Here is a 51,025-nt window from a genome sequence, read left to right on the forward strand (position 1 = left end):
AAAGATTTATTACTAAACCCCTTTTTTGGAACCCAAGGATGAAATAAGTTTAATAAAACAACTGAAAAAAATGCATTTGATAAAGTCTGACTTACTAAAGCCCAAACCCCAAAACCTAACTCAGCCATATACAAGGCTACTCCACAACTAACAACAACACTAAGTAATGATGTTTTAGCCTGTGTTTTAAAATCCATTGCAATAGTTAGTTTAGCCCTTTGTACAATTGTAAAACTATGTATTACAATATTTAATGCAAGAACACGGACTAAATTAACTAGCTCAGGCTGCTCGAAAAAACTTGCAATAAAAGGGGCTAATAAAAAAATAATTAAATAACAAAAAAAACCAATAAATATATTAAAGTAAAATGCTGTAGAAAAATCGCTTTCCGTACGCTCAGAATGGCGAATTAATGCAGATGTAAAGCCGCTATCTGTAAATACTTGGCTTACTGCAATGAATACGGCTAACATACCGACAAGACCAAATGCACTTGGCCCCAATAACCTAGCCAAAAATAGCATCGCGATAAGTTGTATCGCCTGAGTAGCTAGCCTCTCTATTGCACTCCACTTCAAACCGTTGACAGTAGAGCTCATAGATTTTTTAGTAAACCTGTTAAATAGCTACCATAATCATTTTTAGACATTAACTTAGCTTTCACAGCCACATCTTCAGCCGTAATCCATCTATTGTTGAATGCTACCTCTTCTAAACAAGCAATTTTATATCCTTGACATCGTTCAATAGTTTCAACAAATTGCGCAGCTTCAAGTAAACTTTCATGAGTGCCCGTATCTAGCCAAGTAAAGCCGCGACCAAGTATTTCAACATTAAGCTTATTCTGCTTTAAATACATTTCATTGAGGCAAGTTATTTCTAACTCACCACGGCGAGAGGGTTCAACTTGTTTTGCCAGTTGTACTACTGAGTTATCGTAAAAATAAAGCCCTGTAACAGCAAAGTTTGACTTCGGTTTAGCTGGCTTTTCTTCGAGCGAAATCGCTTTTTTATTGTGGTCAACCTCAACAACGCCAAAACGCTCTGGATCTTTTACTTGATAGCCAAAAACCGTCGCTCCTTTGCCATTTTTTGCCTTTTCTACTGCATGTTTAAGTTTGGTTGTGAAGCCTTGGCCATAAAAAATATTGTCACCGAGAACCAAGCAAACATCATCATTTGCAATAAACTGTTCGCCTATAATAAAAGCTTGTGCAAGGCCATCTGGATTTGGCTGCTCAGCAAACTGCAATGTCACTCCAAAATCACTACCGCTACCTAATAAACGCTCAAACGAGGCTCGATCTTCAGGAGTTGTAATTATCAATATTTCTCTAATTCCAGCAAGCATTAGTACTGAAATTGGGTAATAAATCATAGGTTTGTCGTAAACGGGCAGAAGTTGTTTTGATACTCCTTTAGTGATTGGATACAAGCGTGTCCCAGATCCTCCTGCTAATATAATTCCTTTCATTATTTATCACCTGCTCCCAATCTCTCTAACTGGTAATTTTTTGACAAAACGCTTTGCCACCAATTTTTATTGTTTAAATACCATTCCACTGTTTTACGAAGGCCTGTCTCAAATGTTTCTTTGGGCTTCCAGTTTAGTTCCAGCTCAATTTTACTTGCATCAATTGCATAACGCATATCATGCCCAGGCCTATCTTGCACAAAGATAATTTGCTCACTAAAGCTAGTTTTTTTCGGCGTTACTTCATCTAATATTTTGCAGATAGTTTCAACAACCTCAATATTCTGTTTTTCATTATGGCCACCAATATTATACGTGCAGCCAGCCTTACCTACAGTTGCAACTAAAACTAAAGCTTCTGCGTGGTCTTCTACGTATAACCAATCTCTAATTTGATTACCTTTCCCGTAAACTGGTAGTTGCTTACCTGCAATAGCATTTAAGATAACAAGTGGAATCAGTTTTTCTGGAAAGTGAAAAGGTCCATAGTTATTTGAGCAATTAGTAATTACGGTTGGTAAGTTGTATGTACGAGCCCAAGCTCTTACTAAGTGATCAGAGCTGGCTTTACTCGCAGAATACGGACTACTTGGGTTGTAAGCTGTTTCTTCAGTAAAAAGTGGAAGTGGTTCACCCGCTTGCTGTTCGTCCGGATGTGGTAAATCACCATAGACTTCATCTGTAGAGATATGGTGAAATTTAAAAAGCGCTTTCTCATCAGCTTCAAGTTGAGACCAATGATGCCTAGCTTGTTCCAGCAGAGTGTATGTGCCTAAAATATTAGTTTTTATAAACTCACCAGGACCGTCAATTGAACGATCCACATGGCTTTCAGCAGCCAAGTGCATCACTATATTAGGTTTATATTGCTCAAATACACGCTTTAATTCGAGTGCATCACAAATGTCTATTTGTTCAAATATATAGCGGCTACTATCAGCGATACTCTCAAGCGATTTCAAATTTCCCGCATATGTTAACTTATCAAGATTTATCACTGAATAGGACGTATTATTGATTATATGGCGGACGACCGCAGAGCCGATAAACCCAGCTCCGCCAGTTACTAAAATTTTCACTATTTTCTCTTTATCTATTAACTATCTGACTTGTATTCGTAGTTGTAGTAGCCGTAGTAACCATAAGCATTAGTTGATTTTCGTACTACACCGTTAAATACCACCCCTTTTACATCAATACCATTTTGCTCAAAACGATTTCTCGTAATTTCTAGCTCTTTTATATGGTTTTGGCCAAAACGTGTCACCAATAAAGTAGTGCCAGCGTGAGCACCAACGATTGCAGGATCGGTTACTGCTAAAATCGGTGGTGTGTCAACAATAACTAAATCATACATTTTGCTCACTTCACTTATTAATTTGCTGAAGTTTTGGTGCATTAACAGTTCTGAAGGGTTGGGTGGTATTTGACCACGAGTCATGACATGCAAATCTTCCACCTGAGTCGGCTTAATCACTTGGGCTAAGTTTAGTCGACCAGATAAGTAATCACTTAATCCGTCATCCCACTTTATGCCAAACTGTGTTTGTAGGTAGCCTTTACGCATATCGGCATCAACCACCAATACACGTTTACCGCTTTGCGCTAATACTGTTGCAAGGTTTACAGTGATAAATGATTTACCAACACCAGGGCTTGGGCCTGATATTGCTATAACGTTGTTTTTAGCCTCTAACATAGCAAAGTGTAGACTTGTACGTAGGCTTCGTAGCGCTTCAACAGAGAGATCTGCTGGGTTATCAATCGCTAAAATAGATTTTGCTTTTGCAGTTTTACCTTTACGAGCCTTAGCAAAGCCAGTCAACTTTACTTGGTAGTCAGAAAATGGAACGCTTGCATAAACTGGCATACCTAAGGCTTCGATTTCGCCAGGGTCTTCTATTCCCTTATGTAGCGCTTTTTGAATAAGTACAATTGCAATTGCTAGCATACCGCCTAACATAGTTGCCATGACTACGATGAGCGCCTTTTTTGGTTTCACAGGCTGAGTAGTATTTACCTCGGCGTAGTCAACTATGCGTACGTTACCAACTGTACCTGCACGCACAATATCTAGCTCTTGAGTTTTAGCAAGAAGTAAGGTGTAAATTTCATTATTTACCTCAACATCACGCTTTAAGCGTAGTAGCTCTCTTTGCGTTTCAGGTAACCCTTGTACCTCACTGGTAAGCTCATTGCGCTGGCGTTTTACAGTATCAATTTGTTCTACTACACCGCGATAAGAGGGGTGTTCACGCTTAAATTTGCGGCCAAGCTCTAAGCGCTTTAATTCAAGTTCTTGTAATTTAGTTTCAAGCGTGACGATTTGCTCGAGTACACCTTGAGTCTCTAAGCTAATGTCAATGGATTCTTGGCGAATTTGATAGTCGTTAAATGCCTTTTCGGCACGCTCTAGGCTACGTTTGACTTCTGGCAGCTGCACCTCTAAAAATTCAAGTGACTGCTGTGCTTCTGCACTGTTGCGTTCAACATTACGGCGCACATAAATGCTCGCTACTTTGTCTAATACTTTTTCAGCATAGGCAGGCGTTTTATCTTGCAGCGAAAGATTAATAATACCGGAGTCTTTGCCTTTTTCAGATGCTGAGATTGCACTTTGTAAATCAAGTATTGTTTGTAAGCGGTTACGCTTTACGATTGAAAACTCAGTATCCGGTCGCGCGATAAGCGTTTTAATCGTGAGTTCAAATTGCCCAACCTTAACTTCTTCACCCACTTTACCAGATAGAATAATTTCATCATTGGTATTTAGTAGAGCAAAACTGTCGTCGGCTTGCGCTAACAAAGTAAAGCTGCTCCCTTCAGCTCTTTTAGGTACTCTAAAGCGGTGAATTTCTACCTTTTCACCACCCCAAGCATAGGAGCCTGCCCCAAAACTGGCTTCAGCAACTTCACCCTCGCTTTGTGCAACAAATTGGCGATAACTACGACCACCAAAAAGCGGAAACAGCTTTGGCTCTACCACAATATCTAAGTTTAAAGTATCAACGGCTTCACCAATCACACTTCTTGATTTAAGTAGCTCGATTTCAGTCACCGCTGCTGAGGTGCTCTCAAACATACCAGACATGTCGTCAAAGCCAGGTACTGAGCCCCCCTTTTCCTCTACTTGTACCATTGCTGTTGCTTGGTAGATAGGTGTGCTGAATATGGCATATGCCACACCGAGTAGCATAAACAGTGCAGTTACGCCTGCAATGAACCATTTGGCATCGAGAAGTGCACCAAAAAGTGCCATTAAGTCAATTTCTTGGGATTCTTCTTGTTTCGGTTTTTGCGCAGAAATTAGATTTGGCTGAGCATTCATATACTCTTAATTCCTTATAAATACTGTTGCCAAGCACCACAGGCGCTGTCGATAAGCTGATATACGTGTTCAAATGCTTCTTTAGACTGGCGGTAGGGATCGGGAATTTCTTTGTCTCCTATCCACTTTCCGAGTAAAAACGTTTTGCCACGAGCTTGAGGGTAACGGCTGCATAGGTCATCAAGATGCCTATGCTCCATCACTAAGAGTAGACTATTTTGAGCAACTAGAGCGCTATTTAACTGGCGCCCTTGGTGCGGGCTCATGTCGATCCCCTGTGCTTTAGTCAGTTCTTGTGCCATAGCGTCAGCTGATTTACCTTCCAGCGCGGTTAAGCCTGCTGATGACACTTGAATATTTTTACCCGCTAATTTGCTTTTTAATACATATTCAGCGGTTGGGCTGCGGCAAATATTACCCGCACAAACCATTAACACACTATCAAACATGAGCTTTCACACTATTGGTTGTCAATATCTTGAATTGCGTCCACTGTTGAAAGTGACGGCAATAATAGGCTGATAACTTTGTTCCAGCGAGCAAGAGGCGCACTGGTTACGTAAACGATATCTTGTGGTTGTAGTTCGAATTGCTCGGCAAGCACCAAGGACGCTACATTTTTTGCATGCAGCTGGTATACATCTGCAAGCACACCATCTTTTTGGAAATCGCGCTTACGTAATACAAAAATACCATTTGCATCTGCGGTACGTTCGTTAAAACCACCGGCATCAGTCAACGCTTCAGCAAGGCTAAGGCCAAAGCGGTTTACATCGACTTTACCCGCTTTTATCACATCACCCAGCACATATACATTGCGCTTGTCATTACGGCTGATGTGTACGATATCACCGTGCTGTAATAGGCGGTTTTGCGAAATATCACCCTGCGCGTAAAAGTCGTCTAATTGAATGGTTTCTGTCTTATCACCGCGAGTAAAGGTAACCGTTTCCCAGTCAGCATCTTTTGTTAAGCCGCCAGCTTGATTAATAGCATCGATTAAAGTGACAGGAGTTTCTGTAATCGGATATACGCCAGGTTTAGTTACTTCACCAGTGACATACGCTTTTTGGCTTCTAAAACCTACCACTTTAACGTCAATTTGTGGTTCTTCAATAACTCGACTTAATCGTTTTGCAATATCAGCTCTTAATTCACTCACTGTTCTTCCTGCAGCAGGAACTTTAGGTGCGTATGCAAAGTTGATAGTTCCGTCCGCATGAACACGGAAGCCGTCAAATTCTGCGGTTCTTTGAACTGCTGCCGGAATTGTCAGCTCTGGGTGATCCCATACACCAATGGTAATTACATCACCTACTCCGAGGCGGTATTCGTAATTTGAAACATCTATACCTGCCAGTGATGAGCGGTCTATCTCTTTGGCACGTTTGATTTTATGTTCTTGTACCAACTGTGAGTCAATAATGTGAATGTTTACTTTTTCTAGGTCGCGTTCAAGATTTGCAGTTTGCTCTCCTGAGCCTATTCCTTCAAAGTGACCACCAGGAATGAGTGTACAACCACTCATCGTCAACAGTACTGCCGAAGCAATAATCGTTTTACAGCGTAACGCCATTGTATCTTCCCAAAAGTTTTATAATCTTTAATCTTTTCTTTTAATTGCTTTTATTGCCCTTTATTAAATAGTATTAAGACAATAAAAGTGTAGTCGGCTAATTAAAGCATGCACGTTAGTTAATCGCAAGCGAGTACTAGGTTTTACGTAATATCTCACTCTATTATGTGTTTTCTCATTATTTAATGACGATAAGCGTTATACCTGTGACTTGTTTATATTTGGCTTTGTTTTTTGATTACTTCAAATATCACAATAACCGTTAAGGGCTGTGATGCTGTAAAAGATCGCGAGGTAAACTCGCTCCTACAATGCCAGTAACAAAGTGCTGTTGCATTTAAGATTAGGCACGCTTCCGCCCCTAGGTTGCAGCTCCTAAATGCTGATTAGCCTTGCAGCCTTATCATATCTGGCCGTTTTGCATCGGCTTTTTATCGCGAGGTAAACTCGCTCCTACCGTGCCAGTAACAAAGTGCTTTTGCATTTAAGATTAGGCACGCTTCCGCCCCTAGGTTGCAGCTCCTAAATGCTGATTGGCCTTGCAGCCTTATCATATCTGGCCGTTTTGCATCGGCTTTTTATCGCGAGGTAAACTCGCTCCTACAATGCCAGTAACAAAGTGCTGTTGCATTTAAGATTAGGCACGCTTCCGCCCCTAGGTTGCAGCTCCTAAATGCTGATTGGCCTTGCAGCCTTATCATATCTGGCCGTTTTGCATCGGCTTTTTATCGCGAAGTAAACTCGCTCCTATTACTGCCATAACAGTGTGCAGTGAGGTCTAACGTAATTGCGACCATACTGCAAAATGGCGTGAGATAAAGGCTCTCACATTAATAAAAGATCGCAAGGTAAACTCGCTCCTACCGTGCCAGTAAAAAAGTGCTGTTGCATTTAACATTTAGGCACGCTTCCGCCCTTAGGTTGCAGCTCCTAAATGCTGATTGGCTCAATGGCCGCACGTATTGAACCGTTTTACATCGGCTTTTTATCGCGAGGTAAACTCGCTCCTACTCCTGCCATAACAGTGTGCAGTGAGGTCAGGTCATAAATGCTGAACTTACTACAAAATGGTGTGAGATAAAGGCTCTCACTAATAAAAGATCGCGAGGTAAACTCGCTCCTACTATCCGCACAATTTAGTAACGGTAGGTAAAGTCACACCTAATTTATAGGGAAAAATGGCTTAACATCACTGTTTTAGGGACTTCAAGCCATGACTATATTGTATCGCAGAAGTTAGATTACACCTTTCTTGCAACATATAAATAAGAATAAAGGATGAAGTTTCTATTGTACCTTTTTTATTGTACAGTTATCTACAACAACTTTTGTATATTGGTTGAGTAGTTTAATCAGTAAAATACTGCGCATCTCACCGTCTGGTTGCTGATAAATTGCTTGCACATCCCGGTAACATCCCTCAGTTAGCTGTACGAGGTCACCTTCTTGGAAATCACACTCTACGGGGGCTTCATCTTTATTCATAAGCTGCATAACTAATTCTTCAGGTACAATTTGAAGATCTGTACCGTAGCGAATAAAGTCAGCAACGCCGCGGGTATGTTTTACCGCAGAAAAGTGTGAAGAATGTGGATCTAGCTTAACAAATAGATATCTAGGGAACAGCGGCTGCACAGCAGACCTTGCACTGGCGGTTTTACGCTTGGTGATAGTCGGGAAGCAAGAGATGATCCCCTGATTTTTTAGATTAGACTGTGCTCTAAATTCTTGTTTTGGTTTACAATAGAGTAAATACCAGCATTCCATGCGTTCAGTTCCCTAAATAAAAAAAGCCTAACTAAGTAGGCCTTGTATTATACGTATATTTTCAACTCAGTAAAGCCTAGTCGCTGCCAAATAAGTCTCTTGTGTAGACTTTTTCGGTAACGTCTTGTAACTCACCAACCATTCGGTTAGAAATAATTACATCACAGCTACTTTTAAATTGTTCTAGGTCATTTATCACTCTAGAATTAAAGAAGGTTTCCGCCTCTAATGCAGGCTCATAAACTATTACTTCCACACCTTTAGCTTTGATGCGCTTCATTACCCCTTGAATTGAAGAAGCCCTAAAATTGTCTGATCCAGACTTCATTATTAGGCGATATATCCCCACTACTTGAGGTTTTTTCTTTAAAACAGACTCAGCAATAAAATCTTTTCTTGTTGTGTTTGCATCAACAATCGCCTGAATAATATTGTTCGGCACATCTTTATAGTTAGCAAGCAGCTGTTTGGTATCTTTTGGTAGACAATAGCCACCATAACCAAAAGATGGATTGTTATAGTGATCGCCAATTCTTGGATCTAAACACACACCTTCAATAATTTGTTTAGAGTTTAAACCGTGCGACTCTGCGTAGCTGTCTAATTCATTGAAATACGCTACACGCATTGCTAAATAAGTGTTAGAGAATAGCTTAATGGCCTCAGCTTCAGTTGGATCAGTAAACAGCACTTCGATATGCGCTTTTACAGCACCTTGTTGCAATAACCCTGCAAATACTTCTGCTCGCTTAGAGCGCTCTCCCACAATAATACGTGAAGGGTGCAAATTATCGTAGAGTGCTTTACCTTCTCTTAAAAACTCTGGAGAGAAGAGTATGCTACCCAACCCAAACTGCTCGCTCACCTTTTCTGTAAAACCAACTGGTACGGTAGATTTTATAACTATAACAGCATCTGGATTGTAGCGCTTCACATCTGCTATCACAGATTCAACAGATTGAGTATTGAAATAATTGGTGTCAGGGTCATAGTCTGTTGGTGTCGCGACCACCACATAACTTGCCCCCTGATACGCGTGTGTTTTATCAGTTGTGGCTTTGAGGTCTAATTCCTTATTCACCAAATAATCACTGATCTCTTCATCTACAATGGGAGACTTTTTTTCGTTTATCAACGCAACTTTTTTTTCATCTATATCAAGTGCTACCACTTCATTGTGCTGTGCTAATAGTATCGAATTAGAAAGGCCCACATATCCAGTCCCTACTACTACAATTTTCATCAATAATTCCTATGTTGATAATCGCTTTTTTAACTCTTGATCTAGCTGTTTAGCAACTTGCGTAGCATTATAGTGCTTTACAGATTCTCGAGTATGGCTACATAAAGTTGCAAAGTGTTGCTTCTTCATTGTTAAAATATTTGTAATGCTTGCGGCGATAGCATTGGCATTTTTAACCTCAAAGAGTAGACCATTTTTGCCATCAAGCACCACCTCATTGACAGGGCTAATATTAGAGGCGAGTACTGGCGTGCCACAAGCTAGCGCTTCCACCGCAACTAAACCAAAACTTTCTCTATGTGTTGGGAAAATAAATGCGTCCATCTCACAGTATTTGTTGGCAAGCTCTTGTGGTTTTAACGCGCCAAAATAAGTAACGAGTGACGTTAATTCAAGTGCTTCAATTTGAGTATTTAGTGCATCCACTTGAGCCCCTGTACCAAACATCTTTAGCTTAAAGCCCTCTAATATCTCAGGCCGCGATCGTTTTAATATGGCCAACGCCTCTAATAGCTCTTGCCAGCCTTTACCCTCATCGACTCTTGACACATAGCCAAGTGTAAACCCTAGCTTAGGGGCAACGGCTTCAGGTTTAAACAGCGAAAAATCCACACCGCCGGATGGCGAGACAATAATTTTGTCTTTGTCGTACCATGGGTGTAGTTCTAAAAGTGTCGCTTTAAAAAAAGAAGAAGGCACAATCACAGCAGCACTATATTTCAATACCAGCTTGGAGGTAGACCCCATCACCTTATGTATTGGTGTATCACCAACTAGGTCATCGCCATGAATATTGACCACATATCTAGGTCTATTAACGAGCAAAAAAGGCAATAAGCAAAGCGTGGAGTAAGTAAGATAGTGAAAGTAGATATAATCATAATCTCGCTTAGCAATCGCTCTTATACCACGGCCAATAAAGCGCAGATAACAACGTAATTTATCCATACCCGAAGCACGATAATCAATCACGACTTTGCTAACTATATCATTTCCTTGGCTTTTCAATTGTTCGTAGTTTTTACCAACAAAGCTGCCAAACGAAGGATCTTTTTCAGAAGGAAATAAATTGGCAATAAAACAGATTTTACTCACTCTAATCCCTTTTAAACAGCTCTAAGCGCTTTCTTGCCAACTTGGGAAACAAAGAGGCAAGCCAAGCTCTTAATAATTTTGTTGCAATTGCAGGGGTAAAAAACTTTATTACAGTGCCAAAGCCCACTCTTTGCCCTTTACTGTAGTGCACCAAAAAATTAAAGCACTTTTTGTTGGTGTTAGACATCAAATGCCCATAACGTTCATAAAACTGTTCAAAGCCAACGACTCGGTTATTTAAACTGTCTGTAATTCTTGGCTTATCATGCGCCGTATGCACTATATATGTCGGTGTACTAATACGAATAGCCGCACCATATTTTAAGATCATTCTGGTCCAAAGTTCCCAATCCTGAGATGACACCATAGACTCATCAAACAAACCAGCCTCAATTAAACGCGTTCGCTTTGCTAATACCTGATTAGATGCTTGATTGAAGTTGAGCTGAGTTTTGATATTAATTACCAAATCTGAATCTAATAACGCTCGCTGAATTTTGCCATAATCCCAAATATAACCACTACAAACAAAAGCATACCGTTCATCAAACGCATTGAGTAATGTTTCAACTCTCGACGGTAAAAACTCATCATCGTCGTCTAGTCCAGTGGCATACTCACCTTGTGCATGTTGAATGGCATAGTTTCTTGCAGAACATGCCCCTTGATTGGTTTCAAAACAATGATAACGAACTCGTTGATCATCAGTAGCTAATTGTTTTAGGTACTCTACGGTTCCATCCGTAGAACCATTATCAACTATAAACAGCTCTACATTTTTGTATGTTTGATTTTGTACCGACTTTACCGCCCGCTTCAGCAATGACAGTCGATTACAAGTTGGGATCCATACGGTAACTAGGGGTAAAGATGCACTCACGAGTTACTCCTTTTCTCATTATCAACCCATAATAATGAAACAAAACACCCAAATGATATCCCTAGCGTACCAGAAATCCAAACGTGGCCACTTAATTGTGCTAAAAATAGCAAAATAAATGTACCGACAACAACACTTGGACTGTAAACAGCCTCACATTTAACAAACTGTGAGGCTGCTTTAACGAACGTTAATATATAAAAGGCAAAGCAAATTAATAACCCAAAAAAGCCAAAATAGGCCAGCACGTCCACCGCATCAATTTCTGCGGCATATTTAATCGGAAGATACTCAGCAATACCAGCAGTTCCGACTCCAATGGCCTGTTGCCAAAACGCTAAGTAGTCAACATAGACCACCAACAAGTCTCGTGCATATTCATCTCGGCCGGATAACACTATGCCTAATATTCCCTTTTGACTGAGCACCCACATAAAGCGATCATACAAGCCTAACGCTTCAAGTAAGTCAGTAATAACCAGTGCAATAATAACAACACCTATTGTCATCGGAACCAGCGTATAGAGCTTAAGCTTTGTCATCTGAAAAAAGCGCTCTCTTTCATTGGCCAACGGAATAACAAAAACCAGTAATGCCGCTGCAAGCATGGCTGTTTTGGTTGCTACCAGTAAACCACAAAGCACAGTAAACAACGAAAGTACAGGATACCAGCGACGATGGTTGTTCCAACAAATATGCAGCACAAAAGAAAACAGTACCACCATTGTTGCACCTAACTCATTTGCAGCATAAATATAGCCATTGGAACCTGCTGTTTCACCATCTCTGAGTTCATAACTAGAGCGGCCAAAACCAAGTGCACCGAGTAATAGGTTAAAGCATAATATTGCAAAGTTGGTAAGTAGGATCTTTTCTAACCACTTGGCAGTGAATGACTTCCAGCGTATTGATAACAGACCAAAGTATACAAAAATGGATATCGGCATAAGCATCTTGTATACATTTGAAAAATCATTAATGAACGCTCCACCATCTGCTTCATTGGCAAGCTGAAAAATAGGACCAATAAGAAGTATTGCCAGCAAAGAGAGTAAAGCAACAAAATACCTGGCGTCCAGCAGTAACACGAGCACTAGAATCAACACCGTTAATGGCAGTTTATATAGTAACGACAACTTAAGGTTGACGCCAAGCTGGATCACCGTAAAGCCCGCAGCAATATCCGCAAGTAAGTAGACGCTCATCATCAGCAAGCACAACTTATGCGCAAGAGATGGGGCTTCATTACTGACAAAAAACTGCTTCAACATCAGAAATTACCGGGTTCTTTTTCGAACGTAGCTTTATATGTGCTCACATATTCTGCTGTGGTTTTTATCACTTTAGCAGGGTTGCCTGCTGCTACCATCCCCTCAGGAATATCTTTCGTTACAACACTGCCAGCACCAATAACACAGTTATTGCCAATATTCACACCGGGCAAAACGATACTGCCCCAACCAATAAATACATTATCGCCTATTGTGATTGGCGACCGATACGAGCGTCTTGAACCTTTTTTATAACTTTCAGGATGAATAACAAGCTCTTTAATAAAAAGCGTTGGAGAAGCATCATGACCGAGTAACGTTGCCCCTGTAATAGTACAGTCTCTACCAATAAAAAAACGATCCCCCTTACTAGATGAGGATAGTTTGGTATCAATAATGATGGTGTTTTCACCAATTTCAGCACCTTGAGCACGGTACTTATCCATAACCAGCGTATAACCTAACTTATCAACTTTCTCCTGCAACAGCGCTGACCTAATAAAGCGATTCGCAATTTTCAGTATGAGGTATTGTAATTTAGTCTTCACTTGCTAACTCCCTAGCCAGTTTATTCCAACTAAATTTTTGCTCTGCTAATGCTCTATTTTGCTGTTGTAGCTCGGCGTAATCACTATCCTCAAGCGCCATAAAGGTATTCATCCCTTCGGCAAATGACTCCGCAGAATGTGCGTCGAGTAGTATATTGTTAGTATCTGATAGGATCTCGCTTGTGGCTGTGATCACCTTGTCACTAGCACAAGCTCCAACTATCGGTAAACCGCAAGATAAGGCTTCTAGAATGGTTTGCCCAAGCGGCTCATAAGTTGATGACATAATAAAAAAGTCAGCGGCCTTATAATACTCCTCGGGGCAACTTTGACGTCCTAAAAACTTAACTTTGTCGTCCACATTAAGGCGGTTACATAAGGCGCGAAGCTCCTTCTCTTCAGCTCCCTCCCCCAATAACCACAGCGTTGCATCACCGTCTAACAACTGTAATGCTTCAATTGCCGTATCAAAGCCTTTGGCTTTTACAAACCGGCCAATACATAAAAACACTTTACCATTATCAGCAACGCCTAATTGTTCTCTTAATTGGTGCTTTTCGCTTCGAGAAACCAGGCTAAAGCGTGATAAGCTTACCCCAGGTTTACACGTTCTAATGGCTTTATCCTTGTTAATTTTTCTGACTTGCTGCAACATATTTTCACTAAATACAAATAGCTTGTCAGAGCAAGAAAATGCCCAGCGCTGCATTAATTTATGCAAAGAAAAAGACAACGAACCTTTCACTTTTCCTAGAATAGTACTTTGCTGTCGTAAACTAGCCTTGGTTTCATTTTCCACCACACCTGGCACTAAATATACAAGGTTTTTATACCCCAACGCCTTTAGGTAGACTACATTGAAATGAAAACGACAAACTGCAAGCACAGGGTCATGTTTTTTTAGTACGGTTTTATAAAGTGAAATAGCATTGCGAATATGCTTTATCCCTCGTCCAATTCCTTGATCACGACCAGTTTTATAACGATAAATAGTTACGCCATCTTCAACTTCGACGTCCGGCAGTGACTTGTTCTCAGGATTTAAATCGCTGGCAACGATAATAACCTCATATCCTAATTGGATATATTCTTGAGAAAGATGGTAGAGCGAGTTTTCAATCCCACCTATATTTGGCTTATATTGGTTGCTTGTCAGCAGTACACACGGTTTTCTGGATGAGGTAATTGTCATAACCAACTATGCCTTTGATCTAAGCGCTAGAATAAATGCAACAATCAAAGACAATAAGCCACCGATAAAGGTTATTCCTAAACAGATCAGAGCACGTGATGGCCCCGACTTTTCTTCCGGATAGATAACAGGAGACAAAGGTTTTACCAAGTGGTAGTCACCAATAGACGATAATAATTTTGAACGGGTTTGCTCTGCTATTAACTCGTAAAATACAGTACGTAACTCTGCAACACTGGTTTCTGCAGCTTTTTGTTTTAAATACTCTATCGCTTCTTCAGCTTCGTGTTTATCTTTTGTGCGCCAAAATTCATTTATGTCTTCAACCAGCCAGTTGGTTATATTCACTGATAACTCAGGTGCTAGCGTAGTGACTTTTAGCTCTACAAGACCTTTTTTCTTCATATATAAAACATCTATGCTACCTAACAGAGAAATATAACCTTCCCATGCTGATGGAATAACTTGCTTGCCAGGAGGAGCGCTTCTTACCCAAGTTTTTGTCTCAACATCATAAAGCTCCGGGTTGTAGATATAGCCGTTATTATTTGAATCCCATTTCTCAAGTGCGAGTATTTCAGGAAGCAAGGTGCGCTTGTCGATAAATGGCTGCAAAAAGCCACGACTTTTCATAAACTCAATCGCCGCATCAACATCATTTCCCTCTGAGCCGCCAAGAGAAATTCCCGCCATACTAGCAAGACCACCGAACTGACCAGCCAGCTTAGATAGCCCTCCGCCCTCTTTGGCGTTAGATGGTACTAAATAAACTTTAGCGGTGTATTTATTGGGTTGTTCCATCGCTACCAATACAGAGAGCGCGGCTGAAAGCAGTGTTCCAATAATCACAACCCATTTGTATCGCATTAATTTTGCAAATGTGAAGTTTATCGTTTGTTCTGTGGCTACAACATTACTTTCCATGGAATTTCTCAACCAACTTTAGCTAACTAAAAGGCGGGCATTATAACAAACGGAAGATTTATTAAAATAGCATTTTTGGTGTTTAAGTGTAGCCAAATGCAACCGCCAAAACCGCTGACTTGTATTTGTGCTAACGCTTTTCTTTTACTCGATATGTACTTACCGTTAGCTCATATTTTTGAAGTTTGTTTACAAAAAGAAACGAAAGCGGTTAGATTATTCGTGTATGCTATTTGCTCATTAAGTACAGCTAACCAGTGTGACTAACAAAGCACGATGCGCTACTATACCTTGCTAACTCGTTTTTCAAGGTGCCTGAGATAAGTAGGCTGTGTTATCAAGGGCAAAAATAACCGTTCGCTTAATTAAGTAGCCCATCATGCGCTGGGGAAGCAGTTTTTTTACTAACTTATTACTGGTAACCTACTAGTAATGCGGTAATGGTTCTAACCGAGCTGTTGCGATATTAGAACTTAAAGCGAACCACGAAGTAGCTTTGACTACTTTTACTAACTGGCTCAATTTAACTTTAGGCGCTGTTACAAGTGATAATAAATAATTTAAGCGTTTTCTTTGCTACATTCATCAGCTTGTTTTTCTTTAGAAAACTAGCAAAGGTGATTAATCTTGTAGACACCCCCAATGAAAGAAAAATACACTCCGGTACCATCCCTTTGGTCGGTGGCTTATCAATATTTGTTGTTGTTTTTAGCTATTTATATGTGTTTCCAACTACCCTCTCTCATTCCTATATTTATCTTGGCTGCGCTGGCTTTTTATTGCTAATTGGTGTGTGGGATGACTTAAAAGACTTAAGTTTCAAACTCAGGTTACTCATACAAGCCATAATGTCTCTTGTGATGATGTTAAGTGCAGAGCTAATCTTAATTGATCTTGGGCAGCTTATCGCTCCTATTGAGCTCAACATCCCGTATCTTGGCTATTTACTGACTTTTATCGCTGTAATTGGTGCAATCAACGCTTTTAACATGGTAGATGGTATTGATGGTTTATTAGGAGGCATGGCAACAGTGACATTCGGCGCAATGTCTGTACTGTTTTTTATGTCTGGGCATACCCAGCTATTGTCATTTTGCTTTGTTGTTGTAATAGCAACTATTCCTTATATATTAATGAACGTTGGTGTGCCATTTGGCCAACGCTTTAAAGTTTTTATGGGTGATGCAGGCAGCACAGTTATAGGCTTTTCTGTAGTCTGGATGTTAATTGAAGGCTCTCAAGGTGAGCAGCGTTCATTTAGTGCTGTAACCGGATTATGGATAGCGGCAATCCCTATCATGGATGCGCTCTCTACTATAATGAGACGGATCAAGAAGGGGCAATCTCCCTTTATGCCTGACAGGGAGCACCTTCACCATATCATGATGCGTTTAGGGCTTTCATCTAGGCAAGCGCTGCTGACAATCTGTAGCATTGCCTTACTATTTGCCGCAGTTGGGGTCATCGCTGAGTCACTTGATATTCCAGATTATGTGATGTTTTGGAGCTTTATTGCTGCAAATCTCGTATACTTCTATGTGATGAGCCGCATTTGGCGGATCACCGTAAAAATACGTAAGTATTTTGGGATCACTACAAAATTAAGTAAAAAGCAGTAACTATGTCGAAACAAAAGGTTGTCATCCTTGCCTATGGTGAGGGTGGGCATAAAAAAGAAATGAGTCTACTTTTCCAACACCTTATTGACTCCAACCTAACTTTTATCTCTTTGGGCCCTTCTGCTCTTCACCAAGGTGTAGAACATTATACCCTCAGTGATGTACGCCACAAACAAAACCGTATTAAATCTATCGGCATGGCCATGTATGGAGCGATGAAAGCGATAGTTACGACCTTAAAAGTCTGTCGTCAATATCGCGTAAGCGGGATCATTTCGACAGGGCCAGGCATAGCTATACTGCCTTCTTTACTACTTCGGCTACAAGGTAAAAAAGTTGTATTTATTGAAACCTTTTGCCGCTTCTATACCCGCTCTTTCACCGGAAAATTAATGTCTAAGCTGAGTAATGAATTTTGGGTACAAAATAAAGAGCAGCTCCGTCTATACAAAAATGCAAGATACTGCGGTAGATTATGAATATTTTAGTAACCGTTGGCTCTTCTTCGTTCGATAGCCTAATAAAAGACGTTGATAATACAGTTAAATCATATTCACACTGTCACGCAACATTTCAAATAGGTAGTGGTAGCTATACCCCGGTTAATGGCGAATATTTTAGCTTTGCCAAGCGTTTTTCAGAATACTTAGCTAATGCAGACCTTATTATTACCCACGCAGGTGCAGGTACGGTATTTGAGCTGCTGGAGATGGGGAAAAAATGTATCGTAGTACCCAATGTAGAAAGGGTTGATAAACATCAGTCAGACTTGGCACAGTATATTACCGAGCATAACTTTGCCTTGGTTTGCCATAATACCAGGCATATTGCACAACTGATCGAACAAGCTCCTAACTACCAGCCTAACACCTATAGAAAAGAGCCATTCTTGCTGGCTGACGAATTAATTCAGCTTTTCTAATACGAGTGATGCTACTTTTCAGATACAAGTTGGTTAAACAGCGTTAAGATAGCTGATGTATTCGTCTGAGATGAAAATAGCGCACCAACTTTGTCACGCTCAAAAGAAGAAAGACAAGCTTGACGGTCAAATAATTGCCCAACCGCTGTTGCTATCGCGCTGGCGTCTTTTTGTGGTACCACAGCAACGGCATTGGTGTCTGTAAGTGTCGCAAGCTCGGTAAGCCCACCACATTCAGACACTACGGTAGCCAACCCCACTGCCATCGCCTCTAGCGCAGCAACACCAAATGATTCCTCTTGAAACGTAATTTCATCTCTAATTGAGGGCTGCACATATACATTATGTGAGGCCAGTAATTTTGGTAGCTGAGCGTGCTGAACTTGCTCTATGAATGTAATTTTTTGGTCGATATTGAGCGCTTCTGCCTGGGCTTTTAACTGGCTTTCAAGCTCACCGCCCCCCACAAGCGTAAGCGTTGCATTAGGGTAGCGATTTAGTAATAAAGAAAAGGCATCAATTAAAAAAGTATGCCCTTTACAGCCAATAAAGCGCCCAACAGAAATAATCCTTAACTCATCAAGCGCTTTTTTTTGCTGCTCCGCCAAAAATATAGGATTAAATGCGTTGTGTACTACGCTTATCTTGTTCTCTGGCGTGCCTAAGTTAAGCATACATTTTTGCTTTAAGAATGCAGATGGCACAGTCCATTTGATAAAAGGCTTTTTACCCGCCTCTTCCAGCACTGCGCGATACTTAGGACGGATCAAGGGTTCACTGTTAACATCTGAACCATGTAAGGATGCCAAAGTGGGAATATTAAAACCCAGTTTGTCATTAACATGCATCCATGTCTTCACAGCATTACCCGTATGACAATGGATCACATCAGGTTTAAATTCTTCTATGACACGTGCCCATGTTTTATAGTCAATCATAAAGGGAAGTAACTGCAAACGTAAAGCAAAGGCCTGTGTAATACGTGGATTAATAATAGACTTGATAGGAGCGGTATATACCTTATCAAAAGGTCTGCTGTGTACATTCAAGCGCTTGGCTGTCAGTACCGCAGACTCAATCCCACTGCGCTCTAGTGCAACGACTTGATCATAAATAAAAGTCTCTGTCGTAACAGAAAAGCTAGGTATGTAATGTAGTACTTTCATCCATTTCTCGTGCAAGTCTGGTTAAAATGAGCGGTAATTTGCATATAATGGTCAATACATATTGTATAAATATTGCGATTACGATGCCCCACAGTCCAATTTGCGGCCCTAGCAGAAGAATACCTGCACACAATACCAAATTGGAAAATAGCGTAATCATAAATAAGCGTTTCACATAACCTAATGCCAAAAATATTGGGTGTACGGGGGTAAATGCGGTGGCAATAGCGTGAATAAGCAAAAATGTGATGATGTGCCATTTATACGCTAATAACTCCTCAGAGAACATCACCGGGATCCAGTATCCTGTTGAGACACTTGCCAGCACCACTACGACTAATGAAGGAACCAACAACAAGGTGATAATTTTTAGCATCGCGCCCTTAACCTTGCTGTACTCTTTGCTTGCTAGCAGTGTATTAACTTCGGGGTATAAAACTTGATTAAGCGGAGCTGTTACCTTTGTTGAAATAGTAGCAATTTGTTTGATCACTCGATACGCACCTGCTGCACTCACAGATACCACCGCACCAACTAGGATATTATCTAATTGCTTGACCGGTATGTCGGCAAGTGCTGTCATATGCACTGTAAAATTAAACTTGTTAAACTCTTTTTTACGGGCATTTGAAAGCATAACATTGTTGTCTTTACGCGCCTTAAACAACGAAAGTGTATAAGGCAAACATAGCCATTGAATAAATACAACACCAAGCCCAAGCGTTAGCAGGTAACTAGCAACATAGTAGTCAACACCTAACGCCAACCAAAAGCCCACAAGTACACAAACAAAAAATAGTACAGCACTTATCACATTTTGTAATGCAAGGGCTTTATAGCGCTCCTGATAGCGTAAAATACCAATGGCAACACTAGTTTGATTAATCAAGACATAAAGAGCACACCACTGTAAAAGCTCAGTATATTCACTGAGCTTAAAGCTTTCGGTGTAAAGTGGGGCGATTAAAATAGCAAGCACAGTGCCAAGCACTGCGCATATTAAGTCATATTTTAATGTTGAAGTAAGCAGCCCTGCTTGGTCTGTTTCAAGGCTGAAATACCGGATCAGCCCTTGCCAAGCTTGTGGGTTAAAACACAAGCTAATCACAAGAATATACGCTTGCAATAAGGTCACCTGACCAAAAGACTCAACGCCAAGCGCTTTTAAAGAAATAGCGACAGATAAAAAATTAAGTACAGAAGCAAACAAGTTACCGCTGAGCAATACACCAGCTTGTCGGATAAGTTTATTCAGCATCACAATATCGTTTTTATAAAAAGCAAATAGATAAGCGCATTACCCTACGCGCTCTTCACTTTCGTTTGCCTCTTGCTTTTTAGAGATACCAAAAAACTTCCGCACCAGTACAGTAATTTTCCAGATGTTTACCATAATTTGATTGTAAACTAGCTGGCAAAAAATAAACCCATAAAACATCACGTAATCTGGAACGTTGTAAAGCTGCCCAAAGATACCGACTAGCGCAAAAAGACTCGCGATTGAGCAGATGACTAATAAAGTCATTTTAGGGCCCACACCTAGTCTTTGTAGAATATGATGTAGATGCTCACGGTCGGGTTTAAAAGGTGATTGGCCTTTTTTGATCCGCCTCATAATTGTAGAAACCGCATCCATAATTGGAATAGCCGCAATCCATAGTGCCGTAACAGGGTCTATCGCAACCACGCTACCTTGAGAGCCTTCGAGCAATAACCACACAACAGTAAACCCGATAACGGTGCTACCGGCATCGCCCATAAATACTTTAAACCGTCGACCTAAAGGGATCCCTAAATTCATCAAAATATAGGGTAAAGTGGCAACAACAATAGCGATAGTAAAAGCAAACAGCTCAGTGAGCCCAGCTAAGTAAAATAGAACCGCCATAGAACTAAAAGAAACAGTAGCGAGACCACCTAACAGCCCGTCAATGCCATCTACCATGTTAAATGCATTGATAGCACCAACCACAGCAATGACCGTAGCTACTATGCCAAACATACCAATATTGAGTTCAAATGGCCCCACCAAAGTACCAACTTGTGAGAGCATTAAATCAGCAAAGAAAATCATGGCAAATGCCACACCGGCCTGCACTACAAGCCTCAATTTAAATGACACATCAATTAGGTCATCAATCACGCCAATCACTAGCAAGCTTACAGCACAAATAAGATATACCCCGACATTGGTCATGCCATTACCTGACAGCCATAAGTAACAACATACAATCACAAATATTGCCACACCACCAACTAAAGGGATCCGCCCTTTATGGTTTTTCCGCTCGTTGGGGGTATCGACGAGATTGATTATTTTTGCCAGCTTTCTAAATATGAACAAGCTAAGAAAAGCTGCAAAAAAAATGATAATGTTACTTAATACCACTTAAAATTGACCTATGTGAGAACTATTCATTAATTGCCGAAAGATTCGACCAGAGGCGTATTATATATCAAGCGCTTTTCAGAGTCACTTCCGCTTAAACTCTCAAATTTTATACAATAGCACAAGCTAATCGCAAGATAACAGCCACTGTAACATGTCGTTTTGTTTCTGTGCGACGTCTTAAATGCTAGAATATTGAAAAATCTAAATTTGCTAACCCACTATGCTGAAACAGCTCGTCAAAAGCTTAGCCAGCCAACTTGGCTACCATATTACTGTAACCCCTATTACCAACACCCCAGTTGCAAAGCGTGCCGCGTATATTCATATTGGTAAATGTGGTGGCAGCGCTATAGACAACGCGCTTCGTAAAGCGCTTGCAACCCCAGAAGATGCTAGGTTGTGCCGAGACACCAGTATAGCCGCAAGTATGACCAACTTTGGACAAGCCCTCGACTCTCTTGATAGCCAATGCCGCTTTAGTGAGCACCATCTCATCCAGCTACAAGGCCTGTTACGATACTTTTTATCTCTTGAACGACATTATGTTAGTGGTCACTGGGGGGTGAATCACGATATTTTAAGCACCTATCGCGACGTACATTTTATTACGATGTTGAGAAATCCAATTGCCCGACTTAAATCAAATTATATCTTTAACAAGCTCACAAACAATTTACCTGTGATGCCTCCCAATAATTTTAGTAACGATGACTTAATTGCCGAAGCAAATACCATACTTTTTAGTACCAGAGGATGGCAAATGGCCAATACCCAAAGCGCTTTTATTTGTGGCCGCTACCCTGCCACACCTGATGAGGCAAAGGCGCAGCATACTAGATTTATTGAAAACCTCGCTTGCTTTGGCCTAGTTGGCTTTTTAGATAACCTTAACGCGTTTAGTGACAAGTTCACCCAACAATTTAGTCGTCCACTTGACATTAAAGTACACAATGCGACTGAGTCTCAAATAAGCCATGAAACTCAAAAAGTAGTAGATACACTGCAAGAATATTTTAGCTCCAAAGAAATAAAAACACACCTTGCTAAGCTCTGTGAACAAGAGCTTAAGAACATAGACGTAGCAAGAGAGCGCTTTGGGTGAGACGAAAGCTCTTTATAAATAGCGCACTATTAATCATCGAGCGCTTTGTTGTACTGTTTTTTAGCTTTGCAAGCGCACTGCTCATGGCCAGGTATGCGGGTACAGAGCTATTTGGGCGATTTTCAACCATTGTAGCATTCGGTTCGCTGTTTCTTGTGTTTACCCAAATGGGGCTAAACAATATAAGTAGCAAATATTTTACTCTATACCCTCATAACAGCGCTTTCTACTTAAATGCTTCACTGCTGGTGCGGTTTATATTTGCAGTGCTTATTATTCCTATCGCCTATGTGTTGGGGTGGCTCACTCTAACCCCGACTGATGCCTATTTAGTTGCTTTACTCGTGGCGCTACAAGTAGGCAATGCAGCGACCGTTATTGAGTTTTTCTTTATCGCTAAGCAATCCATCACTGCTACACTTGTCCCAAGGGTAGTCATCAAAGTGGCGTGTAAAATTGCACTACTGGTGGCAATTATACTTGAGCTGCCAATCGCACTTTGGATAATACTCACAGGCCTTGAATATATTTTGCTGGCGCTGGCTTATTTACTGTTACTTAAACGACAGCCCCCTGCTAAACAAGAGAGACTCAACACCGCACCTAGACTACAACGTGGGGCACGGTTATTGCTTCAGCGCGGAAAATGGCTGCTGCTTTCAAGCCTTGCAGCGGTGCTCTACTTAAAAATTGACCAAATTATGCTAGCCAGTTTTGTAGATACCCAAGCGGTAGCGCATTACGCCGCAGCGGCTAAGTTATCCGAGTTTTGGTATGTGTTGCCAGTGCTGGTTGCTAATGTATTTATGCCAAAATTAGTAAGCTTATATCGCGCTCAACCAAAGCTTTACTGGCAACTACAAAGGCGCAGCTACTTATATTCCAGCATCGCAGCAATCATCGTCATCGCACTCACTCTTTGGCTTGCCGAGCCTGTCGTTTTACTACTGTTTGGAGAGGCTTATCGCAGCAGTATTTTGATTTTGCAAATACATATCTTTGGCTGTTTATTTATTTTTAGCCGAGCTTTTATGAGCCGATGGCTCATTTTATCTAATAACCACAAGTTAAGTTTACATAGCCACCTAGTAGGTGCCATTGTGAATATAGTACTAAATGCGGTATTGATACCACAATATGGTGGTGTCGGTGCAGCCATTTCGAGTGTGGTGGCCTACGGTATGGCAAGTATTGGCTTTATGGTGTTTTATCGTAGTACTAGAACTTATTTGGCTACACTGGTTAAAGTAAGTTAACGATGTTATGGATAAACCATAAGGTCACTTGGCGTGACCCTATGGTTAGTCGGCTAGCTTAAACGAGCTAATCACTCGCTTAAATTCATCTGTTACGCCTTCCTTTTCAGACTGGCTACCACTTACAGAGAAGGAGATCAACGAGTTACTCTCCATATCTAAAAGAGCTAAGTTTTTTATTATTTGCTGATTACCACCAAAGTTAGCTTCAAACTGGTACTCAAGGCTAGCTAACGCACCAGTGTAGATCTTATCTTCTGAACCAATAATACGTACTTCCAACTCAGTTACTCCTGACTTGCCAAGCCCTCTTATTGCATTATCCAAATAAGCTTGCCACTCTGACTCTGAATTTGTGTATTCTTTACCCTTTAGGTACTGACAAGTTACATTAGTTGCCACCACAGAACCATTCAATGTTTGCTTCGCAATTCTTTGTGCTATCAACAACTGTACGTCCGGTGAAAGTTCAACTTTCTGCTGTTTGGTTTCAGGTATAGTAGTAAAGACCACATCAAAATTACAAGCTGCTTGTGTGCTAAAACCAATCAAAAGTAATAGTAATGAAAAGACTCTCATTAAACCTCCATAAACAAAAAAGCTCAGCGATTGCTGAGCTTTTTATATTACTCTAAAAAAGGTTATTTACCTTGACCTTTTTGTTGAGAAGTTACTAGCGCTTGACGAGCATCGCCAGCGTTGCTGAACGCGTATGCGTTAACATCGCCAGTGTTTGCATCGATGTTGAATGTAACGCTTAGCTTGTAAGACTTAGTAGTGTCAAGGCCTAGCGCCTTCATTACTGTGTCTTGACCAACTTTAGTTACTGTGTTGCCAGCTAGGTCAGCAAGTGTACCTTTGTACTCTTTACCGTTATTGTCGATAGCTTCAACTAGTACATCAGCTGCATTTGCTGACTCGTTAGCAAAGTGAACTGAAGTGCTAAGACCTGTGAAACCAACTGGGAAGTAAGGGATGTTGATGATAGTTGCATCAAGTGCCCACTTACCAGCATCTACGTTTTCAGAAACAGTGATAGGACCCGTTACACCAGCATCTGAAACTGTAACTTGGTAAGTAGCTAAAATGTCTTTAGTTTCAGGGATTACTTTAGCGTCACCTGAATCAAAAGTAAGATTGAAAGGAACTTTCGCACCTGTAGCTGCAACGTTTGCAGTAGGAAGCGTAAGAGTCAACTTTTGATTAGCAGTAGAACCAACTGCACTTAGTGCAAGAGAACCTACAGTAGTAGCTGATGCGTTAGTAAGAGCGAAGTCACCATTTACTAGCTGAGTTACAGGTGTAGTAGTAGTGCTACCACCATTGTTGAAGTTACCATCTAAAACAACTGTGTGAGTTGTAGCAGTTAGGTGAGCCTGTAAGCTTGAAGACTCGTTGTTAGACAGTTCAAATACTAGCTTATCTTCTTGCTTGTCAGTTGAATCAGCATTTTTAGAGAAAGTATCTTTTTCTAAACGCTCAATCAAACCATTGAAAGGTGCTTTAACATTGAATGCAAACTGACTTGTAGTTGTTGCAAGAACACCTGTACCAGTTTCAATCTCTGCACCTGCAACTGTAGTAGCCTTGTATGCTACGTTACCAGCACCAGAGAAATCAACACCTGCATCTGTAGCAAAAGACATACGGAATGCTGAGTTTGCAGTTAGTGGGTTACCTAGGTTTACAACGAACTCAATAGAGTTAGTTGTGTCGTCTACTTTAAACTTGTCAAAAGTAAAAGAACCTGTACCGTAGTCAAAAGTAACTAACGCTGGGTTTGTACCAGAAACTGCTTGACCGTCTACTGTTACGTAACCTTTACCGTCAGAAGTAACGTTTACAATGTTATCAACACCAGTGTTTAGATTTAGATCTTTAACACTAATTGTTTGGTCAAAAGTTAAAGTAATTTTTGATGCTGCAGGTGTTTCTTTACCAATTACAAAATCAACATCGAAAGCAACGTTAGCTGCCGAAAGCTTGTTTGCTACACCTTCTGCAGAAAGTTTTACTGGGTCGCTAGTTACTGTTGCAGCGTTTGCGCCAAATGCACCTACGATAGCTGTAGCTAGTAGCGCCTTTTTGAATAGTTTCATTATTTCCATTCTCCTAGTTTCATGAAACTGGTTTATCGATTAGGAAGGTCAATAAACCAAGAACTTTACAATCGGTATTCCCGATTTTATGCAAATCTAATTTTAACCTGACTTAAAGTCAAGTTAAAACTCTCATTGTCATTATTTTTGCCAATTGTTACAAAAATACAATTCTGACTTTTGAGTATGATTGCGCATCAGCATAATGCTTGTTATTTATTTTTATCAAACACTATCACTAATCGTGCTTAAAATAGCGCGTACGTGCTCGATAATCAAGCTAAAAGTCTAGGTTTTCTAACCCTTTTTTGAAGCTTTGTTTAATTTTCACCCAATCATCGGAACTTTTAACAATTTTAGGGGTAACTAACACGACTAATTCCGTTTTATCAGTACTGCGAGTATCAGACCTAAAAAAGTGGCCGAGCAGAGGGATGTTGCCAAGGCCAGGAACACGATTACCACCTTCAGAGGTATTTTGACTGATTAACCCCCCTAGCAATACTGTTTGCCCATTGCCCGCCACAACTTCTGTGCTAAGGCTACGCTCAAAAATAGCAGGAGTAGACGAATTACCACTTGCCTCTGTATTAACGTTAGATATAGTTTGCTCTATCGTCATTATAACAGTGCCCTGTGCATTAATAGTAGGAGTTACATTAAGGTCTACACCCGTTTTACGATACTGTATCGTCGTCGTCTCACGTTCACTGTTAATAGGATCCGTTGTTGTACTACCTATTGTAGGTATATCATCACCAACGCTTATATTTGCTGACACTCCATCTCTGACCAATAAAGTTGGTCGAGATAGCACATTCACTAAACCGGCCTTCTGATTCAAATTCAAATTTACGTTGCCAGGTAAACCGACTATAGAATAACTAAACCCACTTTCACTATTAAAGTTAAAACGTTCTGTACTAGTACCGGCCGCCCCACTTCTCAGTGCAAATTGTACTCCTTTTGAGAACCCACCAGTAAGCTTCACTTCCGCGATAACAACTTCCATCATAATTTGCTGAGGCATAATATCTAATTGCTTTATGATAGGCTGAAGATCTTGGTAATATTTGCCGGTTGAATAGAATATCAAAGCGTTGGCTCGCTCATCTACCACTAGCCTTATCTCATCACTTTGGATTGCAAAACTACTTTTTTGAGTGGTATCAGTCGCAGGTCTATTCGAGGAGCTGGGCACCGAAGTACCTGAGTTCGTCCCCACACTTGGTCCACCTCCAGAAATTTGCCCTTTTAGAAGTGGTGCTAAACTTCTTCCTATATCAGCAGCTCGTGCATACTGTGGACGATATATATAAAAGCTTTGTTCCGACCCCGAGGCTGGTTTATCGAGCACTTTTGCCCAATACTTTACTCTTGTTAGTATCTGGTCTGAAGTCGCAAAGATGATGATCTTGCCTAAATGCTCTAGGGGAACAAAAGTAACAGATTTTGACTGCCTTGATGCAGCCTTAGTACTTATTCCCTCTTCATCTAATAATTCTGATACTTTTTCTACAAAATAAGTTGAATCTATATATTTAAAATCAACCATCGCAATTGCTTTATTCGCAAATGTAGGGACATCAATAATTTCAATAATTTCTAGCGCCCTTAGCACCTGCTCTCGTGACCCCTCTATTCTTACAAGATTCTGTGCTTCATCAACCGAGCTTTTAGCTTCAAGTAAAGCATTCAAAAGCACTCGCGTATCAAGGGTAACATCATAATTCATTGGCACCATTTGATAAATTATGCTGGATACCAATGGCACAGACTCTTCAGTCCTGCCAAACCCAAACGCCATATCCGTTTTACCCTGATCTTTAATCGCTGGGTATACATAAAAAATATCTTCGTTTAGTGCAATACGCACTTCATTTTTAGAAAGTATGTCTTGAGTTAACTGAAACAACCTGCGCTCAGTTACTTGATTTTGCAAAGATAAGGTAACAGGCTGAACATTCTTCTTTACTTCTGGATCTATGAAATAAGATACATTCAATAACTCACCTAATACGTAGTGAACAAACTCATTCAGCGGCAACTCATTAGCTGAAAGCTGAAACGCTTTTTCACTAGAAAACTTATTGGCTAAATCAACCTCTAGTTTCGTTTGCGCCGGTTTCGCGATGGATTGAAGTTTGGTAAAGCCTTGGTTTTGGTCTGTATCTGTTTGTTCATCAACAGCTGCTGCCTGTGAATTTTCAGCTTCTGCTTCAGATAAAAAAGACTGCGTGACCGAAACCTTCCCAATATTAGAATTGGTAGACATACACCCATTGAGCATGAGCACCGTAACTAAAATGATCTGCACTTGGTATAACTTCTTATCCATTGTTACCTTCATTAACTCTTTTAAATAATCGGATATTACGCTCCTCGTTGGCTACAAGGATTGTCATACTATCTGTTGCTACTGATTTTAACTGTACATTTTCAGTAATAGACTCACCTGCACTCACTCTGAGCATACCGCCCTCTCTGCTGCTAAGTAAGACAAATTTATCTTGCTGATTTTTGAAGATGCCTAATAACGTAAACTCTATTCCATCGAAAGTAAGTACTTGCTGGCTTTTAGGCTTAGGCTTTTCGGGTGCAACCGCGCGCTCTTGCTTCACTTTTTGCGCAGCGGATAACGCATACCACTTTTTCTCAGCTTCAGTAGTTGCTGACAGCAGTGATTGGGATGGTGCGAAACGAAGTGCTTTAGCTTCTGTATTACTATTATTCAACTCCGTTGTATCGGCTAAGCCGGTCAGTAAATATGAGGAAGCTACCAATGAAATAACTAGACTAATACGAATTATCATCCCACCTCCCCTTGTTGATATATACTTACTTTAAGCGTAGCTTCAATGTTATGAGCAATACCGCCATCCCAGCTTCTCGTTTGAAATAGAAAACTGTCAAGAGCGAACATCGGCTGGCTGCTTTCAAGTGCTCTGGTAACTTTTGCCATACATATAGGGTTACCGTTAAGCTTTAGCTCTAGACTCCACTTTTTAATTGATTCATATGGTTGTGTGGCTATTTCCCAGCCCACTCGCTCTACATTACAATCAGAAGTCGTTAATATATTTTCTAACTGTTGTTGGATTTTTAGCTTAAAGGCACTTTCGCTTTCTAGTGGAAAAACCCACGCATTCGCTTGCTCACTCTGTACTTCTGAAATATTTTTTTCTTCAAGTAGAGTACCTGATTGGGACACAAGACTATTTAGCTTGCTAGCCCTTATCTGTAGCACTTGAACATCAGTTTTTACCTCATTTGTATACTCAAAAAGAGGGTCAACAACATACAGAGCAAAAAGCAAAACTATCATGATCAACCCATAGTGTTGATATTTATGTGGGATGCGTTTAATTAGTTTCATTCTGTACCTTGCTTTGGAAGCTTATAGTGAAGTGGTCATCACCTCTAATTTTACGAACACCACCTCGAATCGAAGCGTTTGATATTAGCTCTATATCACTTACAGCTTTAAGCACTTGGTTAGCATTTTTCGCATGACCAGAAATTTCAAATGAATTACCATCATATTCATACCTGTCCACGTAAAAACCATTATTCATCGCAATATTCAGAACATCCCATATAGGGTGGACCAATTTGGTTTGCTGAACAATATTTGTAACGGTCTGTGTAAGCGCATTATTTTTATCTATCGTATTACGATACTCTAGCAGTGCACTTACTTCTGGTGCTAGGTGTTCACTTTTGGACTCTAGTTGGTACCTTTTTAACTCATTCCAACCAAGTACGGATAGAAGTACAATAAAAATAGATATCAGAGGTAAGATATACAGAAAATGGAGCTTTAAGGGGTTCGCCAACATACCTTGGTTGAGAATTATCTTGCCTCTGAACTTTTTAAAATCTGTCATAAGCAACAGATTCAGCAAGTACTCTGCATACTCGTCAGCGTTGAACGTTTTATTGTTGGCATCGCTAGATTGGCCAATACTGTACTTAAATGCTTCAAAAGTCGATATCAACCCTCCTTTCACCACTGATGTGCCTTTTCCAATATAAAAGCTGGAATTGGGCGTATTCACTTCGGCAATCACTTCTCTATTAAAAAGTTCTGTTTCAGGAATATAGATAGCCGCTGAAGTCACTGTCATCGGTAGATTTTTAAGTTCTATATATGTGACAGTGAAACCATCGATTGAACTATTTTCATTTACTGTATAGGTCAGTTTTGCCTTACTAGAGTTCTTTTGGAGTTCCAGAATTTTGTTAAGCTCTTGCTTCGAAATTGAAGCATAATCTTTAGTGCGCAAGGTATAGAACTTTCTCGCCAAAATCACAACTTTCGGAACTCTGTCACTAGGTGTAAATCCCTCATGGCTTATACAATATAGCCTATTATCGTAATATCCAATCTGTGATTTAAGCTTTTCACCAAACCACTTTGCTTGTATAAAGTTTCCTAAATTCACACTAATTCCACTTAACTTCACTGATAATTATTGGAGTTACTCTCGCAGCAGGTTTGACCCTAACAATAAAAGACTTCTTTAACGTAGCTTCATTATCGACAACTTCCAATTGTACCCTGAGGTAGCTACCTGTTGCAAAAATAAGAAACTCGTTCGCCTCTAAGCCTGTTATTTCCCGAAACTTATAGTCTGTGAGTGTACCAGCATCTCGTTCCCGTATAATGGTTTTCACTTTGTCGGTATCATTCAACAAAGCATTTAATATTAATTCCGGAGCATTCATTGGATTAAAGCCGATTTGGTTTGCAACAGTAAAATAATTTTTAACGTCTATATGGTTTAGGTCTTTGGCACCTCTTACTTTTAAAAATTCAAAAACTGATTGTAAATAACTATTTCTTGGTCCAGATAAACCTGCTGACTGATAGTAATCATTTTCAGCACCACTCGGACGGACAAGCGCATCTTTATCTTTCCAATCCTCAAGTGAAGCAATAACCACCTCAACCTGCTTTTGATCAATCCCCAAACGATTTAACGTATTTGACGCTAAAGTAGCATCAGTATAATTAAGATTAACAAGTGAGCGCATATCTTGGATCTGCGCATGAATGTTCTCACGCAATTTAAACGGAGTATTGTCAAACCGCCAATTTCGAATTATATCAACCGATGAATTAGTGTCTCTATAAGGCCTATACATCACTAAAGCCTCTATGAGCTCAGCTTCAGCCGTTTCTAACACTAGTTTGAGCTTGAATTTATTTACTGCCGACTGTGAAACTCCAACTTGATGCCTGACTGACTGTAAAACGAATAAGCTCATGATACTCAATATCAACGCAATCACTAGCACTTGAACTAATGCAACTCCTTGGACTTTGTACATTAAAACTCCTGCCTCATATTCCAGACCACTTTGCTTGCTGAGTCATTGGGGAGATCAACAGTAATATAAGTCTCTTTTTGCTCTGTATCAGTAAGTCTTAAGTTAATTTTTGCAGGTAATACCCTATGCTTTTTCGTATTAATCTCTGACAGCCACTGCATTTCAGGCGCTGGAATCAATAGATTATTTTCATAAACGTTTATACTTTCTAAAGCTTCCTTAAAATTACTATACGAGAAGTAACTAAACTCTAATTGTTTGGATTTTTTTATGAGTGTGACTCTATTAGTCCAGTGAAAATCTTTTGTAGGCCAATTGTATAGCCCTACTTTGTCAAGGGGTAACTCCGAATAGATTAAAGCATACTCATTGGACACTGGTAAAACTTCAAAGGAAACAAGTGCTAGCGAGTCTGAAAAAATAGGGCTGTTAGATACAAATATTACTTTATTTCTAGTACCTTCAAATAGGGCTGACTCTTCACCATCTTCATTAATTAAAACATGAGCATTAATTGATTCAACAGTTCGGATAAACGCCTCAATTCCTATGCTCGTATTAACGCCCCTCCAATACTGCTGGCTTCTTTTAGACCAACTATCACTAAATAAGCTATATGCGTAATAACCGGAAAACATAATCAGTGATAAAAGTGTTGTTGCTATCATTAGCTCAATCAAGGAGAAGCCTAAGTGGCTTTGTCTAGTTACGGCCATAGAAAGACCTCAAAACTAAACTGCTTGTTTGCAGCGTCGACATCCACTGATACAGTATATTTTCCATATTTCGCTTTCGGCGTGTTCTCAGAAGCTAAATTACTATAGTGGCTGACCTCTCTGAGTTTTGAAGCCGTCCATACAAACTCCATACCTCCAATCGTTAGTTTCCCAATGTACAGCTCTGCAAGTGCCTCTTTTTTAAACTCATAACGCAGGTCACTTTTAATAGATGAAATAGCAATGGAAGCAAATTGGCTGTAGTTAGTTGTGCTTACCGCTTTTGATGAAAACTTGGCACTGGAATTATAAATTTCCGAAGTAAGTGCAATTGCGGTAAATAAAATAACAGCAGCAATAAGTACTTCTATTAAAGTAAACCCACGTTTTTTATTCAGCATAATTATCAAAGATCGCTGGAGTACTATAAAATAACGGCCCTTTAATTGGGTCAATAATCCCATATTTATTTGGAAATATCTGAGCCTTTGTATTGATTATAAAATCTTCAGGTACAAATTGGATCACTTCGAACTTAATAACCTCCTTCTCATTCTCGGATGAATGCACTATTACCGTGTTTCCGACTATCGATATATGTGTTTCAAGCCCCGAAAAGTAAGACTTATACATTACTCTTTTGAATATATTTTCCACTTTTTTTATTTCTATTATTTCAGTCCTTTTCGAGACGGCTTTCACGACAAGCCCACCCGTTAAGCTCATCGCCACCCCCATGATGGCAAGGACTATCATTAACTCAATGAGTGAAAAGCCTTGACTGGATTTAGAGTGGAACATCATTAATAGACACCATACTTAACAGCATCGTGATAACAATACCGCCAACAAAGCCACCCATAAATAGCAACATGATAGGCTCTAGCATTGTGGTAAATTTACTGATCACTTGCTCTAGGTCTGTACGTGAGCGATTTGCAACTTCATTAAATACTTTGGGTAGTTGCCCTGTCTCTTCACCCACTTTGATGATGGATAGAAAGAAGTCAGGAAATATCCGTGTTTTACTAAGTACAACCCCCAACTGTTTACCTGACTTTAGTTGTTTTAGCGCTTGTTTTGCGTCACGTTTAAAATCTGGGTGTTTTAATGTTTCAGCTGTTAGCGCAAGTGTAGTGTCTAGTTGCAAACCGGCTTCTAGCATCATTGACATAGATTGGGCAAATCTAATCCTTTCAGAGGTAGTGATAATAGCGCCAATACCGGGGATTTTACTGGCTTGTACATATAGCCAATTTCTTGCCTCTGGTTGTTGTAGAGCGTAGCCACCTAAGACTAAACTCGTAATTACACCACCAATAATAAACAACTGGTTATCAATAAAAAATTGACTCACCCCGATGATCATTTGGGTGTACCACGGCGCTTGACTCAAGTCGGTAAAAATTCCTGACATTTTCGGTACAATAAATGTCAGCACAAAATACACAGCCATCAAACAGACAAAGAAAATCACACTTGGATAAGTAAGCGCGGTACTTACTTGTGATTTGAGATCTTTTTGAAATTTAAGATCAGCCGCTAAACGTTGCAACACTTCGGGTAAATTACCAGAGGTTTCACCAATTTTTAGCAGGCTAATATATAGCGGTCCAAACAGAGCTTCATGTTTGCCAAACGCTTGGCTGAGCGATTCCCCTTTTTTTATCGAGCTGGCAATTTGATTTAGCAGCCGCCCAAGTGCTGGATCGGAATTAGATTGACGAATAATATCAATCCCTTTGTCTACCCTCACCCCACTTTCGAGCAACAAGGAGAGTTCACTGGTGAAAAACTCCAGTTGATCGAGCGTCACTTTTTGCGTAAATAACCCAGAAAAAGAGGATGACTTAGCAATTGCCTTTATTTCTATCGGACTAAGCCCCTCTGCATTGAGGCGTTGCTGAGCTTGTGCTTGGTCGTTGGCTTCAATGGTTCCTTGATGGCGGGAACCATTGCTGTCTATTGCCTTGTACTCAAACTCCATTAGCCTGCAACCCTTAAGACTTCGTCTATCGTGGTAACACCCGTGATCACCTTAAAGAGACCATCTTCAAGCAAGTCTCTTCTTTGTAGCTTTTTGTTATGGGCTTTGGCTTTACCGATAAATTGATCATTTTTAGGAATTGCTTTTATATCATCATCACAACGGAGGTATTCATTCACTGCAATACGTCCTTTAAAACCTGAATTATTACAGTGTTCACAGCCTTTGGGCTGTTTTAAGTTTAAGGTTTTTATACCCGCCATATCAGCTATTTCTTGTAGAGGGTACTTATTGATTAGTTCATCTGCATTTTCAGCAGGCTGTGCACAATGCGCACAGAGTCGACGCGCCAAACGCTGAGCAACCACTGATACAAGGGCTGCGTTTAATAAGAACTCTTCAACACCTAAGTCAAGTAGTCGAGTATAAGCACCCGCGGCATCGTTAGTATGTACTGTACTAAATACTAAGTGACCAGTTAGCGCTGATTGAAGCGCAATTTGTGCCGTTTCTTTATCTCGGATCTCACCGACCATGATGATATCAGGGTCTTGTCGGACGATAGAGCGAAGACCTGCGGCAAAATCAAACCCTATCTCAGGGTTTACTTGTACTTGGTTAATACCTTCAAGCTGGTATTCTACCGGATCTTCTAACGTAATGATTTTTACGTCTTCGGTGTTTAGCTCATTAAGAAAGGTATACAACGTAGTGGTTTTACCTGAGCCTGTAGGACCGGTCAGTAAGATCACACCCGTGGTCTTTTTCAAGTCTTGATTGATTAGCCCTTGAGTATCTTCTGACAAACCAAGCACAGACATATCATATCGAATAGAGTCTTTTCTCAGAAAACGTAAAACAATGCTTTCACCTTCATTCAACGGCAATGCTGATACACGAATATCTAATTCTTGATTGGCAATACGCATCTCTATCTTGCCATCCTGTGGACGACGTTTTTCAGCGATATCCATGCCCGATAAGATCTTAAGACGAGTGGTAATAGGTAACTGCATTTTCGGTGCTAATGAGTCAACCTCATGCAGTACACCATCAACTCGATATCGCACCCTAAAACGCCCTTTATATGGCTCAAGGTGCATGTCCGATGCGCCACGAGATAACGCTTTAGTAATCAATGAATTTAATAAGTTAACAGTCGGCGCTTCTGAAGCGAGTTCCCGCAGTCTTGCTTCTTCAGCTCCGGTGAGCTCATCTTCACTGAAGTTTGCTTCTGTTTGACTCTGAATTTCATAGAAGAAGCTTTGTAATTGCGCTTCTGTTGCAACTAATACAGTAATCGCTACGTTTTGGCGCATCAAATACTGCGACAGCTCTGTATCAAGAGGGTCTTTACAAGCAATGACCCAGCTGTCGTTATCCGCGGATAACAAGACACAGTTAAGCTCTTTTAACTTTTCGTAACACTCAAACGCTACCGAGTCACTTGGCTGCCAGTTGGGGTAATGTGCAGGCTCAAATTTCTCATAACCAAGCAAAACTTGATATAAGGGAGGTAAATCATCTTCCGTTAAACACCCCATATTGATGAGGATATTCTCTAAACGTCCACCATATCTTTGTTGATAAGTTGCAGCTTTATCAATGTCCGAGTTTGATACTTTGAATGACTCACTCAGTAGCGATTTAATATCCATCATTTATGTACTACATCCTCACTTTCGCCTTCACCACCGGGCTTACCGTCTAAGCCATAAGACAGGATGTCATAAGGGCGATTGTCACTGCCTGGTACGGTATACACATACGGTTTACCCCACGGGTCTAGTGGAATATCTTTTGGCAGATATGGACCATCCCAATTAGCTGCATTGCTGCGTCTTAGCTCTTCTAGTGCAGATGGTACAGTGCCCATATCCAAACGATACGTATCGATTGCCGTTTCAAACATTTGCATCTGGGCTACAGCCGTTTTCTTTTTAGATGAACCGACTTTTGAGAATAACTTAGGTGCAACTAAGGAACCCAATAACCCTAGAATGATCAATACGATCAACAGTTCTATTAAGCTAAAACCTCTTGCTTTTTTCATCTTTAGTTCCTCTATCGTTGATGAGCTACATCTGTATTTTTTGGTTGAGCCCCAATAAAGTATTTGGCACCCAACTTGTTTCTATACGCGGTCTATTTTATCAGCTTATTTTGGCTGATACCCATTAATTTCAGCAATTACGGCTTGCCACATTGCTCGATTTTCTTGTTTTACCTTCGTCGCATGCCCGTAACCGGCTTGTTTCTGGCTATCTAGGTTATTGATAAATTGCGTTAGCTGCTTATTTACTTGCTCAGGCTTCGCTAGGTAATCCAAAATATTATCTGCTAAGCCATACTCTTCAAAGAGCATTTCGTATTTATGGCTCCAACTGGTAGCCAAGCAAGGAACACCTTGTGATAGCGCACTGACACAACCATGAAAGCGACTACTAACCACTGCCTGGCAGCGCCCTAACAGCGCTTTGATTTCAACTGCACCCAAACCATCGACGATTTCAACGCTTTCCCCTATAACTTCAGCTATCTGTTCACACAAATGCTTATCTTCAGCACCTTCATGGTTTAGGAGCAAAATATCGAATCCATGCTGTTTAAAAAACTCGGCTTGATAACGCCAAAATGCAATATATGCTTCGCTGCCAGTTTGTGCTGTTTCATGGTGATATTTAGAAATCACTTTATTATTTGGAATAAAACAGACCGTCTTTGTCGCAAATGGTTCAATAATACTTGGTTCTATTAGCGCCGTAAAATCAGGGCTTTGATGTAACGTGCCAACTTCATTAAGTGCGGCACAAGCCTGATAGGATGCTTTATCTCTGGCATATACTTTTGTCGCTGAGTTTATCAATTTTCGAGCCGCTTTTGCATGCTCTACTTTGTTAAACGGACCAAGTGCTTGCGGTAACACAATATAAGGCTTACCTACTTGTTTGAATCGTACAGCTTCCTTTGCTGCATTTTTCAAATCATTTAATGGCCATTGATCGCCATACGAAAAACCACTGGCGTTCAAAATAATATCGACATCTGCCTCTGTTACAATGCCATAACGTTTAAGTAGGCGTTTAGCAAATTGCGGTAATTTGCCGAATAACCCCGTTAAGTCGAAGGGTCCCCTCCGAAAACTAAGCTTTTGCAACGCCCCTAATCTAGCTCTTTGTTTGTAGGGAAGGTTTGGACCTGGAGACAATACTAGATTGTACTCACCTATTTCTTTATCTAGCTGCTCTAACACAGACAACAGCATTAGTTCAGCACCTTTATTGGAAAACTGAACCCCTTTTACTTCTATATTAATCACTCTTTTGGTTCCACACGTGTTAGTAGCACTTCTGCTGATTTTTTGTTTGAAAATGGAATGCCACCATCAGCTAAGGCGTATCCGACGGCAATAAACATTACAATACGCTTATGCTGGGGTAAATTAAGTAAGCGCGCAGCTCGCTCGTCTAATTTGTGTAATTCAGGCCAGTTTAACGCACACGTCGATAATCCGAGCGTTTCGCATGCTAGCATAAACTGCATACTGGCCAACGACGCATCGATATAAATTACATGACGGTCTCGCTCAAAAGGGTACGCTGACAAATCACCCACTACCGCTAATAAGCAAGGGATTTGGGTTGCAAAGCCCGCCGTGCCACCTGGTAACGTGGCAGCTTTTTGCTTTATCTGCTCATCATCAATCCACATAAATTCATAAGCTTGACGATTACATGCACTGGGTGCTTGGGTTGCGATAGTCAAAGCATCAATTAATAGTGATTTATCTACGTTTTTTTGCTCAAACCACCTCACTGAGCGCCTTGATGTAGCAAGTGCTTTGAGCTGCTCGTAAGAAACATCATGCTTTACTCGCTGACTACTTGAATAAGGTATGGCGCTACAATCATCTTCAAACTCAATGGCTTGAAAAGTAAGGTAACTACTTTTAACAATAGGATGACTGGTATCACAGACGTCAAAGTACTGTTTGAGCACCGAATGAGCCCACTTTAGATCTGTCTGTTCTAGATTATCAACTTGTGTAGCCCGCTCATACACAGACACAGTTTCAGCAATATAGTCCAGAGCAAATACTGGTTTTCGAGGCCGCATAATCAACCCCTTTTCCAGCCTATGAATGTTACGCCTGAGTAATGCACTGGCGCTTTTTTGGATCCCTTGATGCTTTTGATATTGGATCTTTGCTTTTAGTATCGCCTGCTGCTCGTAGCCAAATGCGCGGTCAAACAGTAAATAGTAAAGTCGACTTAACGTCGGCACAGCAACAAAAAAAGGTCGCACAGCTCCTCGGGTAAACTCAATGGTATTGATGATGTGCTTTTTTAGTTTCTGCATAAAACGTAAATACGGGAAACCCAAGTTTCCCGTACCCTTTTTGTGTTAGATTTTTATGACGTATTAGTCTTTATTCAATGTTGCCAGCGATGCTGCTGCAAGACCAATTTGTGACAATATTTGAGTCGCAGTACTCCAGAGAGTCAGTTGATCCATATGCTGCGCGTCTAGTGGCACGACGATGGTATCACCTGGAGCTAGTTGGTTTGCGTAATTGCTCACCGCAAACCATGAACCTGAACCTGGTAGAACAACCGACCCATTAGCTTTTATAATGTAAATGCGCTCATCGTCAGCCTTCTGTTTTAGACCACCGCTGGCTTTAATGTAGTCGTCAACCGATTTACCCGCATCGAATAAGTGTGTCGCGGCAAGATTGACCTCTCCGATAACACTCACTGAATCTTGCATCGCTGGAATATACAGCGCATCGCCATCTTCTAGTTGAATCGTTTTTGTCGCGCGTTTATCTAAATCAATAACAAGACGCCCCAATGCTTCAACCTTAGATAAATCACGTAAAATTTTATCCATATCTTCATAAGGCATCGAAGTATTTGCTGTCGCACTTTTTTGGAAGGTATTCGTAATGATATCGCGTCTAAGCTCTTGCGTTAGGCGTTGAATTTGCGAGGTTTCTTTACGCTTAATTGATTCACGAGTGAAAATTGCCGCATCCTTATGGGCAAACTCACTAAGTCCTCCAACTCTGGTAAGTAGGCTTTCCAACGTCTCTCCGCGCTTGATGGTATAAATACCAGGAAACCTAACCTCACCCACAACTTTTACTTGCAATCTATCCTGCCAATTTGGTCTCGGGAAGATATTGACTGTATCTTTACTCGTTAGTGCGTGCGTGGGGCTTGTTAGTTCATCTAAGCCGTTAAATTGAATATGCTCAACTTGTTTACCATCATTATATATAACGCGGGTCAACTCAACTTGCTCAAGGTATGCTGCTTCAAGAAAGCCACCGGCTGCCTGTACTGCTTTTTGGAAGTTCGCTTGCTTAGCTAGAGGATAAACGCCTGGGAATTTAACTTGCCCATTAACAGCAAATAACTTTGCAGGCTCAGTTGGCGTTGCTTGCCTTTGTAACTTAGCAACTATAGGCGCAAGAAGTTTTTGACGGCTAAATACTGCATAGTCATCTTCTTCAATTTCTTCCGGCTCTTCGAAAAGAGCCCCTATGCTGGTGATGAGTTTGACTTCTTCCTCTTCTAATTCAAAAAGCTCATCGTCTTTCAATCCAATGTACTTTAAGAACTCGTCACGCTCAAATTGCTCCCACAGTTTGACATTTTCACGCAGCTTCAATTGCTCTTTATTGTAAGCTAAATCGTCTAATAGCTGCTCTTCTTCTTCTTTCAATTGATAACGGCTAAAAACAACAATCGTGTCGTTGGAAGACAGTGCAATGTCACCGGATTTACCATCAAAAATATCTTGTAATGAGAACTGTAAGATGTCGATGTCACCTTTGAAGTTTACTTCACGGATGATAAGTGAATAACCAAAGTCTGCTATCGATAGTAAGTCTTCACGTGGTGCGCTAAATACGTCTTTTAATGTCTTACCTTGGTGCCACTCATAGTGTCCTGGACTCGTTACCGCCCCCACTACAGTGACGGTATTTTGAAACCGTGTGGAAGCCGCATTTACGGAAATCTCATCACCATTTTGCGGCTTGTAACTGGTATTCTGAGTAAAATTATAGTTAAGCGTAATGCGTTTACCATCACCGTTGTAGCGTGAAACTACCACTTTTGATTTATTTGCATTCGCTTTAAAACCGCCAGACATTGCTAAGACACTGTCAAGTGAGTCAGAATCTTTAAGCTCAAAAATAGCTTGGCGATTTACTTCACCTTTAACTTTGATTTTTTTCGCAGCCGGCGGAATAAATACAACATCACCAGGTTTTAGTACAACATCATCTGAGCTGTCGCCAAACAATAATAAGTCATATAGATCAAAAGTAGTAACAAGCTCGCCAGCTCTTTTTACTTGAATTTTTCTTAATGAGCCATTATCACTCACCCCACCAGACACAAACAACGCATGCGTCACAGTGGCAAGAGGAGATACCGTATAGCTACCTGGTTTGTATGCTTCACCAACAACCATGATACGCATAGGGTTTAGCTCACCCATAGAAACAAAGGCTTGTACTCCAATCATTTCTTCTGCGATTTTTTTTGAGATCAGTGCTTTTAGCTCTTTGAATGACAGTCCAATCACATGGATAGGACTTAAATTTGGGATAGCGAGGCGACCTTCTCTGTCAATTTGGACTTCATGCTCTTCATTGGTTTTACCATACAGATTGATCTTCACCATATCACCTATACCTAACAAATAAGTGTCAGGTATCGCTGCCAATTCTGATGGCATGAAGGTCGTTGGCTCTCCTGCAAAAAGCTCATAACCAAAAGGTTTTAACTCTTCTAATTTTGGCTTGTATTTGTCTTCCTCTGTCTCTTCCTCCAGCAAATCTTTTTGATCACGAGGTCGAATTGAGGAATCTTTCTCCTCATCTTTTTTATCACCTTTAGTATTCCCGTCTAAGGTGTTCAAATCTATACCGTAACGTTTCGCAAGCGCTTCCTGCTGCGCTTTTGGAAGCTTTTTAAACTGCTCAATTTGCTGTTTACTCGGTGTAATCGCAACGGTTTGATGCGAGATAAGTATAAATACTGAGAGAAATAATATTCTGAAGAACTTCACTGAAATCTCTTCCATTATGGATTTTTGTTAAACTTTGAGCATTCTACCGAAGTTTAAAAGAATTAAAAGGGCACTGAGGTACCCTTTGGCAAGATACTTGTTAGAAACTGTAAACCAACGTAAGTGAGGTTTCAGTGTCTGTATTTTCTTTTTCGTCTGCTACGTCAGAGTTATGAATAATGTTATAAGCCACTTTCATCTGCAGCGAGCCGTTGATTTTAGTTAATAGTGCGGTCTCTGACGTTGTTTTGGTGTTTGTGTCACCGTATTCTATCGCGATCAGCTGAGTAAAACGTGCGTTGTCAGAAATTTGCCATTGATAGTCTAGTTTACCAACACCGATAAACTCACTCTCAGATGTACCAGCTAATAGCTCGCCATTATCGCCTAGCTCTTTACTATCATCTTGGTGCTCAAAACGCTTAACACCAGGACCAATTTCAGCATTTAAGTACATATCATCATTTTCAAATAAACGCTGGCCATAACCCACAGAAGCCACAGCTTCACTGCGATACGCGCCAAAGTAGTCAGATACGTAAGAGCCAAATACAAATAAATGACTGTGATCTTCATTTAACTTGTAGTTACCTTGTACCGAAGCCGAATACTTTTCGTTAGTGCGTGATGTGATATCTTCACCGGCATCATTTTCGCGTGTGTCTTCTTTATAGAAGCCATCCAGCTTGTATTCATTATGCCAATTTGTGAGGTTATGCTTTGCTTTTATGCCACCCTTTAGTGTGGTTGTTTCAGTATTACCACTGGTTATGATCGCACCTACCTCACTTGTTACATCCCAAACTTTCTTTGGCTTTTTCGCTTTTCCTTCTGCCGCTGCTGTTGTGCTAACAGCCATAAGAATACAACAGGTTAAAACCTTTACTTTCATTTCAAACTAACCTTTTTACTGATCTTTGTGTAGGTGAACATCCATTTGCGGGAATGGAATCGTGATATTCGCGTCGTCTAGTGCAATTTTTATATTTTCTACTAGGGTGAAATAAGTTGGCCAGTACTCTTGCGTTTCAACCCAAGGTCTCACCACAAAGTTAACGCTTGAATCTGCCAGTTCTAGAACTGCAACAGTGTACGCCGGCTCTTTTAGGATCCTTGGTTCGTTGTCGAGTACGGATTTTAATACTGCTTTTGCTTCTCTAAGGTCGGCATCGTAACCAACCCCTATCACCAAATCAATGCGACGCGTTTTTTCACGCGAGTAGTTAACAATGGCACCAGACATAATCGACGAGTTTGGCATCACAATTACTTTGTTATCTGGTGTACGTAACTCTGTCGAAAAGATCTCTATCTTTTGTACACTACCGGCCTTACCGCCTGCTTCAATATAGTCACCAGACTTGAAAGGGCGTAGCATGATGATCAATACGCCTGATGCAAAATTAGATAAAGAGCCTTGTAGTGCAAGGCCCACAGCAAGACCTGCGGCACCCAAAATTGCGATAAATGAAGTGGTTTCTATGCCAACTTGAGACAGCGCCATCAGAAGTGTTGCAGCAAACACTATTGCATATGCTATGTTAGCAACAAAAGAGCCAACCGCTTTGTCGACATTGCGTTTACTAAATGCTTTGATTGTGAGCTTCGCACTGAGTTTGGCAAGCTTCAAACCAATAAAAAAGATAATTAGCGCAATCACACCTTGAAGTGCGTAGTGCAAGATTAAGTCTGAGTTTTCGTTAACCCAATTCCAGATAGCTTCCATCCCCATTCCTCTTGTTATTTGTGTTACGCAGTAGTAGTTTGTATCGACTGAATACTTGTTGCTCTGATGGTTTGACGCTAACTGCGTCAACCCCTTCTTGTCTAGAACAAATTCCCCCCCCCCACTGAAGCGCTATAAGTACAGCAGCGTCAGCTCCACGCCAAAACGGAGCCATCGATAATAGCAATGAGTTAGATTACTTCTTATCTAAGCCTCATGTGAGTCTGGTCAATTAGAAATATTATTAGATCGTCCGGATTATACATAGGATATATGAATATTTGCTGTATGCAGAATTTTTATGCAAAAAAATCTTTTTCTCCGTTTTTTTGCATATTTCGCTTTGCTTTTTTTAAAAACTTATGTATTATGCGCGCCACACCAAACGAGGTGTTCAATTCTTTTTGTGGCGGCTGTAGCTCAGTTGGTAGAGCCCTGGATTGTGATTCCGGTTGTCGTGGGTTCGAGCCCCATCAGTCGCCCCATTCTTTCCTGCATTATAGTAGTTCTTACCTTATTAGTACTTAATTCATCCTAATCAAACCGTTTTTTACGCCATTTTCTGCTGTTGACTAAATTGTCTGGCTGATTTGAAAAAACGATTGGTTTTAGCTTGCCGACCACACTGCTTTCACACTTTAAAAAACATCGATATCCAATTATCTAAATTAAGTGGTCTACTTTGAAGCGACAGAATCTTGTCGATAACTCCGCTACCGCGTCCCGCTCTCTCTAAGGTACCTACGCTCTGTAGGCAAGGCGAATATACGTGTACGTGCTAATAGCCGGCTGCTGGAAGTAAATTCAACGCAGTTAGCGCTAGAGCTGGCTGCTAGAAAGGTATTAATTATCCAAAGCTCAGGTTATTCAGTTATTCTAAATAAGAAATTTTTAACGCGGTTCGCGTCAGGTTTAACCCTTCAAATTAAGTAAGTAGTAAGTCTATTGGTATAACCACATGGTCTGATAGATAGGTATAGAAATAAAAAATGCCACCTTATTCAGGTGGCATCACACACGGGATTATTTCTACATACATAGAAATGCTTTACGTTATTTTGCTACGCCTTCTTTCTGAGCTTATGGCCCTTCACAGCATAGAAAATAATAAATAAGTAACAAGGCAGCATTACAAGGTGCGCTATTTGCTGCGACTCTACTGTACCTGATGTACCTTTAGCTAAGCCTAAGAATACAGGGCCAAATGCACCACCGGCAATTCCCATAACCAATAACCCTGAGCCTACACTGGTTAGCTTGCCAAGTCCAGATAATGCGAGAGGCCAAATTGCAGGCCACATGATAGCATTAGCCAAGCCGAGTATTGCAACCATTAATAGAATATCAGGTAACGCTGACAAACCAAATAGGTTTGAGATAATGAACGAGTCGGGGCTACCAAATGAAATTGCCAGTGTCAGTAATACACCAAGAATAGCAGAAGCGGTTAGAGCCTTTTCTTGAGAGATCACTCTTGGGATTAATAAAATACCTAATATGTAACCTGCAACCATACATGCCATGGTATAAGAAGTCATGACGCTATACTTCTCAACTCCAAGCGCTAGTGCGAACGAGCCAATCGTGTCTCCTGCAATTACCTCAACCGCAACGTATAAAAACAGCGCAATGACGCCAAGTTTTAGGTTCGGGTGCTGTAATGCTTCTCTTACTGAACCATGCTCTTCCTCACCTTCCTTCTCAAGCTCTGGCAGTGGCGCAAACTTGATACCTAAAGCAAATATGCCAATAAAAACGGCTAAACCAAGATAAGGCCCTACTAAGCCATTCGCCATCGCGTCGATGTCGGCCTGAGTTAAGTCTTTACCTGCCATATCCGTAAAATTACTTAACACTAAGGCTGTAAACACCAATGGTGCAACCACACCTGCTCCTTTGTTCAAAATACCCATGATGCTCACTCGCACCGCAGCTGATTCTTCAGGGCCAATACGAACCACATATGGGTTTACCGCAGTTTGCAATAATGTTTGCCCAATTCCCATGGTGAACTGTGCAAATAAAAATAGTGCAAACATCTGTGTTTTTGCAGCTGGAATATAAAGTAGCGCGGCACACATCATCATTGCAATGGCGATAGCCATACCGTTTTTGTAGCCGACCTTTCTGATAACAAGTGCTGAAGGCACGGCAGTAAACGTGACCGCAATATAGAAAGAAAAAAGGATAAATGAAGATTGGAATGGAGTAAGTTTTAACACTTGTTCCAAATATGGCATCAAAGACCCGTTGAGCCAAGTCACAAAGCCAAGAATAAAAAACATGGCGGCGACTATCGCCATTGGGATAGCATTACTTCGTTTTGTTGTATTCGACACGGTAGCTTCCATAAACATTACTCATCGTTTATTGTTCGTTTGGCTTTTGCCTTTTTATTTTTGCTTTTACAGTCTTTCTTTTACAAAAATGACAGCGCTGACATTTAACTTTACGTTAAAATCTGTTTCATTTCCAGATAGATTTTGAGCAAGGCGCTCAGCTACATCCAGCTTTTTGTATGTAGAAGGCTGCGCTTTACTCTTTTTGCTTCTTTAACTATGCGTTAAAGCTGTTAAAAGCACATTATACATTTCCCCACTGCGCTACAAACGTTACGAGTCTACATCCATATAGACTCGCTAAAAATTTTACACTCAATTGTTCTAATTGAATATTTTTATTGTGTTTGTAGCAGCGCGCCAACCCAAACAGCGCGCAGTGGTTCAAAGTAAATTAATTTAACCCCGTAACGCGACTGACATTTTTGTCGCCCATGCGTGTTCTGAGCAGCACTTTGCTTTCATCAGCAATACTTATCTGTCCAGTATATCGTTGCCAAGACTCGCCATTATCCAAACTCACCTCGATAGGAAGAAAAGGAAATGCACTGTTAGCTTTGAGCTTTCCAAGTACCACTTTGGCACCTGGCACAGGTAGGTTTGGATTAACCCCATCATTTTGCAACTTAGCAATTTCTTTCAGTGATAGTGCGGCTGCAAATAATGAAAAGTCTTTGTCTAACTCCGCTTTATCTATTTTGCGCCCTTCCCAATCGGCTTTATGCCATGCACGCTCGGCGACTGAGAGTATACGCGGGAAGATTAACCGCAACACTTGCTCTTCAGTACGGATTGTTTCACTCCATATCTGTCCCTGCATCCCAATTATATTTTGTGGCTTTTTCAACGGTGGTAGCGCTCGACCAACCAATGCTTCTAAGTTTTCAATCGGCTCTCTGTTTCGGGTAAAGTCAGCGTTTGCATAAACATAATCCGGCATGTAAGAGAAAGATTTTTTAGTATCGGTGTAGCGAGTCGCCCAATAATAACCACGTTCTTGCGGGTGTGCTTCATACGGATGGTCAAAGTACAAATGAGTGCCATGAGATAAAATAACTTGATAGTTATTGTTGGCAAAGCGATGCGCGCGATCTGCAACCCCCCACTCCCAAATATTATCCCATGTATTTACTAAAAACTGTGGATTCGGAAATTCATCACGCTTGAAAGTTGTCGTGGTATTATACATTAGGCCATCTTCCCATGCGCCCGGTGTTATCCCTCTTTTAGCAAGTAATGTTGCGACTCGCTGAGTGAAGTAAGGCTTAAGATCGTTAGGCCCGGCAACACCATTATCTGCTTTTGCAAATAACGCATCACAAGCTGGTGACTGTGTCCAAGACCCCTTACCGACTTCATCTCCACCAAAGTGCACCGTATTTAAGATAGTCCCAGCTTCACGGTACATATCTTGGAGCTCATATACAACTTTCTCCATAAAAGCGTAGCTTGAGTCTAAACACACATTAATCGAGTTGTCTTTATAAAGCTGTACCGTTAAATATTCAGATTTATCATCAATATCTGTCAGTAAATAAGCTTTTGCTTCATCACGTTTACCTGCGGCCATTAACTTATGGTAGCGTGCTTCCATAGACTTAATAGCTGCCCGAGCATGTCCTGGACTTTCTATTTCCGGGATGATCTCAATATGACGTGCTTTGGCAAATTTAAGTAACTCTACAAAATCTTCACGGGAAAGGTAACCATTACCCGTTCCAGATTTAAAAGGACCAGTGCCCAACTGAGTTAGTAAGCACTCACGCTCTTCTAGATCAAAACAGCGATAAGCTCCAACTTGAGTCAGCTCAGGAAGATCTGGAATTTCTAAGCGCCACCCTTCATCATCAGAAAAGTGCCAGTGGAACTTGTTCAGCTTATAGCGTGCCATTTGCTCAACTAACTTAAATAGCGCCTCTTTACCGTGATAGTTACGAGCATTATCATAGTGCATACCGCGCCAGTCGAAGCGAGGAGAGTCTTTAATCTCCACATGAGACAAAGTCACTTCATTTTTGCTTCCAGCAGGAAAGAGCGCGAGCAAGCTTTGGATACCATAAAACACACCCGCGTTATCAATTCCGACAATTTCTATGACATCGTCGTCTATTTCTAGGGTGTATGAGCCGGCTTTCTTGTAGTCATAGTCTCGACCTAAACTTTTAGCAACTTTCAAGCGAATAGTTGGTAAGTTACCTTCAGAGATATGATTTGGCTCAGCCTTTAGGTTGAGGCCGTATTCCGACAAGTCCTCTTGAAAGACTTCAACCTCAGACTTTAGCCGTCCAGCATAACGGATTTGCCAATCGCTATTTAAGGTAATCTCACCGCGATTAAAATCAATAAATTCTGGTTTGGGAATGATACGTTTAAGCGCATCAGCTTTTGCTACGTCAACATTACTTTGATTATGTTCAAAGCGTAATTCAGCGGTGGCTATTTTGGTGTAGTCGGTTGGTGTGCTGTATCTTTTAAGCTGGTTTTCACGTTCAAATGGCGCAACAAACTGGGTCATGTCTTCAGTATCTGTGTTAGCAAATATCACTGGTTTATTACTACCAGACACCATAAAAGCACGCGGCATAAAATCACTGTATGCAGCAACCCATGCACTACCATCGAATAAAAGCTGTAGTTTTTCGCCTGATTTTAATCCTGCAAATGATGCTGTCGGTGTTATACGGTGAAGATCGCCATTAATATGTTCAAATCGTAATCCGTTTGAAGACTCGGTTGAAATATGACGTACAGAGTGGATATAAATTTCCCAGTCACTTTGCCCTTTAGGTAGATCCACTTTTGAATTATTAGTCAATGTAATAGAGCCACTGAACCCCTCAGCTCCGTTGCTGAAATTATTTTCTACGGCAAATTCAAAATGTGTGTCAGTTGCAAACTGCGTGAGTTGCTGTTGAGTCAATGATGCTTGTGTATAGAACGCGCACCCAGCAATCATCGCCCCAAGCAAAGTCGTTTTTATTTTCATCTTTTGCTCCCAGTCTTCATGTCCAATTCAATATGAACAGCATTTAATCACTTATTGTTCCCAAACATCATATAAAAGTTAAAATGACAGCGCTATCATTATTTTTTAATCTCTTTATGCTAAGCAAATGTAAGCTACTCGCTTTTGTCACAAAGGCAATCTTATTTTTGTAGGTAGGGTGTTGTTCTACTGAGGTTATTTGAAAAGTTAAAGCGTAATGAGAAGAGCGGATTTACTCTTTGCACTGAGTAAACCCGCAATAATAGATGTGTGCGAAATTACCAGATCTTTACTCTGTCTTCTGGCTTCAGGTACATCTTATCACCTTCTTTCACATCAAACGCCTGATAAAATTCAGGCATATTTGGTAATACACCAATGACTCGATAGTGACTTGGCGAATGCGGATCTGTCATTAGACGATTACGCAGCTCTTCATCACGGTATTTACGGCGCCAGATCTGTGACCATCCCATAAAGAACCGCTGCTCACCCGTATAGCCATCAATAACAGGCGCTTTGTTGCCAGCTAAAGAAATCTGATAGGCTTTGTAAGCTACCGTTAATCCACCTAAATCACCAATATTTTCACCAAGCGTCAGCTGGCCATTTACCGCTGCATCCTCAAATGGTTTAAAGCTATTGAACTGCTCAACTAATTTTTGACTACGCGTTTCAAACTGAGCTAAGTCAGACTCACTCCACCAGTTTCTAAGGTTACCATCGCCATCATATTTAGCGCCTTGGTCATCAAAGCCATGACCTAACTCATGGCCGATAACCGCACCAATTGCGCCGTAATTTACAGCATCATCAGCTTCTAGATTAAAAAATGGCGGTTGTAAAATGGCCGCAGGGAATACGATCTCGTTGTTTACCGGGTTATAGTAAGCATTTACCGTTTGTGGCGTCATAAACCATTCACCACGATCAACAGGCTTGCCTAACTTGTCAATCATCTCCTGATTAGCAAACTCACTATAACGAACATAGTTTCCTACTAAGTCATCTGGGCTAATGTCTAGTGCCGAGTAGTCTTTCCATTTGCCTGGGTAACCAATCTTAGGAGTAAACTTATTGAGCTTCTCTTTTGCTGCGACTTTGGTTTCTGAACTCATCCACTCAAGGCCGTCAATAGCTTGGTCAAAACCTTTGATCAGGTTGGCTACCAACTCTTCCATTCGTGCTTTAGCTTCAGGTGGGAAGTAAGACTTAACGTAAATCTTCCCAAGCATTTCACCAAGTACTGAGTTACTCGCATCAACGGCTTTTTTCCATGTTGGTGCTTGTGCTTCAACGCCACGTAACGTCTTACCAAAGAAACCAAACTTAAGGTCAACCACATCTTTGCTCAATAGCTCTGCGTAGTCATTGGTAAAGTGGAAAGCAAAATAGTCTTGCCACACCTCTAAATCGGTACTTGCAATTATTTTAGATAATGACTCAAAAAAGCTCGGTTGACTGACGATCAATGAGTCCGTTTTGATCCCTAATGCACGTAAAAATGCTGCGGCATCAAAATCTGGCATTGATTTGTTAAAAGCTTCAACGGTTAATTTATTATAGGTTTTGGTTGCATCCCGACTTTCTACACGCGTCCACTGTGCTTCAGCAATTTGCTTCTCTAGCTCTAGAATATTTAACGCGGCTAGCGCTGGGTTTTTATGCCCAGTTTTGGCCATGAGCTGCTCTATATATAGCTGATATTGCTCACGGATCTTAGTGAATTTTTCATCATCTTTTAGGTAGTAGTCACGATCTGGCAAGCCTAAACCCGACTGGAACATGTATAGGGCATTTTCACTTGAGTTTTTGGCATCATTATTTACGTACCAACCAAAAGGAGTATGTGCGCCAGTTAAACGCATTTTAGCAAAGATAGTTGGCAGTTCTGACTTACTTTTCAGCGCTTGGATCTCACTAAGATAAGGCTTGATAGGCGTTAGCCCCAGCTCATTTCTTGCACCCTCATCCATATAACTTTGATAAAACGCACCCAACTTTTGCTCGTCTGATCCCGCTTTTGCAGTGCTATTATTGGCTGCTTCTTCGAGTACTTTGCGCAATGCCTTTTGGGAGTCATCGTACAGTTGCGTGAATGAGCCATAGTTGGATTTGTCTGCTGGAATAATCGTATTTTCGAGCCAATGTCCATTCACATGATAGTAAAAGTCGTCTTGAGGACGAACTGATTTATCTATATTACTAAGTTCAATACCCGAGCTTAGCGTAACTTCTTGTGTCTTAGGCTGCTCAACTTGTTGTTGTGTTTGCGGTTGTTCGCTACAACCAATCAACCCCAGTGCAAGCGCAACACTTGCAGCGGTCAATGATAATTTTTTCATGTAAATTCCCCTGATAGAGTTTCGTCGTATGACGACCATACACTAGTCTACTGATGCTCCATATGGATGACTATCATTCAAGCTTGGTATTTAGTAACAAAGTTTGTCACTCTTTTTGTGCCGCTTGTAACCGTTCCACAATGGCTTTATTTGCCGCTGGGAAGTCTAACTCGTGTAAGTTCGAAATCGCTACCCATTGTGATGGTTGCCCCTCAGCGCCATGTGCTTCTCCTGCGAACTCAGTAACTATATGAATATGTAAGCACACCGCTTTATCAGGATAATCGTGCTCTATCCTCATCAACTCAGTAGAGCTGTGTATATCAATCCCGATTTCCTCTTTTAACTCACGTTTTAAGGCAGAGAATACGTCTTCTTCAGCTTCAACTTTACCGCCAGGAAATTCCCACAGCCCACCTTGGTGTTGATCTTTGCTGCGCAAGCAAACAAAGATTTTTTGGTTTTTTTCAATTACCCCAACAGCAACTTCTACTCGTTTTTTTTCCATGATTTTCCTCATAAAAAAAGCGACTGTTCGTCGCTTTTTTAAAGTTATACCAATTTTCTTAATAAAGTGGTCTATTTTGAGGTGAGAAAATCTTGTCGATAACAAGGCAAAAATTTTGCTATTTAGTTGTTCTAAATAAGA

The 51,025-nt window shown here is 40.7% G+C and carries 44 protein-coding genes and 1 tRNA gene (1 of these 45 running past the window's edge); 6 read left to right on the plus strand and 39 right to left on the minus strand.

Annotated elements, in window-relative coordinates; genetic code table 11:
* From HUZ36_RS07730 to HUZ36_RS07795, 14 genes are all read right to left on the minus strand, one after another.
* On the minus strand, nucleotides 1-602 hold the 5' portion of the coding sequence (locus HUZ36_RS07730) for a lipopolysaccharide biosynthesis protein (protein WP_176032508.1). 841 nt of this gene lie to the left of the window's left edge; 602 of the gene's 1,443 nt are visible here — the first part of the coding sequence; it begins with the start codon at nucleotides 600-602; its stop codon lies off the left edge, out of view.
* Nucleotides 599-1,477: a glucose-1-phosphate thymidylyltransferase RfbA gene (rfbA, locus tag HUZ36_RS07735; protein ID WP_176032509.1), complete on the minus strand. Its 879-nt coding sequence runs from the start codon at nucleotides 1,475-1,477 to the stop codon at nucleotides 599-601. The genes HUZ36_RS07730 and rfbA overlap by 4 nt, the downstream gene beginning before the upstream one ends.
* Complete coding sequence (rfbB, locus tag HUZ36_RS07740; RefSeq protein ID WP_176032510.1) at nucleotides 1,477-2,556, minus strand: dTDP-glucose 4,6-dehydratase; 1,080 nt, start codon at nucleotides 2,554-2,556, stop codon at nucleotides 1,477-1,479. The genes rfbA and rfbB overlap by 1 nt, the downstream gene beginning before the upstream one ends.
* A 17-nt stretch (nucleotides 2,557-2,573) precedes the next feature.
* Nucleotides 2,574-4,805 carry a polysaccharide biosynthesis tyrosine autokinase gene (locus tag HUZ36_RS07745; protein ID WP_176032511.1) on the minus strand — a complete coding sequence of 744 codons (2,232 nt, stop codon included), beginning with the start codon at nucleotides 4,803-4,805 and terminating at the stop codon, nucleotides 2,574-2,576.
* A 14-nt stretch (nucleotides 4,806-4,819) separates the two neighbouring features.
* Nucleotides 4,820-5,254, minus strand: coding sequence for a low molecular weight protein-tyrosine-phosphatase (locus HUZ36_RS07750; RefSeq protein ID WP_125254061.1), 435 nt, complete (start codon nucleotides 5,252-5,254; stop codon nucleotides 4,820-4,822).
* A gap of 11 nt (nucleotides 5,255-5,265) precedes the next feature.
* On the minus strand, nucleotides 5,266-6,381 hold the full coding sequence (locus tag HUZ36_RS07755; protein ID WP_176032512.1) for a polysaccharide export protein: 1,116 nt from the start codon (nucleotides 6,379-6,381) through the stop codon (nucleotides 5,266-5,268).
* Between the two features lie 1,287 nt (nucleotides 6,382-7,668).
* Nucleotides 7,669-8,148: a transcription/translation regulatory transformer protein RfaH gene (gene rfaH / locus HUZ36_RS07760; protein ID WP_176032513.1), complete on the minus strand. Its 480-nt coding sequence runs from the start codon at nucleotides 8,146-8,148 to the stop codon at nucleotides 7,669-7,671.
* A gap of 76 nt (nucleotides 8,149-8,224) precedes the next feature.
* The gene (locus HUZ36_RS07765; RefSeq protein WP_176032514.1) at nucleotides 8,225-9,391 is read right to left on the minus strand and encodes a nucleotide sugar dehydrogenase; all 1,167 of its coding nucleotides are present in this window, start codon (nucleotides 9,389-9,391) and stop codon (nucleotides 8,225-8,227) included.
* A 9-nt stretch (nucleotides 9,392-9,400) separates the two neighbouring features.
* Nucleotides 9,401-10,486: a glycosyltransferase family 4 protein gene (locus HUZ36_RS07770; RefSeq protein ID WP_176032515.1), complete on the minus strand. Its 1,086-nt coding sequence runs from the start codon at nucleotides 10,484-10,486 to the stop codon at nucleotides 9,401-9,403.
* 1 nt (nucleotide 10,487) lies between these two features.
* The gene (locus tag HUZ36_RS07775) at nucleotides 10,488-11,366 is read right to left on the minus strand and encodes a glycosyltransferase family 2 protein (protein ID WP_176032516.1); all 879 of its coding nucleotides are present in this window, start codon (nucleotides 11,364-11,366) and stop codon (nucleotides 10,488-10,490) included.
* A complete protein-coding gene (locus HUZ36_RS07780; protein ID WP_147389398.1) occupies nucleotides 11,363-12,637 on the minus strand; it encodes an O-antigen ligase family protein in 1,275 nt (424 codons plus the stop codon). Before HUZ36_RS07780 ends, HUZ36_RS07775 begins: the two co-directional genes overlap by 4 nt.
* Nucleotides 12,637-13,185 carry a DapH/DapD/GlmU-related protein gene (locus tag HUZ36_RS07785; protein WP_368659791.1) on the minus strand — a complete coding sequence of 183 codons (549 nt, stop codon included), beginning with the start codon at nucleotides 13,183-13,185 and terminating at the stop codon, nucleotides 12,637-12,639. The genes HUZ36_RS07780 and HUZ36_RS07785 overlap by 1 nt, the downstream gene beginning before the upstream one ends.
* Nucleotides 13,175-14,377, minus strand: coding sequence for a glycosyltransferase family 4 protein (locus tag HUZ36_RS07790; RefSeq protein WP_176032517.1), 1,203 nt, complete (start codon nucleotides 14,375-14,377; stop codon nucleotides 13,175-13,177). Before HUZ36_RS07790 ends, HUZ36_RS07785 begins: the two co-directional genes overlap by 11 nt.
* 6 nt (nucleotides 14,378-14,383) lie before the next feature.
* Nucleotides 14,384-15,301 carry a Wzz/FepE/Etk N-terminal domain-containing protein gene (locus tag HUZ36_RS07795; RefSeq protein ID WP_147389400.1) on the minus strand — a complete coding sequence of 306 codons (918 nt, stop codon included), beginning with the start codon at nucleotides 15,299-15,301 and terminating at the stop codon, nucleotides 14,384-14,386.
* A 545-nt stretch (nucleotides 15,302-15,846) separates the two neighbouring features.
* Between HUZ36_RS07795 and wecA (HUZ36_RS07800) the strand changes: the two genes are divergently transcribed.
* The 3 genes from wecA (HUZ36_RS07800) to pssE are packed head-to-tail and all read left to right on the plus strand — an operon-like array spanning nucleotide 15,847 to nucleotide 17,842.
* Nucleotides 15,847-16,920: a UDP-N-acetylglucosamine--undecaprenyl-phosphate N-acetylglucosaminephosphotransferase gene (gene wecA / locus HUZ36_RS07800; protein WP_252095229.1), complete on the plus strand. Its 1,074-nt coding sequence runs from the start codon at nucleotides 15,847-15,849 to the stop codon at nucleotides 16,918-16,920.
* A 2-nt stretch (nucleotides 16,921-16,922) separates the two neighbouring features.
* Nucleotides 16,923-17,399: a PssD/Cps14F family polysaccharide biosynthesis glycosyltransferase gene (gene pssD, locus HUZ36_RS07805; protein WP_176032518.1), complete on the plus strand. Its 477-nt coding sequence runs from the start codon at nucleotides 16,923-16,925 to the stop codon at nucleotides 17,397-17,399.
* Nucleotides 17,396-17,842: a PssE/Cps14G family polysaccharide biosynthesis glycosyltransferase gene (gene pssE / locus HUZ36_RS07810; protein WP_176032519.1), complete on the plus strand. Its 447-nt coding sequence runs from the start codon at nucleotides 17,396-17,398 to the stop codon at nucleotides 17,840-17,842. Before pssD ends, pssE begins: the two co-directional genes overlap by 4 nt.
* Before the next feature lie 11 nt (nucleotides 17,843-17,853).
* Here pssE and HUZ36_RS07815 read toward each other — a convergent pair whose 3' ends face one another.
* The 3 genes from HUZ36_RS07815 to wecA (HUZ36_RS07825) are packed head-to-tail and all read right to left on the minus strand — an operon-like array spanning nucleotide 17,854 to nucleotide 21,397.
* Complete coding sequence (locus tag HUZ36_RS07815; RefSeq protein WP_176032520.1) at nucleotides 17,854-19,008, minus strand: glycosyltransferase; 1,155 nt, start codon at nucleotides 19,006-19,008, stop codon at nucleotides 17,854-17,856.
* Nucleotides 18,983-20,266 (minus strand): lipopolysaccharide biosynthesis protein, encoded by a 1,284-nt coding sequence (locus tag HUZ36_RS07820; protein WP_176032521.1) that lies wholly within the window; start codon nucleotides 20,264-20,266, stop codon nucleotides 18,983-18,985. Before HUZ36_RS07820 ends, HUZ36_RS07815 begins: the two co-directional genes overlap by 26 nt.
* A gap of 39 nt (nucleotides 20,267-20,305) precedes the next feature.
* Nucleotides 20,306-21,397: a UDP-N-acetylglucosamine--undecaprenyl-phosphate N-acetylglucosaminephosphotransferase gene (wecA, locus tag HUZ36_RS07825; RefSeq protein ID WP_176032522.1), complete on the minus strand. Its 1,092-nt coding sequence runs from the start codon at nucleotides 21,395-21,397 to the stop codon at nucleotides 20,306-20,308.
* Nucleotides 21,398-21,620: 223 nt separating this feature from the next.
* Between wecA (HUZ36_RS07825) and HUZ36_RS07830 the strand changes: the two genes are divergently transcribed.
* Together HUZ36_RS07830 and HUZ36_RS07835 are read left to right on the plus strand one after the other, a co-directional pair.
* Nucleotides 21,621-22,502, plus strand: coding sequence for a hypothetical protein (locus HUZ36_RS07830; RefSeq protein WP_176032523.1), 882 nt, complete (start codon nucleotides 21,621-21,623; stop codon nucleotides 22,500-22,502).
* Nucleotides 22,499-23,758: a flippase gene (locus HUZ36_RS07835; protein ID WP_176032524.1), complete on the plus strand. Its 1,260-nt coding sequence runs from the start codon at nucleotides 22,499-22,501 to the stop codon at nucleotides 23,756-23,758. The genes HUZ36_RS07830 and HUZ36_RS07835 overlap by 4 nt, the downstream gene beginning before the upstream one ends.
* Nucleotides 23,759-23,803: 45 nt before the next feature.
* Here the strand turns inward: HUZ36_RS07835 and HUZ36_RS07840 are convergent, their stop codons facing one another.
* The 18 genes from HUZ36_RS07840 to HUZ36_RS07925 form a co-directional block, all read right to left on the minus strand.
* Complete coding sequence (locus tag HUZ36_RS07840) at nucleotides 23,804-24,337, minus strand: hypothetical protein (RefSeq protein ID WP_176032525.1); 534 nt, start codon at nucleotides 24,335-24,337, stop codon at nucleotides 23,804-23,806.
* 62 nt (nucleotides 24,338-24,399) lie between these two features.
* Complete coding sequence (locus HUZ36_RS07845) at nucleotides 24,400-25,857, minus strand: hypothetical protein (protein ID WP_176032526.1); 1,458 nt, start codon at nucleotides 25,855-25,857, stop codon at nucleotides 24,400-24,402.
* Between the two features lie 280 nt (nucleotides 25,858-26,137).
* On the minus strand, nucleotides 26,138-28,195 hold the full coding sequence (locus HUZ36_RS07850) for a secretin N-terminal domain-containing protein (RefSeq protein WP_176032527.1): 2,058 nt from the start codon (nucleotides 28,193-28,195) through the stop codon (nucleotides 26,138-26,140).
* The gene (locus tag HUZ36_RS07855; RefSeq protein ID WP_176032528.1) at nucleotides 28,188-28,670 is read right to left on the minus strand and encodes a hypothetical protein; all 483 of its coding nucleotides are present in this window, start codon (nucleotides 28,668-28,670) and stop codon (nucleotides 28,188-28,190) included. Before HUZ36_RS07855 ends, HUZ36_RS07850 begins: the two co-directional genes overlap by 8 nt.
* Complete coding sequence (locus HUZ36_RS07860) at nucleotides 28,667-29,233, minus strand: hypothetical protein (RefSeq protein ID WP_176032529.1); 567 nt, start codon at nucleotides 29,231-29,233, stop codon at nucleotides 28,667-28,669. Before HUZ36_RS07860 ends, HUZ36_RS07855 begins: the two co-directional genes overlap by 4 nt.
* Entirely contained in the window at nucleotides 29,220-30,302 is a 1,083-nt protein-coding gene (locus HUZ36_RS07865) for a hypothetical protein (protein WP_176032530.1), read from the minus strand. The genes HUZ36_RS07860 and HUZ36_RS07865 overlap by 14 nt, the downstream gene beginning before the upstream one ends.
* 1 nt (nucleotide 30,303) lies before the next feature.
* Nucleotides 30,304-31,191: a general secretion pathway protein GspK gene (locus tag HUZ36_RS07870; RefSeq protein WP_176032531.1), complete on the minus strand. Its 888-nt coding sequence runs from the start codon at nucleotides 31,189-31,191 to the stop codon at nucleotides 30,304-30,306.
* A complete protein-coding gene (locus tag HUZ36_RS07875; protein WP_176032532.1) occupies nucleotides 31,191-31,907 on the minus strand; it encodes a PulJ/GspJ family protein in 717 nt (238 codons plus the stop codon). The genes HUZ36_RS07870 and HUZ36_RS07875 overlap by 1 nt, the downstream gene beginning before the upstream one ends.
* The gene (locus tag HUZ36_RS07880; RefSeq protein ID WP_176032533.1) at nucleotides 31,898-32,308 is read right to left on the minus strand and encodes a type II secretion system protein; all 411 of its coding nucleotides are present in this window, start codon (nucleotides 32,306-32,308) and stop codon (nucleotides 31,898-31,900) included. Before HUZ36_RS07880 ends, HUZ36_RS07875 begins: the two co-directional genes overlap by 10 nt.
* Nucleotides 32,298-32,711, minus strand: a complete 414-nt coding sequence (locus HUZ36_RS07885; RefSeq protein ID WP_176032534.1) for a type II secretion system protein — start codon at nucleotides 32,709-32,711, stop codon at nucleotides 32,298-32,300. Before HUZ36_RS07885 ends, HUZ36_RS07880 begins: the two co-directional genes overlap by 11 nt.
* Nucleotides 32,695-33,894 carry a type II secretion system F family protein gene (locus HUZ36_RS07890; RefSeq protein ID WP_176032535.1) on the minus strand — a complete coding sequence of 400 codons (1,200 nt, stop codon included), beginning with the start codon at nucleotides 33,892-33,894 and terminating at the stop codon, nucleotides 32,695-32,697. The genes HUZ36_RS07885 and HUZ36_RS07890 overlap by 17 nt, the downstream gene beginning before the upstream one ends.
* Nucleotides 33,894-35,555: a GspE/PulE family protein gene (locus HUZ36_RS07895; protein ID WP_444428306.1), complete on the minus strand. Its 1,662-nt coding sequence runs from the start codon at nucleotides 35,553-35,555 to the stop codon at nucleotides 33,894-33,896. Before HUZ36_RS07895 ends, HUZ36_RS07890 begins: the two co-directional genes overlap by 1 nt.
* Nucleotides 35,552-35,947 (minus strand): type II secretion system major pseudopilin GspG, encoded by a 396-nt coding sequence (gene gspG / locus HUZ36_RS07900; protein WP_176032536.1) that lies wholly within the window; start codon nucleotides 35,945-35,947, stop codon nucleotides 35,552-35,554. Before gspG ends, HUZ36_RS07895 begins: the two co-directional genes overlap by 4 nt.
* Before the next feature lie 105 nt (nucleotides 35,948-36,052).
* Complete coding sequence (locus tag HUZ36_RS07905) at nucleotides 36,053-37,213, minus strand: polysaccharide pyruvyl transferase family protein (protein ID WP_176032537.1); 1,161 nt, start codon at nucleotides 37,211-37,213, stop codon at nucleotides 36,053-36,055.
* Nucleotides 37,210-38,253, minus strand: coding sequence for a nitroreductase family protein (locus tag HUZ36_RS07910; protein WP_176032538.1), 1,044 nt, complete (start codon nucleotides 38,251-38,253; stop codon nucleotides 37,210-37,212). Before HUZ36_RS07910 ends, HUZ36_RS07905 begins: the two co-directional genes overlap by 4 nt.
* A 63-nt stretch (nucleotides 38,254-38,316) precedes the next feature.
* Nucleotides 38,317-40,995 (minus strand): SLBB domain-containing protein, encoded by a 2,679-nt coding sequence (locus HUZ36_RS07915; RefSeq protein WP_176032539.1) that lies wholly within the window; start codon nucleotides 40,993-40,995, stop codon nucleotides 38,317-38,319.
* A gap of 85 nt (nucleotides 40,996-41,080) precedes the next feature.
* Nucleotides 41,081-41,872, minus strand: coding sequence for a DUF481 domain-containing protein (locus HUZ36_RS07920; RefSeq protein ID WP_147389422.1), 792 nt, complete (start codon nucleotides 41,870-41,872; stop codon nucleotides 41,081-41,083).
* A gap of 15 nt (nucleotides 41,873-41,887) precedes the next feature.
* On the minus strand, nucleotides 41,888-42,706 hold the full coding sequence (locus tag HUZ36_RS07925; protein ID WP_125251078.1) for a mechanosensitive ion channel family protein: 819 nt from the start codon (nucleotides 42,704-42,706) through the stop codon (nucleotides 41,888-41,890).
* A 409-nt stretch (nucleotides 42,707-43,115) separates the two neighbouring features.
* Here HUZ36_RS07925 and HUZ36_RS07930 point away from each other — a divergent pair.
* Nucleotides 43,116-43,191, plus strand: a tRNA-His gene (locus HUZ36_RS07930).
* A 576-nt stretch (nucleotides 43,192-43,767) separates the two neighbouring features.
* Here the strand turns inward: HUZ36_RS07930 and nagP are convergent.
* The 4 genes from nagP to mutT all read right to left on the minus strand — a co-directional run bounded on the left by nagP (nucleotide 43,768) and on the right by mutT (nucleotide 50,884).
* Nucleotides 43,768-45,057: an N-acetylglucosamine MFS transporter NagP gene (gene nagP / locus HUZ36_RS07935; RefSeq protein ID WP_368659792.1), complete on the minus strand. Its 1,290-nt coding sequence runs from the start codon at nucleotides 45,055-45,057 to the stop codon at nucleotides 43,768-43,770.
* A gap of 382 nt (nucleotides 45,058-45,439) precedes the next feature.
* A complete protein-coding gene (locus tag HUZ36_RS07940; RefSeq protein ID WP_176032540.1) occupies nucleotides 45,440-48,031 on the minus strand; it encodes a family 20 glycosylhydrolase in 2,592 nt (863 codons plus the stop codon).
* Between the two features lie 278 nt (nucleotides 48,032-48,309).
* Nucleotides 48,310-50,376 carry a M13 family metallopeptidase gene (locus tag HUZ36_RS07945; RefSeq protein WP_176032541.1) on the minus strand — a complete coding sequence of 689 codons (2,067 nt, stop codon included), beginning with the start codon at nucleotides 50,374-50,376 and terminating at the stop codon, nucleotides 48,310-48,312.
* Between the two features lie 106 nt (nucleotides 50,377-50,482).
* Nucleotides 50,483-50,884 carry an 8-oxo-dGTP diphosphatase MutT gene (mutT, locus tag HUZ36_RS07950; RefSeq protein ID WP_147389426.1) on the minus strand — a complete coding sequence of 134 codons (402 nt, stop codon included), beginning with the start codon at nucleotides 50,882-50,884 and terminating at the stop codon, nucleotides 50,483-50,485.
* Nucleotides 50,885-51,025 lie beyond the last annotated feature (141 nt).

It is taken from the genome of Pseudoalteromonas sp. McH1-7, assembly GCF_013366255.1.
In the GTDB taxonomy this organism is placed as follows: Bacteria; Pseudomonadota; Gammaproteobacteria; order Enterobacterales; family Alteromonadaceae; genus Pseudoalteromonas; species Pseudoalteromonas peptidolytica.

Coding starts and splice junctions, on each gene's coding strand:
- HUZ36_RS07845 (WP_176032526.1), bottom strand. CDS start 25,857: ATGAAACTATTCAAAAAGGCGCTACTAGCTACAGCTATCGTAGGTGCA.
- gspG (WP_176032536.1), bottom strand. CDS start 35,947: ATGAAAAAAGCAAGAGGTTTTAGCTTAATAGAACTGTTGATCGTATTG.
- HUZ36_RS07940 (WP_176032540.1), bottom strand. CDS start 48,031: ATGAAAATAAAAACGACTTTGCTTGGGGCGATGATTGCTGGGTGCGCG.
- HUZ36_RS07885 (WP_176032534.1), bottom strand. CDS start 32,711: ATGATGTTCCACTCTAAATCCAGTCAAGGCTTTTCACTCATTGAGTTA.
- HUZ36_RS07765 (WP_176032514.1), bottom strand. CDS start 9,391: ATGAAAATTGTAGTAGTAGGGACTGGATATGTGGGCCTTTCTAATTCG.
- HUZ36_RS07945 (WP_176032541.1), bottom strand. CDS start 50,376: ATGAAAAAATTATCATTGACCGCTGCAAGTGTTGCGCTTGCACTGGGG.
- HUZ36_RS07755 (WP_176032512.1), bottom strand. CDS start 6,381: ATGGCGTTACGCTGTAAAACGATTATTGCTTCGGCAGTACTGTTGACG.
- HUZ36_RS07780 (WP_147389398.1), bottom strand. CDS start 12,637: ATGTTGAAGCAGTTTTTTGTCAGTAATGAAGCCCCATCTCTTGCGCAT.
- HUZ36_RS07750 (WP_125254061.1), bottom strand. CDS start 5,254: ATGTTTGATAGTGTGTTAATGGTTTGTGCGGGTAATATTTGCCGCAGC.
- rfbA (WP_176032509.1), bottom strand. CDS start 1,477: ATGAAAGGAATTATATTAGCAGGAGGATCTGGGACACGCTTGTATCCA.
- HUZ36_RS07830 (WP_176032523.1), top strand. CDS start 21,621: ATGCTGAAACAGCTCGTCAAAAGCTTAGCCAGCCAACTTGGCTACCAT.
- HUZ36_RS07795 (WP_147389400.1), bottom strand. CDS start 15,301: ATGGAAAGTAATGTTGTAGCCACAGAACAAACGATAAACTTCACATTT.
- mutT (WP_147389426.1), bottom strand. CDS start 50,884: ATGGAAAAAAAACGAGTAGAAGTTGCTGTTGGGGTAATTGAAAAAAAC.
- HUZ36_RS07790 (WP_176032517.1), bottom strand. CDS start 14,377: ATGACAATTACCTCATCCAGAAAACCGTGTGTACTGCTGACAAGCAAC.
- pssD (WP_176032518.1), top strand. CDS start 16,923: ATGTCGAAACAAAAGGTTGTCATCCTTGCCTATGGTGAGGGTGGGCAT.
- HUZ36_RS07910 (WP_176032538.1), bottom strand. CDS start 38,253: ATGCAGAAACTAAAAAAGCACATCATCAATACCATTGAGTTTACCCGA.
- HUZ36_RS07870 (WP_176032531.1), bottom strand. CDS start 31,191: ATGTACAAAGTCCAAGGAGTTGCATTAGTTCAAGTGCTAGTGATTGCG.
- HUZ36_RS07850 (WP_176032527.1), bottom strand. CDS start 28,195: ATGGATAAGAAGTTATACCAAGTGCAGATCATTTTAGTTACGGTGCTC.
- HUZ36_RS07925 (WP_125251078.1), bottom strand. CDS start 42,706: ATGGAAGCTATCTGGAATTGGGTTAACGAAAACTCAGACTTAATCTTG.
- HUZ36_RS07745 (WP_176032511.1), bottom strand. CDS start 4,805: ATGAATGCTCAGCCAAATCTAATTTCTGCGCAAAAACCGAAACAAGAA.
- HUZ36_RS07820 (WP_176032521.1), bottom strand. CDS start 20,266: ATGCTGAATAAACTTATCCGACAAGCTGGTGTATTGCTCAGCGGTAAC.
- HUZ36_RS07920 (WP_147389422.1), bottom strand. CDS start 41,872: ATGAAAGTAAAGGTTTTAACCTGTTGTATTCTTATGGCTGTTAGCACA.
- rfaH (WP_176032513.1), bottom strand. CDS start 8,148: ATGGAATGCTGGTATTTACTCTATTGTAAACCAAAACAAGAATTTAGA.
- HUZ36_RS07915 (WP_176032539.1), bottom strand. CDS start 40,995: ATGGAAGAGATTTCAGTGAAGTTCTTCAGAATATTATTTCTCTCAGTA.
- HUZ36_RS07890 (WP_176032535.1), bottom strand. CDS start 33,894: ATGGAGTTTGAGTACAAGGCAATAGACAGCAATGGTTCCCGCCATCAA.
- HUZ36_RS07875 (WP_176032532.1), bottom strand. CDS start 31,907: ATGGCCGTAACTAGACAAAGCCACTTAGGCTTCTCCTTGATTGAGCTA.
- nagP (WP_368659792.1), bottom strand. CDS start 45,057: ATGGAAGCTACCGTGTCGAATACAACAAAACGAAGTAATGCTATCCCA.
- HUZ36_RS07855 (WP_176032528.1), bottom strand. CDS start 28,670: ATGATAATTCGTATTAGTCTAGTTATTTCATTGGTAGCTTCCTCATAT.
- pssE (WP_176032519.1), top strand. CDS start 17,396: ATGAATATTTTAGTAACCGTTGGCTCTTCTTCGTTCGATAGCCTAATA.
- HUZ36_RS07880 (WP_176032533.1), bottom strand. CDS start 32,308: ATGCTGAATAAAAAACGTGGGTTTACTTTAATAGAAGTACTTATTGCT.
- HUZ36_RS07840 (WP_176032525.1), bottom strand. CDS start 24,337: ATGAGAGTCTTTTCATTACTATTACTTTTGATTGGTTTTAGCACACAA.
- HUZ36_RS07895 (WP_444428306.1), bottom strand. CDS start 35,555: ATGATGGATATTAAATCGCTACTGAGTGAGTCATTCAAAGTATCAAAC.
- HUZ36_RS07860 (WP_176032529.1), bottom strand. CDS start 29,233: ATGAAACTAATTAAACGCATCCCACATAAATATCAACACTATGGGTTG.
- HUZ36_RS07815 (WP_176032520.1), bottom strand. CDS start 19,008: ATGAAAGTACTACATTACATACCTAGCTTTTCTGTTACGACAGAGACT.